This is a genomic window from Metapseudomonas boanensis, from assembly GCF_018704125.1.
GTDB lineage: Bacteria > Pseudomonadota > Gammaproteobacteria > Pseudomonadales > Pseudomonadaceae > Metapseudomonas > Metapseudomonas boanensis.
Window position 1 is genome coordinate 1 of record NZ_JAGTIS010000001.1, and the last position, 57671, is coordinate 57671.

At 63.3% G+C, this 57671-nt stretch carries 42 protein-coding genes and 1 pseudogene (1 of these 43 running past the window's edge); 25 read left to right on the plus strand and 18 right to left on the minus strand.

Features of this window, described 5'->3' with window-relative positions; all coding sequences use genetic code 11:
• The 6 genes and pseudogenes from J7302_RS00005 to J7302_RS00030 form a co-directional block, all read right to left on the minus strand.
• A pseudogene (locus tag J7302_RS00005) lies at positions 1-1556 on the minus strand (bifunctional aconitate hydratase 2/2-methylisocitrate dehydratase); the annotation flags it as partial.
• 701 nt (positions 1557-2257) lie between these two features.
• Entirely contained in the window at positions 2258-3940 is a 1683-nt protein-coding gene (locus tag J7302_RS00010) for a thiamine pyrophosphate-binding protein (RefSeq protein WP_215368368.1), read from the minus strand.
• Between the two features lie 152 nt (positions 3941-4092).
• Positions 4093-5490: a 2-oxoadipate dioxygenase/decarboxylase HglS gene (hglS, locus tag J7302_RS00015; protein WP_215370676.1), complete on the minus strand. Its 1398-nt coding sequence runs from the start codon at positions 5488-5490 to the stop codon at positions 4093-4095.
• A 413-nt stretch (positions 5491-5903) separates the two neighbouring features.
• Positions 5904-8963, minus strand: coding sequence for a D-2-hydroxyglutarate dehydrogenase YdiJ (ydiJ, locus tag J7302_RS00020; protein ID WP_215368374.1), 3060 nt, complete (start codon positions 8961-8963; stop codon positions 5904-5906).
• A gap of 4 nt (positions 8964-8967) precedes the next feature.
• A complete protein-coding gene (locus J7302_RS00025; protein ID WP_215368377.1) occupies positions 8968-10218 on the minus strand; it encodes a 2-aminoadipate transaminase in 1251 nt (416 codons plus the stop codon).
• Between the two features lie 211 nt (positions 10219-10429).
• Complete coding sequence (locus J7302_RS00030) at positions 10430-11359, minus strand: LysR substrate-binding domain-containing protein (protein ID WP_215368380.1); 930 nt, start codon at positions 11357-11359, stop codon at positions 10430-10432.
• A 145-nt stretch (positions 11360-11504) separates the two neighbouring features.
• Here J7302_RS00030 and amaB point away from each other — a divergent pair, with 145 nt between their 5' ends.
• From amaB to J7302_RS00065, 7 genes are all read left to right on the plus strand, one after another.
• On the plus strand, positions 11505-12995 hold the full coding sequence (gene amaB, locus J7302_RS00035; protein ID WP_215368382.1) for an L-piperidine-6-carboxylate dehydrogenase: 1491 nt from the start codon (positions 11505-11507) through the stop codon (positions 12993-12995).
• A gap of 345 nt (positions 12996-13340) precedes the next feature.
• Positions 13341-14627: an L-pipecolate oxidase gene (gene amaA / locus J7302_RS00040; RefSeq protein WP_215368384.1), complete on the plus strand. Its 1287-nt coding sequence runs from the start codon at positions 13341-13343 to the stop codon at positions 14625-14627.
• A 167-nt stretch (positions 14628-14794) separates the two neighbouring features.
• The gene (locus J7302_RS00045; protein ID WP_215368386.1) at positions 14795-15916 is read left to right on the plus strand and encodes a branched-chain amino acid ABC transporter substrate-binding protein; all 1122 of its coding nucleotides are present in this window, start codon (positions 14795-14797) and stop codon (positions 15914-15916) included.
• Positions 15917-15989: 73 nt separating this feature from the next.
• Positions 15990-16901, plus strand: coding sequence for an ABC transporter permease subunit (locus tag J7302_RS00050; protein WP_215368390.1), 912 nt, complete (start codon positions 15990-15992; stop codon positions 16899-16901).
• A 1-nt stretch (position 16902) separates the two neighbouring features.
• Positions 16903-18183 carry a high-affinity branched-chain amino acid ABC transporter permease LivM gene (gene livM / locus J7302_RS00055; protein ID WP_215368394.1) on the plus strand — a complete coding sequence of 427 codons (1281 nt, stop codon included), beginning with the start codon at positions 16903-16905 and terminating at the stop codon, positions 18181-18183.
• Complete coding sequence (locus J7302_RS00060) at positions 18180-19052, plus strand: ABC transporter ATP-binding protein (protein ID WP_215368397.1); 873 nt, start codon at positions 18180-18182, stop codon at positions 19050-19052. The genes livM and J7302_RS00060 overlap by 4 nt, the downstream gene beginning before the upstream one ends.
• Entirely contained in the window at positions 19049-19765 is a 717-nt protein-coding gene (locus J7302_RS00065; protein WP_215368400.1) for an ABC transporter ATP-binding protein, read from the plus strand. The genes J7302_RS00060 and J7302_RS00065 overlap by 4 nt, the downstream gene beginning before the upstream one ends.
• 77 nt (positions 19766-19842) lie before the next feature.
• Here the strand turns inward: J7302_RS00065 and J7302_RS00070 are convergent, their stop codons facing one another.
• The 8 genes from J7302_RS00070 to J7302_RS00105 form a co-directional block, all read right to left on the minus strand.
• A complete protein-coding gene (locus J7302_RS00070) occupies positions 19843-21027 on the minus strand; it encodes a type III PLP-dependent enzyme (protein ID WP_215368403.1) in 1185 nt (394 codons plus the stop codon).
• Positions 21024-22775: an IucA/IucC family protein gene (locus J7302_RS00075; RefSeq protein WP_215368406.1), complete on the minus strand. Its 1752-nt coding sequence runs from the start codon at positions 22773-22775 to the stop codon at positions 21024-21026. The genes J7302_RS00070 and J7302_RS00075 overlap by 4 nt, the downstream gene beginning before the upstream one ends.
• Entirely contained in the window at positions 22772-23923 is a 1152-nt protein-coding gene (locus J7302_RS00080; protein ID WP_215368409.1) for an MFS transporter, read from the minus strand. Before J7302_RS00080 ends, J7302_RS00075 begins: the two co-directional genes overlap by 4 nt.
• Positions 23908-25686 carry an IucA/IucC family protein gene (locus tag J7302_RS00085; protein ID WP_215368413.1) on the minus strand — a complete coding sequence of 593 codons (1779 nt, stop codon included), beginning with the start codon at positions 25684-25686 and terminating at the stop codon, positions 23908-23910. The genes J7302_RS00080 and J7302_RS00085 overlap by 16 nt, the downstream gene beginning before the upstream one ends.
• Positions 25683-26882 (minus strand): ATP-grasp domain-containing protein, encoded by a 1200-nt coding sequence (locus J7302_RS00090; RefSeq protein WP_215368417.1) that lies wholly within the window; start codon positions 26880-26882, stop codon positions 25683-25685. Before J7302_RS00090 ends, J7302_RS00085 begins: the two co-directional genes overlap by 4 nt.
• A 266-nt stretch (positions 26883-27148) precedes the next feature.
• On the minus strand, positions 27149-27919 hold the full coding sequence (locus J7302_RS00095; RefSeq protein WP_215368419.1) for an HpcH/HpaI aldolase family protein: 771 nt from the start codon (positions 27917-27919) through the stop codon (positions 27149-27151).
• 201 nt (positions 27920-28120) lie between these two features.
• Positions 28121-30118: a multicopper oxidase family protein gene (locus J7302_RS00100; RefSeq protein WP_215368422.1), complete on the minus strand. Its 1998-nt coding sequence runs from the start codon at positions 30116-30118 to the stop codon at positions 28121-28123.
• Between the two features lie 470 nt (positions 30119-30588).
• Positions 30589-31476 (minus strand): LysR substrate-binding domain-containing protein, encoded by an 888-nt coding sequence (locus tag J7302_RS00105; protein WP_215368425.1) that lies wholly within the window; start codon positions 31474-31476, stop codon positions 30589-30591.
• A gap of 175 nt (positions 31477-31651) precedes the next feature.
• Between J7302_RS00105 and J7302_RS00110 the strand changes: the two genes are divergently transcribed.
• From J7302_RS00110 to J7302_RS00135, 6 genes are all read left to right on the plus strand, one after another.
• Positions 31652-33115 carry an aldehyde dehydrogenase family protein gene (locus J7302_RS00110; RefSeq protein ID WP_215368433.1) on the plus strand — a complete coding sequence of 488 codons (1464 nt, stop codon included), beginning with the start codon at positions 31652-31654 and terminating at the stop codon, positions 33113-33115.
• A gap of 326 nt (positions 33116-33441) precedes the next feature.
• Positions 33442-34545, plus strand: a complete 1104-nt coding sequence (locus J7302_RS00115) for an ABC transporter substrate-binding protein (RefSeq protein ID WP_215368436.1) — start codon at positions 33442-33444, stop codon at positions 34543-34545.
• Between the two features lie 95 nt (positions 34546-34640).
• Positions 34641-35549 (plus strand): ABC transporter permease, encoded by a 909-nt coding sequence (locus J7302_RS00120; RefSeq protein WP_215368439.1) that lies wholly within the window; start codon positions 34641-34643, stop codon positions 35547-35549.
• The gene (locus J7302_RS00125; RefSeq protein ID WP_215368443.1) at positions 35546-36391 is read left to right on the plus strand and encodes an ABC transporter permease; all 846 of its coding nucleotides are present in this window, start codon (positions 35546-35548) and stop codon (positions 36389-36391) included. Before J7302_RS00120 ends, J7302_RS00125 begins: the two co-directional genes overlap by 4 nt.
• A gap of 13 nt (positions 36392-36404) precedes the next feature.
• A complete protein-coding gene (locus J7302_RS00130) occupies positions 36405-37460 on the plus strand; it encodes an ABC transporter ATP-binding protein (protein ID WP_215368446.1) in 1056 nt (351 codons plus the stop codon).
• A gap of 78 nt (positions 37461-37538) precedes the next feature.
• Entirely contained in the window at positions 37539-38321 is a 783-nt protein-coding gene (locus J7302_RS00135) for an SDR family oxidoreductase (RefSeq protein ID WP_215368449.1), read from the plus strand.
• A gap of 171 nt (positions 38322-38492) precedes the next feature.
• Here J7302_RS00135 and J7302_RS00140 read toward each other — a convergent pair whose 3' ends face one another.
• Positions 38493-39449 carry a LysR family transcriptional regulator gene (locus J7302_RS00140; protein ID WP_215368452.1) on the minus strand — a complete coding sequence of 319 codons (957 nt, stop codon included), beginning with the start codon at positions 39447-39449 and terminating at the stop codon, positions 38493-38495.
• A 196-nt stretch (positions 39450-39645) separates the two neighbouring features.
• On the opposite strand from J7302_RS00140, the gene J7302_RS00145 reads away from it, so the two are divergent.
• The 5 genes from J7302_RS00145 to J7302_RS00165 all read left to right on the plus strand — a co-directional run bounded on the left by J7302_RS00145 (position 39646) and on the right by J7302_RS00165 (position 44981).
• The gene (locus tag J7302_RS00145; protein WP_215368464.1) at positions 39646-41154 is read left to right on the plus strand and encodes an efflux transporter outer membrane subunit; all 1509 of its coding nucleotides are present in this window, start codon (positions 39646-39648) and stop codon (positions 41152-41154) included.
• 9 nt (positions 41155-41163) lie between these two features.
• Positions 41164-43428, plus strand: coding sequence for an FUSC family protein (locus tag J7302_RS00150; RefSeq protein ID WP_215368471.1), 2265 nt, complete (start codon positions 41164-41166; stop codon positions 43426-43428).
• The gene (locus J7302_RS00155; protein ID WP_215368473.1) at positions 43418-43618 is read left to right on the plus strand and encodes a DUF1656 domain-containing protein; all 201 of its coding nucleotides are present in this window, start codon (positions 43418-43420) and stop codon (positions 43616-43618) included. Before J7302_RS00150 ends, J7302_RS00155 begins: the two co-directional genes overlap by 11 nt.
• An 8-nt stretch (positions 43619-43626) precedes the next feature.
• Entirely contained in the window at positions 43627-44538 is a 912-nt protein-coding gene (locus J7302_RS00160) for a biotin/lipoyl-binding protein (protein ID WP_215368475.1), read from the plus strand.
• Positions 44539-44717: 179 nt separating this feature from the next.
• On the plus strand, positions 44718-44981 hold the full coding sequence (locus J7302_RS00165) for a DUF2790 domain-containing protein (RefSeq protein WP_215368482.1): 264 nt from the start codon (positions 44718-44720) through the stop codon (positions 44979-44981).
• Positions 44982-45082: 101 nt separating this feature from the next.
• Here the strand turns inward: J7302_RS00165 and J7302_RS00170 are convergent, their stop codons facing one another.
• Complete coding sequence (locus J7302_RS00170; protein ID WP_215368484.1) at positions 45083-45871, minus strand: helix-turn-helix transcriptional regulator; 789 nt, start codon at positions 45869-45871, stop codon at positions 45083-45085.
• A gap of 134 nt (positions 45872-46005) precedes the next feature.
• Between J7302_RS00170 and J7302_RS00175 the strand changes: the two genes are divergently transcribed.
• The 5 genes from J7302_RS00175 to J7302_RS00195 all read left to right on the plus strand — a co-directional run bounded on the left by J7302_RS00175 (position 46006) and on the right by J7302_RS00195 (position 52150).
• Positions 46006-46821, plus strand: a complete 816-nt coding sequence (locus J7302_RS00175) for a carbon-nitrogen hydrolase family protein (RefSeq protein WP_215368486.1) — start codon at positions 46006-46008, stop codon at positions 46819-46821.
• A 96-nt stretch (positions 46822-46917) separates the two neighbouring features.
• The gene (locus J7302_RS00180; protein WP_215368488.1) at positions 46918-48240 is read left to right on the plus strand and encodes an APC family permease; all 1323 of its coding nucleotides are present in this window, start codon (positions 46918-46920) and stop codon (positions 48238-48240) included.
• A gap of 296 nt (positions 48241-48536) precedes the next feature.
• The gene (locus tag J7302_RS00185) at positions 48537-49508 is read left to right on the plus strand and encodes an agmatinase family protein (protein WP_215368497.1); all 972 of its coding nucleotides are present in this window, start codon (positions 48537-48539) and stop codon (positions 49506-49508) included.
• An 83-nt stretch (positions 49509-49591) separates the two neighbouring features.
• Entirely contained in the window at positions 49592-51055 is a 1464-nt protein-coding gene (locus J7302_RS00190; protein WP_215368500.1) for an APC family permease, read from the plus strand.
• A 21-nt stretch (positions 51056-51076) separates the two neighbouring features.
• Positions 51077-52150: a helix-turn-helix transcriptional regulator gene (locus tag J7302_RS00195; protein WP_215368503.1), complete on the plus strand. Its 1074-nt coding sequence runs from the start codon at positions 51077-51079 to the stop codon at positions 52148-52150.
• On the opposite strand, the gene metR is transcribed toward J7302_RS00195, so the two are convergent.
• Positions 52147-53064: a transcriptional regulator MetR gene (gene metR / locus J7302_RS00200; RefSeq protein WP_215368506.1), complete on the minus strand. Its 918-nt coding sequence runs from the start codon at positions 53062-53064 to the stop codon at positions 52147-52149. The genes J7302_RS00195 and metR overlap by 4 nt on opposite strands.
• 110 nt (positions 53065-53174) lie before the next feature.
• On the opposite strand from metR, the gene metE reads away from it, so the two are divergent.
• Positions 53175-55499, plus strand: a complete 2325-nt coding sequence (metE, locus tag J7302_RS00205; protein WP_215368510.1) for a 5-methyltetrahydropteroyltriglutamate--homocysteine S-methyltransferase — start codon at positions 53175-53177, stop codon at positions 55497-55499.
• 127 nt (positions 55500-55626) lie between these two features.
• Here the strand turns inward: metE and J7302_RS00210 are convergent, their stop codons facing one another.
• Entirely contained in the window at positions 55627-56532 is a 906-nt protein-coding gene (locus tag J7302_RS00210; protein WP_215368512.1) for a LysR family transcriptional regulator, read from the minus strand.
• A gap of 375 nt (positions 56533-56907) precedes the next feature.
• On the opposite strand from J7302_RS00210, the gene J7302_RS00215 reads away from it, so the two are divergent.
• Positions 56908-57671: the 5' portion of an aldehyde dehydrogenase family protein gene (locus tag J7302_RS00215; RefSeq protein WP_215368513.1), read on the plus strand. Its footprint extends 745 nt past the window's final position; only the first 764 of its 1509 coding nucleotides appear in the window; the start codon lies at positions 56908-56910; its stop codon lies beyond the right edge, outside the window.

Sequence of the window (57671 nt, forward strand, 5' to 3'; positions counted from 1 at the left end):
GGCGACCAGGCCGGAGCCGGCCGGGAAGCTGATGCCGATCGGGAAGCGGGTGTGCGAGTCACCGCCGGTGCCGACGGTGTCCGGCAGCAGCATGCGGTTCAGCCAGCTGTGGATGATGCCGTCGCCCACCTTGAGCGAGACGCCACCGCGATTGCGCATGAAGTCAGGCAGGCTGTGGTGGGTGCGCACGTCCACCGGCTTCGGATAGGCGGCGGTGTGGCAGAAAGACTGCATCACCAGGTCGGCGGAGAAGCCGAGGCAGGCGAGGTCTTTCAGCTCGTCGCGAGTCATCGGCCCCGTGGTGTCCTGGGAGCCGACGGTGGTCATCTTCGGCTCGCAGTAGGTGCCTGGACGCACGCCCTGGCCTTCCGGCAGACCGCAGGCACGGCCGACCATCTTCTGCGCCAGGGTGAAGCCCTTGCCGCTGTCGGCCGGGGATTCCGGCATGTTGAACAGGTCGGAAGCACCCAGGCCGAGCTCGGCACGGGCCTTCTCGGTCAGGCCACGGCCGATGATCAGCGGGATACGGCCGCCGGCGCGAACTTCGTCCAGCAGCACGGGAGTCTTCAGTTCGAAGGTGGCCAGTTCCTCATCGCTGCCATGACGGCAGACTTTCCCGGCGTAGGGATAAACGTCGATCACATCGCCCATGTTGAGGTTGGCGACGTCGAATTCGATCGGCAGGGCGCCGGCGTCTTCCATGGTGTTGTAGAAGATCGGGGCGATCTTGTTGCCGAAGCAGAAGCCACCGGCGCGCTTGTTCGGCACGTTGGGGATGTCATCGCCGAAGAACCACAGCACCGAGTTGGTGGCGGACTTGCGGGAAGAGCCGGTGCCGACCACGTCACCGACGTAGGCGACCGGGAAGCCCTTGGCCTTGACCGCTTCGATCTGCTTCAGCGGGCCGATGGCGCCGGGCTGGGCCGGTTCGATGCCGTCGCGGGCCATCTTCAGCATGGCCAGGGCATGCAGCGGGATATCCGGGCGGGACCAGGCGTCCGGGGCCGGGGACAGGTCGTCGGTGTTGGTTTCGCCGGGGACCTTGAACACGGTCAGGGTGACTTCTCGGCGAGCGCCGGCTTGGACTTGAACCACTCGCCATCGGCCCAGGACTTGAGCACGGCTTGGGCGTCGGCGTTGCCTTGCTTGGCGCGTTCGGCGACGTCATGGAAGGCGTCGAACATCAGCAGGGTGTGCTTCAGTTGCTCGGCGGCGACAGAGGCCAGTGCGGCGTCGTCCAGCAGTTCCACCAGGGTGGCGATGTTGTAGCCGCCCTGCATGGTGCCCAGCAGTTCGGTGGCGCGGGCCTTGCTGATCAGCGGGGAATTGGCTTCGCCCTTGGCGATAGCGGAGAGGAAACCGGCTTTGACGTAGGCGGCTTCGTCGACGCCCGGCGGAACACGGTTGGTGATCAGGTCGAGGAGGAAGGCCTCTTCGCCGGCCGGCGGGTTCTTCAGCAGTTCGACCAGGCCTGCGGTTTGTTCGGCGTTCAACGCGAGGGGCGGGAGGCCTTCCTCCGCGCGTGCTTTCACATGTTGGATATAGGTTTCAAGCACGGTGGAGTCTCCTGTCGTTGGTGCACATGGGCGAGTGTTCCGGTTTGGGGCGGATCGGCTTCTGCGAACGAAAAATGTAGGAGCAGAGTCTGCAATCGAGGATGACGACTCAGCGTTGCGGACTGTTGGTCTGCACCTACGAAACTGTCCCCTTGCCGAGGGGTGATGATCTCTAGATGACGACTTTAGTGTCGACACATTGTCGGTTTGCTGGGGGAAAATAAGACTTATATTCGTTCTTGGCAATACAATTGTTGACACATTGGCTTGACCTACCCGTCTTCCACCCTTAGCCGAGGGGGGCGGTAACCGCCTGTCTGATTCATTCAGGAGCCCATGGCTTCGCTACACGCCAGCACAATGGCGGCGCTCTGGGGCGATTTCTGGCGCTATCCGCGAGGGGCGTGGGTTTCTGCCAAATTGCTAGTGGCATGTTTAGATAATTCGATTATCCATCGCGGTCTTTGTAGGCTGGTTGCACTTCTCACATCCGAACGCAGCTCGCCCCGCCCCTATCCCGGAGGGCGAGGGGAGACCAGCGCTTGCTCGCTCGGATTGAAGTCCACGAACTTAGAAAACAGACCACTGGATCGATGCGCTTTCGAGCCTGCTGGAAACAGTGTTGTTGTGGCTCGAACCCCTGGCCGCCGCCAAGCGGTGATCCAAGTGGCGACCAAGGGGGCCGTTGCCTCCGGGATGTTTCAACGCCGGCTTTGTGCTTCGAGTCGAATCTGGCTGAGGGACATCCGCGGAGTGATTGCCTCCGGATCGATCCGGACTTCGATCAAGGATGGCTTGTCTGCGCCCAGGCAGCGCTCGAATGCCGGCGCGAAATCTGCGGTGCACTCGACGGTTTCCCCGTGGAGTCCGTATGCCCGAGCCAAGGCCGCGAAATCAGGATTATGCAGGTCCGTGCCGCTGATCCGTCCGGGATAGGTGCGTTCCTGGTGCATGCGGATGGTGCCGTACATCCCGTTGTTGACGACGATGAAGATGACGTTGGCGCCGTAGCTCGCCGCGGTGGCGATCTCTTGCCCATTCATGAGGAAGCAGCCGTCGCCGGCGAACGAAACCACGGTACGTTCGGGGTAGGTGAGCTTTGCTGCCACGCCTGCCGGGACGCCATAACCCATCGATCCGTTGGTTGGGCCAAGTTGGGTTCGGAACTGCCGGTATTGGTAGAACCGTTGGACCCAGACGCAGTAGTTCCCAGCGCCGTTCGTGAGGATTGCATCGGCGGGCAGCTTCTCGCTCAGCCAGGAAATGATCTCGGCCATCTGGACTGGGCCAGGGGAAGGCTCGAAGTAGAGGTTCTCCCGGTAATTACGGTTGAGCGCCTCGGTCCAGTTCGCATGGCGGTTGCTGTCAATCTCCGGGAGTTCGGCGGCGAGCGCGGCAAACGAGACCATGCTGCTGTTGATCCCGAGAGTCGGCTGATAAACCCTCCCCAACTCTTCGATGCCAGGGTGAACATGCACCAGCGCCTGCTTGGGAGTGGGAATATCCAGCGTGGTGTAGCCGCCAGTGGACACCTCCCCCAGGCGTGAGCCAACGACGACCAGGAGATCGGAATCCTTGACGGCCTGAGTCAACTTCGGGCCGGCCGCGAATCCCAGGTCACCGACGTAGTTGGGATGTGTGTTATCGAACAGGTCCTGACAGCGGAACGACGCTGCCACGGGAAGGTTGTGGCGCTCGGCGAAATGGCGGATATCCTCAACCGCTCGAGCGTTCCAGCCACCGCCACCGACAATCATCAGCGGGCGCTCGGCTTGATGCAGCAGATGCTGAAGCGCTCGCATCTCCGACGGGGCTGCATGTGGCTCCATGACGCGTGCCGGACCAGCATCCGCTACCTCGACGATGTCGGTGAGCATGTCTTCGGGGAGCGCTACGACTACCGGCCCGGGGCGGCCATTCATTGCCCGGTGGAAAGCCTGGCTGACAAGCTCCGGAATCCGGCGCGTATCGTCGATCTGGACAACCCACTTGGCAAGAGCTCCGAACATCCTCCGGAAGTCGATTTCCTGAAACGCCTCGCGTTCCATCTGGTCCCGGGCAACCTGACCGATGAACAGGATCATCGGTGTGGAGTCCTGGAATGCCGTGTGCACGCCGACCGACGCGTTGGTCGCCCCGGGCCCTCGGGTCACGAAACAGATGCCCGGCTTTCCGGTCAGTTTGCCGTAGGCCTCGGCCATATACGCTGCGCCGCCCTCCTGCCGACACACGATGAGATCGATCTCATCCTTCGCATCGTAAAGCGCATCAAGGACGGCCAAATAGCTTTCACCAGGGACACAGAATGCGCGTTCGACACCGTTGATGCGCAACGCATCAACCAGTATCTGGCCTCCGTTTCGACTGTTTGCTGGCAGGTTCATGCGTGACTCCTAGGGCAAGGCAGCGGTGTAGTAGGGCGGTTGGAGGACGACTCTTTGTGGGTAATGGCCGTGTGGCGCTTCTGGTCGAGTTCCTTTGAGCTCAGGCGGCAATCCACCCGTTGTCGACTGCCGCCCGGCGCCAGCGTCCTCCGCTAGACGAGCGGCGGCAGTTGGAGGGTTGCGGCGCACTCGAGAATGGAACGCCGCTGGGTGGCTGCGTACAGTTCCAGTTCGTTGAGAACAGGAGCCTCCAGAGCGGCGTGGAAGCCGGCCTGGTTGGAGGTGATTTCATAACTGACCTGGGCGTTGTCGCCGAGGTTGGATTGGAAGATCCCTGCGGCACTTACCGGCAGGAAGTCCTCGTAAACGAGCGGTTCGAAATGGACATGGCCTGCGCTGATCAGGTCGTCCAGGGTGCGAGGCCGAACGACGTCGCTTCTCGCTGCAATCCCTTTCTCGGTGACGAAGTAGCGGAAGAAGGCGAGGCCTTGCTTTCTCATCTCCTCGTGGCTGTCGGGGAAGTCCTTGAAGTACTTCTCGAGCAGATCGTTGTAGCGCTTGGCGTTGTGTTCGCTTGGGAACTCTTTCAGTTCATCTCGAGTAGCGTTCAGCAGAAGGTCATACAGTGCCCGTCCTTTGGGGGTGAGGGCTGCGCCGCGCTGTTCGATCTCGCCGAAGCGCGCCGTGTGGCTGCCCTCGGCGCGGTCCTGGTCAACGAAGGCGACCTTTTCCTGGAGCGCCTTGAAGCTGGTCTGGCGCAGGAGAATCGGGCATCGGCGACGTGGCGGTCCCTCCACAACAGCTTTGGGAGTGATGCCGCATTTCGGCATGCCGGCCTGGATCTGATCGATGTCCAGCGTCCGTGGGGTCAGGTGATTGATATGAGGGCCTTTGAAGGCCACCACGTCCGCAATGAGACGGTGCTGATCATGCAGTTGGTTGTACTCGGCCGCGGTCACGGTTGCCTGAGTGTGCCAACGGAAGGTTTCCAGCGCTTCCTTCACGAACTCATTGGCGTCTGCCTCGCCGAGGCCGCCTTTGGCCTCGAACTTGGCAATCAACTCTTTCACGCGCGGGGTGAAGATGTTGCGCTTGGCGAGGATGTGGGAGGCAAGTTCACGGAGCTCGGGGTTCTCGATCAGCTCCAGGCGCAGCAGGGAGGTGAAGACACGGAACGGACTGACTTGCAGCGAACTCTCGTGCACGGCACGGAAGGCAGTCGAGTGAACAGGAACACCGGCCGGGCTGAGGTCGTAGTAGCCAACCGGCTGCATCCCCATGACGGCGAAAAGGCGACGAATCGTGGCGAGCTCCTCGGCTGTCCCCACCCGTATCGCCCCGTGGCGCTCCATTGCCAGTCGGCTGATTTCGCCGGTCCAGCGCAGATGCTCTGCAATTTCAGGGGAATCTTCCATCACCTTCTTGTTGGTCTCTGCCACAAGGTCCAGCAGCGTGCCGTAGAGGGGAACTTCCGATTTGTACATATCAGACATGGCGCGTGAAAACTGGGCGCGAATTTCGTCTGGGCTGACGAACCCCTGGTCGTTCATGGTGAAGAGATCTCCTGGACTCAATAATGGAACCACTAAACCGAGCAGCAACGGCGGCGGTATGGTCAGGATTCTGATCAGCTTCAAATCCGCTTACAAACGACATCTCCTCAGTACTTCATTCCTCTGGGTAATGAAGTGGCCGTAATGACTGCGGCCTGTTGTCAGGTCCGTTGTTTTCTTCAGTCAAAAGCAACCCTGCCGACCATGAATGATGGACGGGAGCAAGCCGATGACGGCGAGAAGATTGGTGCTTTGGGCGCAGGCACGTGGTGCGTATGGCGCACCCTCGACCGCGTGCAGTGCCCAGTAGGGTGCGCTGTGCGTAGTGGATGTTGCGTACTGATGCGATCCGCTGGAAACCAACCAGAAGGCCCCTGGCCAGCTACGGCCAGGAGCCCAGAGGCCTGGAGCTAGGCCGTGGTCAGGTGCTTCAGAAGGGCCTGCACGGGGTGAGTAAGATCGACTGCACTCAGCCGACTCGCCTGGCTGCGACATGAGTAACCATTCGCAAGCAGTCGGTCAGGGGGACCGTATGTCTCGATGGCCACTTTCCAGGAGAGGTCGAAGATCTTCTCGGAGGTCTCTCGATTTGCGGTCTCATGTCCGTATGTTCCGGACATGCCACAGCAACCCGTCGATATCATCTTGAGATTGAGCCCCAGCCGCTTGAATACCTCAGTCCAGAGCGTTACCGCGGCGGGGGCATTGGTCTTCTCGGTGCAATGGCTCAGCAAGTAGTAGTCATGCCCAGGCAGCAGCGCGCCACCACGGGGGGCGATGGGTGCTTTGTCCAGTGCCTCGATCAACCATTCCTGTGGCAGCAGGACTTCGGGGGCTTCATGGCCCAGGAGCTTCTTGTACTCCTGGCGATATACCAGGGTCATGGCGGGATCCAGGCCGACCAGCTTCACGCCATGGCTGCTGAGGCCATTGAGCATGGCGGCGTTCTTGCGTGCGGCTTTCTCGAATGCGCCCAGGAAACCCAGGACCTGCAACGGCTTGCCATTCGGCAGGAAGGGCGCAATCAGGACTTTGAAACCGAGCCGCGAGAGCGTTTCGATCAGGTCGATGAATACCTCAGTCTCGAAGTAGCGGGTAAATGCATCCTGGACCAGGATGACGCTGCGCTCGCGCTCCTGCTCCGGGATCGCGGCCAGCGTCTCGGGGCTTGCGGTTTCGATTCCCCAGCGTTCCAGTGTGGGTCGCAGGTCTGTCCGGCTGATCAACGGGCTATCCACCATTCCCGCATGGTTTTTCAGAAGCGCTTTGGTGACACCCGATTGCATGAGGGTGTTGTAGACCGACGGCGCTTTTGAAAGGTACGGAATGGTGAACTCCAGTGACCCGATCAGGTAGTCCTTGAGTGGGCGCAGATAGCGGCTGTAGTAGAGCTCCAGGAAGCGGGACCTGAACTCGGGGACGTTGATTTTCACCGGGCACTGCCCAGCACAGGATTTGCACGCCAGGCAGCCTGACATGGCGTCGAAGACTTCATGGGAGAAGTCCTGCTCCCCACGGCGTTTGTTCAGCGTGTGCCGGACCTTGCCGAGAAGTCCGGTGGAGAGGGAGGAGGTTCTTATCCGGCCAGCTGCCTGGAGGACGTCGACACCCTCCTGCCCCTGAAGGCGGAGCCATTCCCTCACCAGCGATGCCCTTCCCTTGGGGGACTGGGTTCGTTCGCGCGTTGCCTTCCAGGATGGGCACATTGCATCAAGGGGGTCGTAGTTGTAGCAGGCCCCATTGCCGTTACAGTGAACGGCCGAGCTGTAGCTCTGCCAAACTCGCTCATCGATCTGGCGGTCCAGCTCGCCTCGTGTCGTGACCTCGTCGATTTTCAGCAGCTCATTTGCCGAGCCGAGCGGGGTGGCAATCTTGCCGGGGTTCAACTGATTGAACGGGTCGAATGCCGCCTTGATGGCTTGCAGTGCCGGGTAAAGCGTGCCGAAAAATCTGGGCGCGTATTCCGAGCGCACACCTTTCCCGTGCTCGCCCCACAGCAGGCCGCCGTATTTGTGCGTCAGCTGGGCCACAGCATCGGTGAGGGGGCGCACCAGCGCTGCTTGCGCCGGGTCTTTCATGTCGAGAGCCGGGCGGACGTGCAGTACCCCGGCGTCGACGTGGCCAAACATGCCGTACTGCAAGTTGAAGCTGTCGAGCAAAGCGCGGAATTCGGCAATGAAGTCCGCCAGTGACTCGGGCGGAACCGCGGTGTCCTCCACGAAGGGTTGCGGTCTGACCTCGCCCTCGACGTTGCCAAGCAGGCCAACGGCGCGTTTGCGCATCATGTAGACGCGAGCGACAGACGAGGCTCCGCTCGCAAGGGTATGCCCGATTCGCCTGACACTGGTGTCCTGCTGCAGGTGCTCGATGAAGGAGCCAACCCTAGCTTCAAGGGCTGCAAGGTCATCGCCACTGAATTCGACCAGGTTGATGCCAAGCGTCGGGGTTACAGGGTCTGCCGGGAAGTATTCGGCGACCTCGTGCCAGACGATGTCCTGCATGGCGAGACCGAGCACTTTCGAGTCGACCGTTTCAATGGAGAGCGGCGCCAAGGCCATCAGCGCCTGGGCATCGCGCAGTGCTTCCATGAAGCTGGCGTAGGAGACGTTGACCAGGGCCGAGTGCTTCGGGATAGGGAGAACGTTCAGCTTCGCCTCGACGACGAAGCCAAGCGACCCCTCTGATCCGCACAGGATGTTGGTCAGATTGACGCGGCCGTCAGCATCGCGAATGTGTGCGAGGTCGTATCCGGTGAGGCAGCGATTGAGCTTGGGGAAGCTGGCTTCGATGAGCTCGGCGTGCTCTTCGTGAACAGCCAGAATGGCCTTGTGGACTTTGCCCAGCCGCCCAGGGTTAGCGACCATCCTGTCGAGCTCTTCGGCAGCCAAGGGGCCGGTACTGAGCCGATGACCGCCGAGCAGGACGGTATCCAGTGCCAGAACGTGGTCTCGGGTTTTCCCATAGGTGCAGCTGCCCTGGCCACTGGCATCGGTGTTGATCATTCCACCGATGGTCGCGCGGTTCGAGGTCGACAACTCCGGGGCGAAAAAGAGTCCGTGAGGCTTCAAGGCAGCGTTGAGCTGATCCTTCACCACGCCGGCTTGCACGCGCACCCAGCGTTGATCGACGTTGATCTCGAGGATCCTGTTCATGTTCCTGGAGAGATCGACGACCAGGCCATGGGTCAGCGACTGGCCGTTGGTTCCCGTGCCACCACCCCTGGGGGTGATGACGATTTCCCGATACTCCGGTTCTGCAGCCAGCGCTGCGATGAGCTGTACATCCTCGATGCTCAGGGGAAACAGCGCCGCTTGTGGCAGGCGCTGGTAGATCGAGTTGTCGGTCGCCAGCACCGTGCGGTTTCCATAATCCGGAGTGATCTCCCCCTGGAAGCCGCGATCCTTGAGCGACGCAAGGAAGGCGCGGTAGAGCCTGGTGGGTTCTACCGGTGTAGCAAGTCGGGCAATCATGGTTTCAGCGGATACCGGCCAGGCATTCTTCGATGATGTCCAAGCCTTCTTCGAAGAGCTCGGGCTCGATGGTGAGGGGCGCGAGGAGGCGAACGATGTGCCGGCTCTTGCCGCTTGGCATCAGCAGCAGGCCTTTCTTCCGGGCGGCTTCGAGAAGGGTAGCCAGTTGCTGGGTTCCGGGAGCGCCATTGGGTGTCCTCAGTTCGATACCACGCATGCAGCCTGTGCCGGTGAGGCTGCCCAGGCAGGGGGAGATTGCTCTGTTACGCCAGCTTTCATAGCGACGAAGAATCGCTTGCTCCTGAGCCTCGCCCCAGGAGGCCAGGTTTGCGTCTGTCATTGCCCGCAGGCTGGCCAGGGCAGCCGCGCACGCCAGCGGATTCCCCGAGTAGGTACCGCCCAACCCGCCTTTCGGCAGCGAGTTGACCAGCGTCTCGCGACCCACCACGGCGCCGAGTGGCAGTCCCCCAGCGATACTTTTGCCCAGCAGCAGTAGGTCCGGCTCGATCCCCAGGCGAGGGAATGCGAATCGCTGCCCGGTTCGCCCAAAACCAGACTGGATCTCGTCCACGATCAGGAAGATTCCATTGGCGTCACAGAATTTGCGCAGTCCTTGAGCAAAGCTCGGATCCATGGCCAGGAAGCCACCTTCGCCCTGCACCGGCTCGAAGATGAAGCATGCTACTTCGCTAACGTCGACCTCGACACTGAACAGGCGCTCGATCGCTTTGAAGGCTTCGTCGGCCGTCACCCCATTGTCCGGACTCGGATAGGGAACGTGGTAAACCGGCCCGGGAAGCACCCCGACCTGCTGCTTGTAGGGGGCAACCTTGCCGTTCAGGTTGAGGGTCGCCAGGGTCCTGCCGTGAAAGCCTCCATCAAAGGCGACCACGACACTGCGACCGGTGGCGGCGCGGACGATCTTGAGGGCGTTCTCGGCGGCCTCTGCGCCACTGTTGGTCAGCATTCCCGCCAGTGGGTAGCTGACCGGAATGAAATCTGCCAATGCCTTCATCAGGTGGCGGTAGCCGTCATGGGGAACGGCATTGAATGCCGAGTGGGTCAGCTTCTGCGCCTGTTCGGTAATGGCGGTGACCACGGCCGGGTGGCAATGGCCCAGGTTCAGGACGCCGATGCCACCGACGAAGTCGATGTACTGGTTGCCATCCGCGTCCCAGACGTGCGCGTTCTGCCCACGGGTCAGGGTGATGGGGTGCACGATCGAGAGCGAGGAACTGATATGCGACTGGTTCATGCGCAATCCGCCTCACCCGCCATGTTGCGTATCCGCGCTTGCCGGCACGCTGCAGCAGCCATGCACAACGCGGGGGCGAATGATGTTGCTGCCTGACTTTCAGTCAAGGCAAGGGCACGAAATGGCATCGCAGTGTTCCTCTTTGAAATGGGATTTCTCTCTATCAAAGCGAGGAATGTCGACGGCTCACAAGCGAAAAAAAATTACTCGGTCATTCCTGGAATTCAGGACCTTGGGCGGGACGCTGGTTTGTCCCTTTTGCTTTTTCCAGGATCCAGTCCACGAAACTCCTCACTTTTGGAATGTCGATCGACTGCTCCGCGTAGGCGATGAAGTGGGAGCCCTGGCTTGCCTTGTGGTGTTTCCACGGGATCACGAGCTTGGCTTCTGCAAGCTCGTCCTCGACCAGGAATCTTGGCACCAGGGCAACGCCGCAGCCGGCCTGGGCAGCCCTGATGCACATGTAGAACGTATCGAATCGTGGGCCGTGGTAACTGTGCTCGGTGTTGATTCCTTGCTCTTCGAACCACTCGTGCCATGCCTCCGGTCTCGAAGTGCACTGCAGCAGCACAAGATCCGCCAACTCGCCCGCGCTTGAAAATGGCCGCCTGGACAGAATCTCGGGGGCGCATACCGGCACCACATCTTCGCCGAACAGCTCGATGCAGGCAGCTCCGGGCCACGATCCCTGCCCGTAGAAAAAGGCTACGTCTGCCTTGGCCTGCACGAGGTCGAAGGGCTCGAGTTCGTTTCTGATATCGAGGTGGATATTGGGATAGCGCTTGGAAAAGCCCTTCAGGTTCGGGATCAGCCAGCGGGCCCCGAACGTGGGTTGGGTGGCCACCCTGAGCACTTCCGTCTCGCCGCCATAGGACAGGATGTAGCGACTGGAGATATCCACCTGCGTCAGGATCTTGTTGACCTCGGCCAGGTAAAGCTCGCCGGCCGGCGTCAGTTGCAGGCGTCGACGTACGCGATGGAAGAGCAGGTGCTGAAGCATCTCCTCAAGCTGCGCAACCTGCTTGCTCACTGCACTTTGCGTCAGATGCAGCTCCTCCGCGGCACGCGTGAAGCTCATGTGCCTGGCAGCGGATTCGAAGCATTGGAGGGCGGCCATTGTGGGGAGCAAGCGTTTGGACATTGTGATCTCGGGCGGAAAGTTCTGGATGGATCATTCTCTGGGGGAATGATGTGGTGCGTAAAGGTCGTTTGTTGGCCTTGGGGATTCGGATTGATACTGACCCCCGTCAATGAATTCAACCACTCACCCGATTCAGGAGATAAACATGGTTGGCGAGCTGCTCAAAAGCCTTGGTGTAAGTGCCAGTGCATACCAAGGGGGCAACCATGCGGTTCATACCCCTATCGATGGAAGCCAGATCGCATCGGTCACTCTGGAGAGTCCGGCTGCCGTGCTCGACAAGGTCGACATCGCCCACAAGGCGTACCTGGCGTGGCGTGATGTTCCCGCCCCTCGTCGTGGTGAGCTGGTTCGCCTCTACGGCGAAGTCCTGCGCAAGCACAAGGCTCAGCTGGGTGAGTTGATCTCCATCGAGGCGGGCAAGATCACTCAGGAAGGTCTGGGTGAAGTGCAGGAAATGATCGACATCTGCGACTTCGCAGTCGGCCTCTCCCGCCAACTCTACGGCCTGACCATCGCCTCCGAGCGTCCTGGCCACCACATGCGCGAGACCTGGCATCCGCTGGGCGTCGTCGGGGTGATCAGTGCGTTCAACTTCCCCGCAGCGGTATGGGCCTGGAACACCTCGCTGGCTCTGGTTTGCGGCAACGCCGTAATCTGGAAGCCGTCCGAAAAGACGCCTCTGACTGCGCTGGCATGCCAGGCTCTGTTCGAGGTTGCCCTGAAGCAGTTCGGCGAGGCCCCTAACGGCCTGAGCCAGCTGCTCATCGGTAATCGCGAAGCGGGTGAGGTTCTGGTCGACGATCCCCGCGTTCCGCTGATCAGTGCCACCGGCAGCACCCGCATGGGGCGCGAAGTCGGGCCTCGAGTAGCGGCGCGTTTCGGTCGCAGCATCCTCGAGTTGGGCGGCAACAACGCCATGATTCTGACCCCCAGCGCCGATCTGGATCTGGCTGTTCGCGGCATTCTGTTCAGCGCCGTTGGCACTGCCGGCCAGCGCTGCACCACCCTGCGTCGCCTGATCGTGCATCGTTCCGTGAAAGATGAGGTTGTGGCTCGGGTAAAAGCGGCCTATTCCAAGGTCCGCATCGGCGACCCGCGCAAGGACAACCTGGTTGGTCCGCTGATGGACAAGCAAGCGTTCCTGGCCATGCAAGGCGCGCTGGCAAAAGCTCGTGACGAGGGTGGTGTCGTGTTCGGTGGCGAGCGTCAACTTCAGGATCAGTACCCGAATGCTTACTACGTCGCGCCCGCAATCGTCGAGATGCCGGGCCAGACCGAGGTCGTGCGTCACGAGACCTTCGCGCCGATTCTCTACGTCATCGCTTACGACGACTTCGAGCAGGCGTTGCAGTTGAACAACGAGGTTCCTCAAGGCCTGTCGTCCTGCATCTTCACCACCGATGTTCGTGAAGCGGAGCGTTTCCAGAGCGCTTCCGGCAGCGATTGTGGCATTGCCAACGTCAACATCGGTACCAGCGGTGCCGAGATCGGCGGCGCCTTCGGTGGCGAGAAAGAGACCGGCGGTGGCCGCGAATCCGGCTCTGACTCCTGGAAGGCCTACATGCGCCGTCAGACCAACACGATCAACTATTCCCGCGAACTGCCGCTGGCGCAGGGCATCGTTTTCGACTAACCACGCGCTTCTCCATGTCGAGCATCAGTGCTCGACATGGAGCTTTTTGTTGGTGTCGAACCTCGAGGCGTCGGGATTCGAAAATTGACTTGCCTGTGCCGCCCCGTAGTTGTTCGCAAGACATTGTCGTGCCCGAAAATCAAGCGCGATGAGCGTAGAGAAAAAGAATAAAGAGACACCCCATGCGCCGTGACGAAATATCAGCAAGCTGCCAAAACGAGTACGAAAGTATTTTGAACTTGGATGCCAGGCAAGTGACAAGGGCGAGCCCTTACTTCCTGACAACCAGGAACACACCGCTAATTACAGTTCCGGCAAGCGCTGGTGTTTCAAGGGGCAGGTTTCATGACTAGTTTTCATCAAGAGTGTCTCTGGGAGAAAGTGACACACAAGCAGATCAAGTCCGGCGCCCTGGCCAGTCACGTCAAGTTCGATGTCTGTGTCATCGGTGGCGGTATTACCGGCCTTTCCGCTGCGCTCCACCTCCTGGAGCAAGGGAAAACGGTCTGTGTGCTCGAAGCGCATCAGGTCGGCCATGGTGGCTCTGGGCGTAACGTCGGCCTGGTCAATGCGGGCACCTGGATCAAGCCTGATGACGTCGAGGCGACTTTGGGCGAGAGGCGCGGCAAGCGTCTGAATGAAGTGCTCGGGCAGGCGCCGGCAGAGGTGTTCGCAGTCATCCAGCGCCACGGCATCGATTGCCAGGCGCGCAATGACGGCACCCTGCACATGGCTCATAACGAAGCCGGGCTCGCTGACCTGCGCTCCCGTGAGGAGCAGTGGCGCAGACGTGGGGCTGATGTCGAACTGCTCACCGGCGCCGCCTGTGAAGAGTATTGCGGGACCGACAAGATCACCGGCGCGCTGCTCGATCGCCGCGCCGGGACCATCAACCCGATGGGCTACACCGTTGGGCTGGCGCTGGCGGTCACTCGTTTGGGTGGGGCCATCTATCAGCACTCCCCGGTGACCGAGCTCAATCGCCAAGCCGATAGCTGGGTGGTGCGTACCGAGCGCGGAGCCGTTGCTGCCGAGAAGGTGGTCATTTCGACTGGTGCCTACACCGAGGGCGAGTGGACGGAGGTCAGGCGTAACCACTTCCGTGGCTACTACTACCAGGTCGCCTCCGTACCCTTGGCCGGTGCGGCGGCCGACAAGATCCTCACGCATGGCCAGGGCTCGTGGGATACCCGAACCGTCCTGAGCAGCATTCGCCGCGATGCAGAGGGACGGCTCCTGCTCGGTAGTCTCGGCAAAGCCAGCAATAAACCGGACTGGTTCGTGCGCAGCTGGGCGGACCGTATTCAAGGTCACTATTTCCCTGAGTTGGGAAAAGTCGAATGGGAAGTTCATTGGACAGGCTGCATCGATTTCACCCCTGATCATCTGATGCGTATTTTCGAACCTGCGCCAGGAGTTGTCGCCGTTACCGGATATAACGGTCGAGGCAATACGACCGGAACCGTAATTGGAAGAGCCTTTGCAGAGTTCTTGCTGAAGGATGATCCTGACGCTCTGCCAATTCCCTTTACACAAATGAAGACATTGCATACCGCGGGAATCAGAAGCTGCTTCTACGAGGCGGGTTTCTCTCTTTACCACGCGGGTCAGTGCTTGAGAGTCATTCTTTAGCTTGAACCCATTATAAAAATCTGGCGGGCGCTGTAATGACTCCCGCAAGAGGGCTCGTTTACCCCAAATAAGTCCTTGCAAGTTGTAACTGCAATTGCTGTCGCTGCCTTGGATGCGCATCTCTGATGCGCTTATCAATAGATGTTGAAAAATAAAAGAGGTCACTAATGAACAAGCAAAACCTCAAGCAACACGCTCGCCTCGCAGCACTGTTCACCGCAATGGGTCTTTCTTTTGCCGTGCATGCCGACATCAAGATCGGCGTCGCCGGACCCCATACCGGAGCCAATGCGGCCTATGGCGACCAGCTGTGGAGAGGGGCGGTTCAAGCTGCAGAAGACATCAATGCCAAAGGTGGCATCAATGGCGAAAAGATCGTCCTGATCAAAGGCGATGATGCGTGTGAGCCGAAGCAGGCCATCGCAGTGGCGAACCGCCTGGTCGATTCCGAACAGGTTGCCGCCGTCATTGGCCATTTCTGTTCGTCATCGACTATTCCGGCAACCGAAGTCTATGAAGAAGCGGGCATCCTTTCGATGACCCCGGGCTCCACCGCTCCGAAGCTGACCGAGCGCGGCCTCTCGGGCGTGTTCCGCATGTGCGGTCGTGACGACCAGCAAGGCGTTGTCGCTGGCAACTACCTCATCGATGACCTGAAAGCGAAGAAGATCGCGATCATCCATGACAAGGATACCTACGGCCAGGGCGTGGCCGATGCCACGCGCGCCCAGCTTCACGCGCGCGGCGTGCAGGAGGTGATCTACGAAGGCCTGACCCGCGGTGAGAAGGATTTCAACTCGCTGGTGACCAAGATCAGTGCGGCAGGCGCCGATGTCGTCTATTTCGGTGGCTTGCATTCGGAGGCAGGCCCACTCGTGCGTCAAATGCGCGAGCAAGGACTCACCGCGAAGTTCGTGTCTGACGACGGCATCGTCACCGATGAACTGGTCACCACTGCCGGCGGCAAGCAGTACACCGAGGGTGTGCTGATGACCTTCGTGACCGATCCCCGCAATCAGCCAGAAGGTAAGGACGTGGTCGAGCGTTTCCGGGCGCATGGCTACGAGCCCGAGGGCTTCACCCTGTTCTCCTATGCCTCTCTGCAAGCGATTGCGGCAGCGTTCCAGGCCACCGGCGGAACCGACAGCGCCAAGGCCGGCGAGTGGCTGAAGAACAACTCGGTCAGCACCGTCATGGGTGCCAAGGAGTGGGACGAGAAGGGCGATCTGAAGGTATCTCCCTACGTGATGTATCGCTGGGATGCCGAAGGCAAATACCAGCAGCTCTGACCTGCTTCTGCCGTGACCCATGCCGAGCCCGTCGGCATGGGTATCTGTAATCCCTCGATACGGGAGAGCCGCTGTGGATGCTCTACTTCAACAAATGATCAATGGCCTGACCCTGGGTTCGGTCTATGGCCTGATTGCCATTGGCTACACCATGGTTTACGGCATCATTGGCATGATCAACTTCGCCCATGGCGAGGTGTACATGATCTCCGCCTACCTGGCTGCCATCACCATGGCTCTGTTGGCCTTCTTCGGTCTTGAATCCTTCCCGCTGATAATCCTCGGCACCTTGCTGTTCACCATCGCGGTGACTGGCGTGTATGGCTTCGTGATCGAGCGCATCGCCTACAAACCGCTGCGCAACTCCACGCGTCTGGCACCGCTGATCTCCGCGATCGGCATGTCGCTGATCCTGCAGAACTACGTGCAGATCAGCCAGGGCGCCAGGCAACAAGGAATCCCGACGCTGCTGGATGGCGCCATCAAGCTGCAGATCGGCGATGGGTTCGTACAGCTCACCTACACCAAGGTGTTCATCCTGGTTGCGTCGCTCCTGGGAATGGCGTTGCTCACCTACGTGATCCAGCGCACCAAGCTCGGCCGCATGTGCCGCGCTACCCAGCAGGATCGCAAGATGGCCTCGATCCTCGGTATCAATACCGACCGGGTGATTTCCTACGTGTTCGTCATCGGTGCCGCCATGGCGGCACTGGCCGGCGTGCTGATCACCATGAACTACGGCACCTTCGACTTCTATGCCGGTTTCATCATCGGGGTCAAGGCGTTCACCGCAGCGGTGCTCGGCGGCATCGGCTCACTGCCCGGAGCGATGCTCGGAGGGCTGATCCTCGGTGTTGCCGAAGCGCAGTTCTCGGGTGTGATCAACACCGACTACAAGGACGTGTTCAGCTTCTCCTTGCTGGTGCTGATCCTGATCTTCCGTCCCCAAGGCCTGCTCGGCCGTCCGCACGTTGCAAAGGTGTGATATGTCGAATCAATCGGGTTCCCTCGACATAAAAAAGAGTCTTCTGGATGCGGTCATTGCAGGTCTGCTTGCGTTGATCGTTTTCGGTCCTGTCGTTGGCGTCGTGCTGGATGGCTACGGCTTCAACCTGCATCTTGACCGAGTCGGCTGGATGATCGGCGTTGTCGCGATCGGACGGTTCGTCATCAGTCTTTTCTTGCAGACGGCCCAGGGCAAAGCCTTCCATTCTCGCTTCGAACTGAGCGGCAGCGGTGTCCACGTATTGCCGCCAGGCCATAAGTCCAACATGCGCTGGATCATGGCGCTGATCGTGGTGTTGGCCGTGCTGTTCCCCTTCGTCGCCAGTAAATACCTGCTCACGGTGGTGATTCTCGGGCTGATCTATGTCCTTCTGGGGCTTGGCCTGAACATCGTCGTCGGGCTCGCCGGTCTGCTGGACCTGGGTTATGTGGCTTTCTATGCCATCGGCGCCTATGGCCTGGCGCTAGGTTACGATCACCTCGGACTCGGCTTTTGGTCCGCGCTGCCGCTGGCGGCGATCGCCGCGGCACTGGCAGGGGCGATTCTCGGATTCCCGGTCCTGCGCATGCATGGTGACTACCTGGCCATCGTCACCCTGGGCTTTGGCGAGATCATCCGGCTGGTGCTCAACAACTGGCTGGAGTTCACCGGCGGCCCCAACGGCATGTCCGTGCCATCGCCGACCTTCATGGGCCTGGAGTTCGGACGGCGAGCGAAGGAGGGCGGTGTTCCCATCCATGAGTTCTTCGGCTTCGCCTACAACCCCAACCTCAAGTACGTGTTCATCTACGCGGTGCTGTTCCTGGTGGTGCTGCTGGTGCTGCGGATCAAGCATCGACTGACGCGCATGCCGATTGGTCGTGCCTGGGAAGCGCTTCGGGAGGATGAAATCGCCTGCCGCGCGATGGGCCTGAACCACGTCCTGGTGAAGCTCTCAGCCTTCATGATCGGCGCCTCCACTGCCGGGCTGGCCGGGGTGTTCTTCGCCAGTTACCAAGGCTTCGTGAACCCCACCTCGTTCACCTTCTTCGAGTCGGCACTGATTCTGGCGATCGTGGTGCTGGGCGGCATGGGCTCAACGATCGGTGTGGTCATAGCCGCGTTCGTCCTGACGGTGGCGCCAGAGCTGCTGCGTAACTTCGCGGACTATCGAGTGCTGCTGTTTGGCGTGCTCATGGTGTTGATGATGATCTGGAAGCCGAGGGGTTTGATCCGTGTCAGTCGCGTGGGTGTGGCGGCACCGAAGGGGTTCGAGCAATGAGTGACGATATTCTGCGTGTCGAGCATTTGATGATGAACTTTGGGGGCATCAAGGCGCTCAAGGACGTCAACCTGAAGGTCAAGCGCTCGTCGATCACCGCGTTGATCGGCCCCAACGGTGCAGGCAAGACCACGGTGTTCAACTGCCTGACCGGTTTCTATACCGCTTCCGGTGGCCGCATCGAGCTGAAAACCAGGAGCAAGCGGACCAACATCATCCAGGTCCTTGGCGAGCCGTTCCAGGTGGGGGATTTCGTCAACCCGGTAAAATTCGGCTCGCGCCTCTGGTTCAAGATGTTCGGTGGTACCCATCTGGTGAACCGCGCCGGCCTGGCGCGCACCTTCCAGAACATCCGCCTGTTCAAGGAGATGACAGTCCTCGAGAATCTCCTGGTTGCCCAACACATGCAGGCGAATCGGAACCTGTTGGCGGGAGTCTTCAACACGCCAGGGTATCGGCGGGTCGAAGCCGGGCTGCTCGAGCGGGCGTTCTACTGGCTGGAAGTCGTTGACCTGTCCAGCTGCGCCAATCGCCTCGCAGGTGAACTGTCCTACGGCCAGCAGCGCCGTCTGGAAATCGCCCGCGCCATGTGCACGGGGCCTGAACTGATCTGCCTCGACGAGCCGGCTGCCGGCCTCAATCCGGCAGAAACGGTCGCACTGACCTCCATCATCCGAACGCTCCGAGACAAACACGGTGTGACGGTCCTGCTGATCGAACATGACATGGGCATGGTGATGAGCATTTCCGACCACGTGATCGTGCTTGAACATGGCGATGTCATTGCCGAGGGCAAGCCGGAACACATCCAGAACAACGAGCGGGTCATTGCCGCCTATCTTGGTGCGGAAGAGGAGGAGGTGGCATGAGTTCGCCCATTCTGGAACTCCGGGACGTGGACGTCTTCTACGGCCCTATCCAGGCCCTGAAAAAGGTCTCGCTGAAGATTCACGCTGGCGAAACGGTTTCCTTGATCGGCGCGAACGGTGCAGGCAAGTCGACGCTGCTGATGTCGATCTTCGGCCAGCCGCGAGTCACTTCCGGCCAGATCATCTACGAGGGCGAAGACATCAGTCGACGTTCTCCCCACTACATCGCCTCCAACGGCATCGCCCAATCGCCTGAAGGGCGCCGTGTCTTCCCGGACATGAGCGTCGAAGAAAACCTCCTGATGGGTACCATCCCCGTGGGAATGGAGCACGCGGACAAGGACATGGAGCGCATGTTCCAGTTGTTCCCGCGGCTGAAGGAGCGGCGTAACCAGCGTGCCATGACCATGTCCGGTGGCGAGCAGCAGATGCTCGCCATTGCGCGGGCGCTGATGAGCCGACCGAAGATCCTGCTGCTCGATGAGCCGAGCCTGGGCCTGGCCCCCATCGTGGTCAAGCAGATCTTCCAGACCCTGCGCGATCTCGCGTCCGAGGGCATGACCCTCTTTCTGGTGGAGCAGAACGCCAACCACGCGCTGAAGCTCAGCGACCGTTCTTACGTGATGGTGACGGGGGAGATTCGCATGACGGGCACCGGGCAGGAGCTGCTTGAGGACCCCCAAGTGCGAGCCGCGTACCTCGGCGGGCATTGACTCCCTGTAACAGGCACCCAACTCTCGGGTGCGCCACTGCCCTCTTCCCCGAGTGGAAGAGGGCAGTGGCGCCGCCATCAGCGGTCGAGGAAGACCATTTGCGGCGGCTCGTGCATCAGGAAGTCGCGGTGGGAGATGTTCCAGGCGTAGGCGCCGGCGAGGGTGAATACCAGCAGGTCGCCGATGGCCAGTTCCGCGACGGGTTGCTGGCGGGCCAGGACGTCTTTCGGGGTGCATAGCTGACCGACGAAGGTCACGGGCTGGCCGTGCAAGTCCGGCTCCTGGTTGCCACGCAGCACCACGAAGGGGTGGTCGTGGCCCTGCGCCGCGGGGGTGCGGAAGTGGTGGGTGCCGCCACGGGCCACGGCGAAGTACTGGCCGTGGTTGCATTTGATGTCGAGCACTTGCATCACGTAATAACCGCAGGCAGCGCTGATGAAGCGACCGATCTCGAAGCGGATGCGGGTGCCGGCCATGCCCTCTTCGGCAATCAGGTCTTTCAGTCCCTGGCAGAAGCCTGGCCAGTCGAACGACTGCGAGTGGTCCTGATAGTTGATACCCATGCCGCCGCCGACATTCAGCAGCGGTAGTTGCAGGCCCTGCTCCTGGCTGATGCGGCGGAAGGTGCGGCAGTAAGCGCGGATCAGTTGCAGGTGGGCGGCCACGTCGAGCTGGTGGGAGAGCAGGTGGAAGTGCAGGCCCTTGAGTTCCAGCGCGGGTTCGTGGCGCAGGAGTGCGAGGGCTTCATCCAGTGCCTCTTCGTCGAGACCGAACGGCGTGGGTCTGCCGCCCATGACCAGGCGGCTGTCCGGTGCTTCGGCCAGCTTGAGGTTGAGCCGCAGCAGCACCGGTGCACGGCGGCCCTGGGTTGCGGCGAGGTGAGCGAGGCGGCGCAGCTCGTGCACGCTTTCCACGTGGAAGGCATCGACGTGGCAGTCCAGCGCGGCCTCCAGTTCGCTGTCGAGTTTGCCGGGGCCGCCGAAAATCAGCGGGTGCTTCGGACAGTGTTCATAGAGCCAGGCCAGTTCGCCACCGGACGCGGCCTCGAAGCCATCCACCAATGGGGCCAGGGTGCGCAGGATGGGCGCCTCCGGGTTGGCTTTGGCGGCGTAGAAGAGTTCGCAGTTGGCTGGGAGTGCGGCGCGCATGGCGCGTACGTGCCGATCCAGCGCCGGCAGGTCGTAGAGGTAGGCGCACAGCGGGTCGCGTCGCTGGGTGCGCAGGTCTTCGATGGCGCGGGTGATACGCGCAGGCAGGCTCATGGGCGTGCTCCGATGATGGGGTTGGGTAGGGCGGTGTAGCCGGCTTCGCGGTCGGCACGTTGCAGGAGGCGGGTCATGAAGTTCTCTTTGCTGGGCAGGGTGGCGCCAGCGCAGAACTCGCGCAGCTCAACGGGGTCGCCGAGCATCTCGCGCTGCAGTTCCAGCAATTGGCCGACCTGGGCCCACAGACGCTTTTCCAGCGCGGCGCTGCCATCGGCAAGGTGGAAGATCGCCTCGCCCAGGTTGTTCACCAGGGTGCAGTAGGCCACCCGTTTCCAGGCTTTGTCGGGGCTGTAGTAGAGGGAGGCACGGGTGCGCTTGTCGAGTTGGCCGAGGCGTGCCGGTGGCCAGTGCTCAGCAACGAGTTTGGTGCCTTCCAGGTCGCGGATCCACACGCGGCAGGGCAGGCCGCTGTCGTCAAAGCCGAGCACGGTGTTCTGCAGGTGTGGCTCGAGCACCACGCCCTGGCGGAACAGACAGTGCAGTACGCCGCCAAGCAGCAGGCCGGCATAGCAGTCGAGCCAGCGCAGGGCCGCGTCGGCGTGCGCCAGGCCGAGCCGTTCGGCGCACTGGCGCACGCGTTGCTGGCACACGCTGTGGCCGTGCAGGTCCCAGGTGAACAGGGCCATGGCCACTTGCGGGCTGTGTGCGGCACGGCTGGCCGGGTCGAGGTTCTGGCGATAGAGGATGCCGAAGCACTCGGTAACTTCGCGGGCCTCGTCCAGCGTGCCGAGAGCGCTGAGGTCGAGGGTACTGGCGGCGGGCTCGGGCATCAACTTGAAGCCCGGCTGGGCGCTGGCCAGTTCGGTCATGACGGGAGCCAGCAGGCGGGTGAGGGCCACGGCGCTGTCCAGTTCGTACCAGGCGTTCTTGCGCACGCAATTGGTCAGTCGCACATGCACCGAAAACTTGAGGAAGTAGGCCAGGTCCGGGTGGTAGAGCGTGCGCACCGAAGACGTGGGGTAGAGTGTCAGACCTTGTGGGCCGAGGTATTCCATCAGTCCTTGCGCCTGCGCACGCTTCACCAGCGGATCGGCGAGGATGCGTTTCACCTCCCAGGGGTGGCAGGGGTAGAGGTCATCGCGACCGCAGAGCTGCTGCAGGGTGGCGCGAGGGTCCTCGCCTTGGTGGCGCACCAGCGCCGGGTTGACGCGGAACCAGTGCAGGGCGAAGCAGGCACCGACCTCCGGTGAGCAGGCCAGCAGGTCATCGATGGAAACGCCTTCGCGGCTCTTGGGGGTCGGGTGCAGGGCATGGCCCCAGACCTGATGTTGCTCCGAGCGCAGCAGGCTGTCGTCCGGCTGCTGGTTGGCGGGCACGGCGTGGCGGAGGAAGGTGCGGGTGATCTGCAGGCTGTTGTCGATCTGTTGTACCAGTTCGCCATGGCGCTCGGCACTGGTCAGCGGGGCGAGCATCAGGCGCGCCAGTTCCAGGGCACCTAGAGAGCGCCAGCCGTGGCCGTTGCCCTTGAAGTAAGGCGCGCTGATGAAGCGGCAACGGCCGAGCACGCTGGTGCGGTCGGCCAGCAGGGCCAGGCGTCCGCCCGGAAGTCGGATGGACACCCGCTGGCCGGCGAGCTGGCGCAGGCTCATGGGCAGGTCGTGGTCCTTGGCGTCGAGGCTTGCCTCGCCACGGGGCAAGGCGTATTCGCGCAGGTAGCAATTGATCAGGCATTCGATGGCGTGGCGCTGGGCGTCGCCGTCGAGGGCGCGTTCGTGCAGGGAAGCCAGGTTGATCTCGAGGGTCATGCGGTTATCTCCCGTGGAGCGATGAGCAGGGGGCGCGCCAGTACTAGCGCCGCGAAGGCGACCAGGCCGGCGACCAGAAAGGGGGAAGCAATGCCGCAGCTCTGGCTGACCAACCCGGCCGTGACGCCAGCCGCAGCGCCGGCCCACTTGCCGCTGGAGTCGTACCAACCGAACAAGCGCCCAGCGCTGCCGTTGCGGCTGCGCTGGCTGAGGCAGCGGTGCAGGCCGACGAAGCCGAGCAGCATGCCGGCGCCGCTGAGCAGACGCAGGGTGAACAGCAAGTCGGGCTGGTCGCTCCAGAACTGCAGGGCGTTGGTCAGGGCCAGCAGGCCAAGGCCAGGCAGCAGCAGGTTGGCGGCCTGGCGCTGGGCCCAGGGCAGGGCCACCAGGTAGACCAGGTGCGGCAGGCTGTAGAGCAGGCCGATGAGGGCGTCGTTACCCACGCCCAGGGCTTCGCCGTAGGGCACGAAGTAGGGGAAGGTCACCACCATGGCGAAGCTGAAGAGGAACTGCACGGCGAGCAGCCGTGGCAGGTCGTTCGGCAGCTGGTCGGGCCATTCGTCGCCGTCGCCGTCGCTGGTGCGGGCCTGGCGCCGTGGTGCGTCGGCTGGTAGCGGCAGGATCAGCACGAAGGCCAGCAGGGGCAGCCAGGCCAGCACGCGATAGAGCTCCAGCCCCATGCCGCTGGCGGTGAGCAAGCCGAGCAGGATCGGTCCGCTGATCATCGCCAGGCGTGCCGAATACTGCGTCCAGTTCAATGCGCGGGAGAGGTTGCCGTCCTTGAGCTGGGTGGCCAGGTAGGCATTGGAAGCCGCCATGGCGCCACCGAAGGTGCCCTGGATCATCAGTGCCAGTACGAACACCGTCAGGTTGGGGCTGAATCCGGCCAGCAGGAAGCCGGCACAGAGCCCGGCGTGGGCGCGCAGCAATGACAGGCGACAGCCGTGGCGGTCTGCCAGGTGGCCCCATAATGGCGCCGCCAGGGCAGTGCACAGGGTCGGCAGGATGAACAGCACGCCGATGCTCCAGCCCGGCGCATCCGGCGCTAGGTCGGCGAGGATGCGAGGCAGGTATAGCGGAATGCCGAGGGTGGTGAAGGCCGAGAGGTAATGGCCGAGCAGGACGCTGGCGATCAGTCGTTGCGGCATGGCTGTGCCTCCAGCAGGCAGTTCGCCGCGCTGTAGCCATAGAACTTGTTGATGTCCTGGGCACCGGACTGCGCCTTGCTGAACAGGCTGCCGGCACTCAGCAGGTACTTCACCGGCAGCGTCGGACTGTCGAGCAGGAAGCTTCGGGCTTCGGAGCAGTCCAGGCCTTCGCGCTCCAGCTGTTCGAGGCAGCCAGATAGGCGCTGGCGCAGGGTGGCGTAGAGCATCTCGCGCGGTGCGAGGCTGGCATCGGCGATGGCTTCCAGCGGGGCGACGATGTTCAGTTGCAGGGTAATGGTGCAGAACATCTCCGCCAGCGGCTGGGAGCCGGCCACGCGGATACGCTCATCGCGCAGCTCGTCAGGGCGGGCGGCGAGGTCGGGGCAGGCGTGGACAAAGCGTTCAGGCCAGAGGCGCGCGGCGTCGTTGTCTTTCATCAACAGGCGTAGCGGTTGGCCGGCCTGGTGGATCAGCACGGCGTTTTGCTGGTTGGCTTCCAGGGCGATGCCGTAGCGCAGCCACAGGCGCAGGTGCACATGCAGGAGCAGGTCGAGGTAGTCGGTCAGCCAGGCGTGCAGATCGCCTTCGTGGAACCGCTCGACAACCGCTTCGAGGAACAGCCGGCCATCCGGCATCGGGCTGGCCAGGGCGGCCACCGGCACAAGGGTGGTGGCCGTCAGTTCAGTCGGGTAGCGGCGCACGATGTAGGCCAGGTGCCGCAGTTCGGCAGCATGCCCGCCATGCTGTTCGTCGACGTGCAGGTAGCGCTGGCCCAGCTCCGGGTCACGCTCAGCCAGGGCTTGCAGTGTTGTCTGGAACCAATGGCCGTCGTACAGGGTGCTGGGCTTGATCAGCCGCAGGTTACGCGCGCCGAGGGTGCTGACCAGCAGCGGCAGTTTGATGTGGCAATGCGGTTGCTCCACGCACATCACCGTGCGCACGGAGAGCGTCGGCTCCACCAGCAGGGCGCTGCGTGGGGCCTTGATGGCGCCAGCCGGCAGGCCGTGGCGCTCCAGCATCGGCCAGGTCAGCGGGTGCACGGGCAGCAAGGCGTGGCTGGTCGCCAGGGTTTCGTCCAGGCCCAGTTCGCTTAAAGCTGGCCAATGGGCGGGCGGTGGACTACTGATGGCGAGCTCACCTTTCGGCACGGCCAGCCAGTTGAGGGTGAAACGCGGAGCGAATTCCGGGGCGTAGGCTTGCAGCGCGGCGGAGTCGAAGCCGCTCTTGGCGCGGGCGGTGGGGTAGAAAGGATGGTCGAGGTAGCTTGCCAGGCGGTCGATGCCGAGTAGCCGCTGGCCCCAGGCCGGCTCATCGAGGACGCCGGCAAGGCGGCGCGCCTGGGCCTGGTAGGCCTCGCGGCAGAGGCCGCGGTGCTGCGCGGCGCAGTCGGCCTCATCGCGATAGGCGGCGAAGAGCGCCAGGCTCTCGGCGTCCAGGCCGTGGCTCAGGTGTTCGAGCCAGCGTGGGTAACCCTGTTCGAAGCGTGTTTCGCCCTGCTGGCAGCAGAGCCAGGTATCGCCCCTCGCGCTCCAGGCTTGCAGCGGACCACCGTGGCGCAAGGGCAGCCACAGCTCGCCGCTGCCAAGGTGGGTGATGCACAGCCAATCCTGCGCGGGCGCATTTGGCCAGTGCGCGGCCAGCTCAGCCGGCAGGCGGCACACCTGGCCCTGGCTGAGCAGGCCTCGAATGTCTTCGCGCAGGCAGCAGTCTATGATTCGTTGGCCGATTGCCGCCTGGTCGGCGCTCATGGCAGCGCGGTTCATGCCAGCACCCAGCGCAGATCGACGAGGGTGGCGGCGAAATGTGCGTCCAGGCTGGTGGCGTCGGGGGCGATCAGGCGCAGGACGCCGATATAGTCCTTGTTGGAGTGGCTGAGTTGGATGTCGTCACCGACCTGGCGTAGGGCGCGGTAGTCGCTCCAGTGACCGTCGTGTTCGTGCTGGAAACTGTCGGTCGCCTGTGCGAGACGCCCGGGCTGGCCGGCGACCAGGTAATGCACCAGGGCCTCGGCCTTGCCGCTTTCGGCAACGGCCAGCGGCTCGCCCAGATGCAGGGCGAGGATGCGGTCGAACCAGCCTTGCGGGAGCAGGCGGTCGAGGAGAAATTCACGACCGTCGCCGATGCTGCGGTAGTTGATTTCCACCAGCACCGGGCCTTCTTTGGTGAGGATGAACTCGCTGTGACAGACGCCGAAGTTGATGCCGAAGGCGGCCACCTGGGCGAGCGCGGCAGTACGGTGGGCGCGGCTCAGCGCGCCGTTCCAGCGCGCGGCCAGCTCAACGAAGTGAGGCGGCGGCGAGAGGGTCACGTCGAAGCCACCGATGGCTTGCAGGCGTTGGCCGTCGCCGAGGGTTTCGAGGGTGAACAGCGGGCCTTCCATATAGGCCTCCAGCAGCAGGGCGCGGTCGGGGTTGTGCTGCCAGAACTGTGCGCAATAGGTGGCCAGTTCGCCGGCGTTGTGGCACAGGCGCACGTCGAGGCTGGCTACGCCTTCACGGGGCTTGGCCACCAGCGGGAAGGGCACATTGGCAGGCACTGCGCTGCCTGCGGTGAGGACGTGGAACCAGGGGCCAGGTAGGCCGAGGCATTGCAGGCGTTCGCGCATGGCGGCCTTGTTCTTGGCGGCGTAGCACAGATGCCAGTTCTTGCCGGGGCAACCGAAGGTTTCCGCCACCAGGGCGGTGGCGGTCTGCAGGTGGTCGCTGTTGGAGAACACGGCGGCCGGGCGCAGGCCATGGGCGTTGATCAGCTCGACCACAGCGAGCGGGTTGAACACATCGCACTCGAGAATTTCCAGCCCCTCGGCGGGGTGGCCGGCTGCGGCAAGTTCGCGCCTGTGCTGCTGGGCGTGGTCGCTGATCAGCACCACGGGCAGTCCGCGCTTGCGCGCAGCGGGCAAAAAGCCCTCGGTGATGGCGGGGTGGGCGATGTGGGTGAGGATCACGAGTGGGCGTTGCATGTAGAGCCTCCTGGGCAGCAGTCGTCCCTCCGCGAGGAGCGGACGCCTGGATATCAATGCGCGTGAGCGCGGGTCAGAAACGGTGGTGGATGCCTTGGGTGAGGACTTGGGGCTCGCTGGCCTTACCCGGCATTTCGTCCTGGTTGGGCATGGGGTGTGAGGGGGAGGTCCTCTTCCACGGTAGCGAGGAAGAGGCTTGGAGTGTTGAGGCTGGGGTGCAAGGCAAGCAGGTTGTTTTTTGTTTTCATCCGGAATACCTCAGGGCATCAATGGGCGATTTGCAGGCTGGCCAGACGAGCTTTGAGGGCACTGTTCAGCAGGCCGCGGTCTTCGCCGGCCAGATAGCTGCGGATGCCCCTGGCTTGCCAGTGCTGGTGTTGCTCGGCGGTACGCGGATTGGCGCAGAACGGAATTCCAGCGGCCGTGCAGTGCGAGGCCATTTCCTGGAGCGCTTCCCAGACCCGGGGGTGCGTCGCGTCGGGGCCCAGTTGCAGGTCCAGGGCGAGGTCGAGGGCGCCCTCGAGGACCATGCCGATGCCGGGCAAACGGAGAATTTCGGGCAGGGCCCGAAGCCCGGCGGCGCTTTCGATCATTGGCACGATGGGACGGGCCCGGTTTGCCAGTTCGATGTATTGCGGCAGGGGCAGGCGGCCGAAACCGGTCACGCGGCCCCCGGTGATGCCGCGCCGGCCCAGTGGCGGGAAGAACGCCGCTTCCACGGCGCGGGCGACCTCTTCGGCGCTTTCCACGCGCGGCAGCACGATGGCTTCGGCGCCGGCATCCAGTGCCCGGCCGATCAGCTTGGCGTCGACTTCCGGCACGCGCAGCCAGGGCGAGATGCCGGCCGACTCGCAGGCGCGCAGGCAATGCATCAGCTCATCGCCGGAGCGCAGCAGGTGTTCCATGTCGAGGATGACGAAGTGGTAGCCCGCGAGGGCGATCATTTCGCAGAGCAGGGGGGAGGGAACCGAGTTGAGCAGGCCGTAGGCACTTTCACCTTGATCAAGCCTGGCGATTACAGGTGATGTCCGAATCATTCGCCGCTATCCGTAAGAAAAATCGTTCTCGAATGATAATGATTGTTAATTGAATGTAAACGCTTTTTTCTGGGACGCTGGTCTCGGAATGGGCGTCCTTGAGCGGGCGTCAGACCTGGAGGTTGAGGTTCTCCTGCGATACAGGTGAGATCCGGCTCGCCGCAAGGATGCGTCGAGCCGGCCTGCGCGCGCGCCGGGCGCCTAGGTCACCTGCAGTATCCGCATCATCTCGTGGTCTTCGTGGGAGAGGATGTGGCAGTGCCAGACGTATTGTCCTCGCTTGTTGAAACGCGCCTTGATCCGCACCACCTGGCCTGTGGGGTTGCCCGACTCAGGTTCGGGGTTGCCGGGAAGGGCCGTGACCATGTCCTTCGGTGCCGCCTGGAAGTATTCCGGGCCGACCGGCGCGGCGGAGAAGTGCTTGATGAAGGAGATTTCCGGTGCCTCGCCCATCATGCCGTCGTGCTGCGGAATCATCTGCGAGCCGGTGACCTGATACTCGAACACTTGCCGATCCAGGATCTCGAAGTTGACGAGGTGCAAATGGACCGGGTGGGCGTCGGCGGTGAAGTTGTAGATCTCCCAGACCTCGGTGCCGTCCAGGCTCGGTAACTCGGTTGTTGGTTGGAACCATGCGTAGGCGGTGGCGACGTTCGTGGTGTTGAGGTTGCCGGACTTGACCGTTCCCAGCAGCGGCTGCAGTCGTCCGAACCCGTCATTGCCCTCGAAGAGCGCCACCCTGCGCACGGTGGCGCTACCGGATACGCCTGCGTAGTCGGGCAGGAGCTGGGGTTGGAAGTTGTCCGCCACGCCGGACTTGGGCTTGACCACGTCGAAGGCCATGACCCGGTCGGTCTGGCGGTCATCGAACAGATCTTCCGGGGCCAGGTCGGCACCGAAGGCTCCGCCGAAGGGCGAATCGCCGCCCAGGTTCTTCATAATCACCCGGCTGCCGAAGGGTACCTGCGAGAAATCGAGTACGACGTCGTAACGGCCGCCAGGCTCGAAGACCAGCGTGTCGGTCTCGCGTGGTGTGCCAAGGCCCTGGTCGCTGCCGATCACCCAGAAGGGCAATGGCGCGCCGGCACTGGAATGATTGGGGTCGGTGACGTTGGCGGCGACGGCTACGAACTGGAGCACCATGAACCGCGAGTCGCAGCCATTCACCAGGCGCAAGCGATAGTGGCGCGGCTCTACGTTGGCCTTGGGCCAGATCTTGCCGTTGACCACGATGTGGTCGCCGAAGAACTCGGCGAGCGCGGTGGGGCCGCCGTTGGGGAAGTGCTCGGGTGGCAGGATGACGCCTTCGCCAGTGATGAAGTCGTCGTAGAACGGGTCGCCCGGGAAGGCGGGATAGAACAGCGCGCCTTTCTCGGTGAACATGCGGTCCTGGACGAGGTAGGCCAGTTCATAGGGATAGGCGGGAAGGCCCAGGGGGTTGCTGGACAAACCGGTATCGAACTGGTCGCGAATGATGTACTGGCCGGCAAGGCCCGCGTAGACATTGAGACGGGTAATGCCCAAGGCATGGTCGTGGTACCAGAGCTGGCAGGCCGGCACGGTGTTGTTGTAGCGGAAGTGGTCGGTGAAGCCACCGGGGACGAAGTCCCACTGCGGACCGGTTACCTTGCCACCTGGGCTGTAGAAGAACTCGGGGTTGCCGTCGAACTGGAAATCACTATTGGCGCCGTGGAGGTGGGTACTGATCGGTACGCCGTTGTTCTTGATGCTGAATGCCCGGTAATCGACACCATTGGCCGAGTTATCCCCGTGCAGCGAGTAGCACCAGTGCACGTTGGTATCGAGGGGCAGCAGGTGACTCTTGCTGCGCAGTTCGTTGCTCCAGCGAACCAGCGCCTCTTCCGCTCCCCCCGCCGAACTGTTGACGACCTGGATCGTCTGGCCGGGCCAGCTCACGGTTCTTGAGCCGTAGCCCCAGACCTGCGTCCACAACTTCTTGCGATTCGATGGTTGTATCAGGCCAGTCTGTTGCTCGGTTTCAGTGATCCGGACGTTGAAGTTCGGGTTCATGGCCGGCTGGCCACCGACACTGAAATCCTTGAACAGAAATGCTGGATCCAGCGCGTTTGGTGCCAACTCGACAAATTTGGGTTGCAGCGCGGGGTCGCTCAGCAAACCGACGTTCGAGAAGAATGCGGCTGCCTGCGCACGGCGCAGAAACGGGTGGCTGGGAAGCATTAGCGCACCTGCGGCAAGCGCGCTGTATTGAAGAACCCGACGCCTTGAGATCATGTTCAGTCCTCCCCAATTGAGGGATCGGAGGCAAATAGGGGCCCTTTCGAATGGCAGGGCGACTGCACTATTGCGCTGCGCTGGCGACTCAAAATTTGATGTAGATCAATCCACAGGGGCCATGGAAAGGGGCCACCCGATAAGCCCGCGCAATTGAGGGATAGGTGGTTGTGATACCCCGGGTAGTACGCTCAACCTGCTACGACTTTGAGATCAAAAGGGGCTCACGACCAAGGCAGACGGCTTCGCCGCTCAACGCCCGGGCATTGCCAGGCCGGGGGGGCGTCCGTCGGTATCGCTGTTGCCGATGTGGTCCATGCGCTAGATCGTCGCGACGAGACTGTCGGTCTTGCGGTCTGCTGGGAGAGGACTGAATTGCGCGCTGACAGGGCGGCATGGCTGGGTGTAATCGATGATTACATTTGCCCTGGCCGGGCCTGTGCCGTGAGCCAACTCACCAGTTCTTGCAGTTCCGGGCTGGGGGCGAGGCGGTCAGGGTAGACCAGGAAGTAGGCACCACCGGTAGGTACCTTGAGGTCGAAAGGCGCCACCAGGCGTCCGCTGCTGAGCTCCTCGCCAATCAGTGCCCAATCACCCAGGGCAACGCCGGAGCCTTGGGCGGCGACGGAGAGGGCGAGGTCCAGCGTGTCGAAGTGGTGTCCGCTTCCGAGATTGTCGAGGGTGATACCAGCGGCCTGCAGCCAGGTTTGCCAGTCCTTCTCATCGCGCGTGGGGTGTAGCAGCGTGTGTCGCGCAAGGTCGGCTGGCGTGTTCAGTGGTAGTGGGCCGGCAATGAGTTGGGGGGCGCAAACCGGGATCAGTGCTTCATCGAACAGGTGATGGGCCTCGACAGCGCTACCGGGGTCGTTGCCATAGACCACGGCGGCGTCGAACTCTTCGCGACGGAAATCCACGCCGTACTGCACGGTTGTGGTGAGCTCGACCGGTACGTCCGGACGTTCCGCCTGCCACTGCATCAGGCGAGGCAGGAGCCAGCGCATGACGCAGGTGGGTGCCTTGAGCTGCAGGGCCTTGCGCTTGGCGCCAACCTGTTCCACGGCCTCGTCGATCAGGCTGAAGACCTGCTGGATCCGCGGGTACAGCTCGCGCCCCTGTGCCGTAAGGCTAAGCCCGCGTGCCTGGCGCTGGAACAGTGGATAACCCAGGTGGCTCTCCAATCCGGCGATCTGTCGGCTGACGGCGCCCTGGGTGATGTGCAGCAGCTCTGCAGCACGCGTGAAATTGCAGCACTGCGCAGTGATCAGGAAAGTGTGCAGGGCAGGCAAGGGCGGGAGACGTTTCATGGGCGCTCAGGTATGAGTTGAGGACATGGCTAGTATGACGAATTTTGCCTTGTCATGGCCGCCGGCGGGCGGGTCCAATTGTGCAATCCCGATCCCCCGGTTTCCGTCCCGCGATGCTTTGGGCGCGCAGGTGGCGATGGTGCGGACCTATCAGCTGAACGCATGGAATAACGCAATGCAAAACACGCTTCCGACCTTCAACGATCCGCTCGCGGGTGTTTACATCAACGGCCAATGGCTGGCTGGTGGCGAATGCCTGTCGGTCGTCAACCCCGCCACCGAGATGCCGCTGGCGAGCGTCGGCAGCGGCGATGCAGGCACGGTCGATCAGGCGGTTCGGGCAGGTGGCGAGGCGTTTCCTGCCTGGGCGGCGCGCTCGGGAGCGGAACGTGCAGCCTGCCTGCGGCGGATCGCCGAGGGCGTGCGTGCGCGCCGCGAGCGGCTGATTCAGTTGCAGTCGTCCAACAACGGCAAGCCGCTGGCCGAAGCGGGGCTGGATGTGGATGACGTGATCGCCACCTTCGAGTACTACGCAGGCCTGGCCGAAGGCCTGGATGCTGCGCAGGACCGCCCGGTGGAGCTGCCCAGCGAGGACTTCGCTGCACGCCTGCGTCGCGAGCCCTGTGGCGTGGTAGGGCTGATCGTGCCGTGGAACTTCCCGATGGTCACCACCGCCTGGAAGCTGGCGCCGGCCCTGGCGGCGGGTTGCAGCGTGGTGCTCAAGCCCTCCGAGGTGACGCCGCTGCCGGAGTTGGAACTGGCCAGCATCATCCATGACAGCGGCCTGCCGACAGGGGTGTTCAATCTGGTGTGCGGCACTGGTCTCGCGGTCGGCGCGCCGCTGGCCTCCCATCCGCGCGTGGCCAAGGTCTCCTTCACCGGCAGTAACGCCGTGGGCGTGCAGGTGATGCAGCGCGCGGCGGAAACGGTGAAGGGCGTGAGCCTGGAGCTGGGCGGCAAGTCGTCGTTGCTGGTGCTGGCCGATGCGGACCTGGAACTGGCAGTGGAGCTGGCCTGCGGTGGTGCCTTCTTCAACGCCGGGCAGATGTGCTCGGCTACCAGCCGCGTGCTGGTGGCGGAAGCCTTGGTGGCGGACTTCCTGGCGCGGGTCAAGGCGCGCGCCGAAGCCATCTGCGTGGGCGATCCTTTTGCTGAAGGTGTGGAGATGGGGGCACTGGTGAACCAGGCGCAGTACCTGCGGGTGCGCCGCCATATCGAGCGCGGCATCGAAGCGGGGGCGCGCCTGGTGTGCGGCGGCGAGCGGCCGCAGGACCTGGAGCAGGGTTACTTCCTGCAGCCAACGGTGTTCGCCGACGTGCCCAGGGATTGCAATCTGTGGAACGAGGAAATCTTCGGGCCGGTGCTCTGCGTGCGCAGCTTCGCCAGTGAGGCGGAGGCCATCGAACTGGCCAACGACAGCGAGTTCGGCCTGGTGGCCAGCGTGGTCAGCACGGATGCAGCAACTGCCGAGCGTGTGGCCAATGCCCTGCAGGCCGGCATGGTGTGGATCAACTCGCCGCAGGTGATCTTCCCACAGACCTCTTGGGGGGGGTACAAGCAGAGCAGCATCGGGCGTGAACTTGGGCCCTGGGGGCTGAGCGCCTTCCAGGAAATCAAGCACGTGGTGCGGGCGGTTTGACGGCGCAGCCCCTTTCCGGCCAGGAGAGGGGCTGGTACGGGGGTTGCTTTGCTGTAGAGGCGATTTCAATCGCTAAGCAGGCCTGCCCGGCGGAGCAATGGGGGCGCTGCGCGCCCCTTGGCGAATGAATTCGCCCCCACAGATAACAGCATGAAACCTCCCAAAGCCGCCTCCAGGCGGCTTTGTCATGTCTGGGTGTAAGCCATGCATTTTGAACATGGCTTCGATGACGAATTTTCGATTGTTGCGGCCACTCGCGGGTCGCAGCATGAGCCCGCCGGGCAGCTACCCGCCGCAAAGACATACAAGAACAAGAGGAGTCCTCGATGGGCGATCATGATCTGAGCAGAAGAAACTTCATCAAGACCGTGGGCGTTGCCTCGGTGGCCGCAGCTACCCTGTCCATGCCCTTCATCCGGGCCAGCGCCAGTGATACACGCTTCCAGGGCAAGACGTTGCGCCTGCTCACCTGGTCCGACGACACCGGCCTGGCGGCGCTGCGCAATATCGCCGCGACCTTCGAGGCCAAGACTGGGGCGAAGGTGATTGCCGACCGCACCGGCAGCACCTCCGAGATGGTCGCCAAGCTCAAGGCGGGCGGCGATCGCCCGCAGTACGACATCATCACCCTGGCCGGCGTGGGCGCCGAGGGCCTGGCCAGCGCCGGGCTCCTGGAGAAGCCTGACCTCAACCGCATTCCCAACCTCAAGGACGTCCCGGCGCAGTACCAGACTGGTGCCAATGGCCACGGCATCGGTTACCTGCTGTGGTGCAACAGCCTCGTCTACAACACCCGGACCGTGAAAGAAGTGCCGGACAGCTATGCCGCGCTCTGGGACCCGACCTACGAAGGTCGCCTGTTCCTGCCGCCGCCGAACTGGACCGAGGCCATGGACCTGATCATCATCGCCGCCAAGCTGGCTGGCGGTGACGTGCACAACATCGAGCCGGGCTTCAAGAAGCTGGAGGAGCTGAAGGACCGGGTGATGACCCTTGGGGAAAACCCCAACCAGATCGCCGAACTGTTCCGCACCAACTCGCTGGACATGGGCGGCCTCTATGCCCCGGCCTTCTTCCCCAAGCAAATTCGCGACCCCGCCTACAGCCTGGGCGCCACCTTCGGCATGAAGGAAGGCTTCTACACCGACCTGATGCTCTCGGTGATGCCCAAGCACCGTCCGGGCGACGATGACCTGGCTTACGCCTTCCTCGACCATTCGCTCGACCCGTTGGTGCAGGGCAAGATGGCTGAAGACATCTTCAACGGCCCGGTGAACGCCAAGGCGATCATCTCTGCCGAGGCGCGCAAGAGCCCGTTCATCCTCACGCCGGAGCAGATCGCGGAGAAGGCGATCATGCACGACAACGCCTTCCTCGCCACGGTCCACGACCAGTGGATTCGCCGCTACACGGAAATCTTCTCTTCCTGATGCTGCCACGGCGCACGCCGTGATTCGCCCCGCGCGGACGGCCACTGGCCGCCTGGCGGGGTGCGTGGAATTCCAGTTCTGACGAGACAAGCGATATGGAACACACAGATCTGACCCATCCGGTCGGCGCGGCCCCTGTGCGCGTGCCCAAAGGGGTTTCCCCGACGACACGGGCCTGGCTCTTCCTCACGCCGTCGATGCTGTTCCTCGCGGTACTGGTGGCGGCAAGCCTGCTGGTGCTGCGCATGAGCATAGGCGTCAAGGGCGCCGAATGGAGCGGCTTCAGCCTGGCCAGCTATGCCCAACTGCTCGAACCCTACTACCTGAAATCCCTGCTGCTGACGCTGCGTCTGGCCTTCTTCAGCGCGCTGATCGCGGTGGCCTTGGCCATTCCGGTGGGCTACTGCATGTCGCGCCTGCAGTCGCCTTTCCTGCGCCGGGTATTCCTCGCTGCGGTGCTGTTGCCGCTGCTGGTCAACCTGTTGCTGCAGAGCTACGGCTGGCTGGTGATCCTCGGCCCGGCGGGCATGCTCAACCAGGCGCTGATGGGCCTGGGCCTGATCGATCGACCGGTGATGCTGCTGTATAACCAGACCGGCGTTCTGATGGGCCTGGTGCAGACGGCTTTCCCCCTGGCGGTGCTGCCAATTGCCAGCGCCATGCGCGGTGTGGCGCGCAGCTATGAAGAGGCCGCCGCCACCCTGGGCGCCAGCCGTTTGCAGGTGTTCCGCCAAGTGGTGCTGCCGATGAGCCTGCCGGGCATATTCACCGGCGCCACCCTGGTATTCGCCTACAACGCCAGCAGCTTCGTGGTGCCGCTGCTGCTCGGCGGGCGCCGAGTGCCGATGCTGGCGGTGATGGTGCATGACCAGATCGCCCCGCTGATGAACTGGCCGGCCGCTTCCGCCGCGGGCGTGGTGCTGATCGTCACCACCCTGGCGATCATGGCCTTCTCCGAATACGTCACCGGCCGTCGCCGGCGCATGCTGGAGGCTTCGCAATGAACATTCCATTCCGCTCCCGGGCAGCCCTGCCGGGCGAAACCGGCCGTTTCGTGATGTTCGTCTCCGGCGCTGTCCTGCTGCTGGCGGTGCTGCCGATCTTGACGATGATCGTGATGTCCTTCAGCGGCGCGTCGAACCTGGATTTCCCGCCGTCGAGCTTCAGCCTGCAATGGTACGAGGCGGCCTGGCGCACTTTCGTTTCGCCTGATGCGAGCGATGTGCTGAGCCTCGGCCAGGCGCTCGGCACCAGCCTGCTGGTGGCCTGCCTGAGCATGGTGTTGGCAACCCTGATCGCAGTGCCGGCGGCGTACGCGCTGACCCGCTGCGAGTTCCGTGGCAAGGCGGTGGCGCTGCAATTGATGTCGCTGCCACTGGTGTTCCCCATGGTGGTGCTGGGCCTGGCCCTGCTGCTGGTGTTCGACAGCCTGCCGTTCCACATGGATACCTCGCGCCTGGTGATCGCCCACGTGATCCTGGCGCTGCCCTTCGTGGTGAAGAACTGCACCGCGGCCATGGTTTCCATCGGCACTGAAGTGGAGGAGGCCGCGCTGATGCTCGGTGCGCCGCCGCTACGGGCGATCATCGACGTCGTGGTGCCGCTGATGCGCTCGGGGATCCTGGCGGGGATGCTGCTGGCCTTCATCGTCTCGTTCAACGAGTTCACGGTGACCTACTTCCTCTACAACATCGACGTGATGACCGTGCCGATCTGGATGTACAGCCGCACCGTGTCGTCCCTCGACCCCACCGTATTTTCCTTTGCCGTGCTGATTGTGCTGATCGACTTCGCCCTGATCTGGGCGCTGGAGAAACTGGTCGGCGACGGCGGCGTGTCCTTCTGATTTGAGGTGAAGCATGTCTGGACTGATTCTGAAAAACGTCGAAAAACGCTACGGTTCCATCTGCGCCGTGAAGGACGTCAACCTGCACCTGCCGGAGGGCAAGCTGGTGTGTTTCCTCGGCCCGTCGGGCTGCGGCAAGACCACACTGCTGCGCATGATCGCCGGGCTGGAGAGCCTCAGCGCCGGGGAGATCTGCCTGGACGGCCGCGACGTCAGCCATACCCCGGCGCACCAGCGTAACTTCGGCATGGTGTTCCAATCGCTGGCGCTGTTCCCGCACATGACGGTCGGGGAGAACATCGCCTATCCGCTGCGCCTGCGTAATGTACCCAAGGCAGAGCAGCAGGCACGCGTGGCCGAGTTGCTGCAGCTGATCCAGTTGCAGGAAATGGTCGACCGGCCGGTGTCCCGTCTCTCTGGTGGCCAGCGCCAGCGCGTGGCAATTGCCCGCGCCATTGCCGCGCACCCCAAGTTGCTGCTGCTCGATGAGCCGCTCTCGGCGCTGGATGCCAAGCTGCGCGAGTCGATGCAGATCGAGATTCGCCAGCTGCAGCAACGCTTGAACATCACCACCATCATGGTCACCCACGACCAGCGTGAGGCCATGACCATGGCCGACCTGGTCGTCGTGCTCGGCGAGCACCGCGTGCAGCAGGTGGGGACGCCGATCGAGATCTACCGCAACCCCGCCAATGAATTCGTCGCTGACTTCATCGGCACCGGCAATATCTTCCCGGCCACCGCGCTGGGCAACGGCCGGGTCAGCCTGCCGGGCGGCGCAGCCTTCCAGGCGCCGACCGGCAGCGGCATCCAGCCTGGCGCTCTGATCAAGTTGCTGGTGCGTCCTGAGGACTTGCAGTTGTCCACAGCCCAGGCCGGCGGCGCGAACAGCGTGCCGGGCACGGTGACCTTCGTGCGCGACATAGGCGCGACCATCGAAACTACGGTCGACTGCTCTGGCGTCTCGCTGACCGCCCTGACCACACCTTGCCAGGGCATCGGTCTGGCCATCGGTAATCCGGTATCGGTGACCATTCCGGAGCACGCGTGCCGGGTGATTTCGGCGTGACGGGATGAGCCTTGGTGATTGGCCGTCAGCGATGGCGGGCGCACACTGGCGGGCGAGTCCACATAGGGAGAATGGAAAATGAACCTTCTATTGGAAAACCGTAGCGCGCTGGTCTGTGGCGGCAGCTCGGGCCTGGGCTTCGGCGTCGCCGAGGCGTTGGCGAAGGAGGGCGTGCGCGTCTGCCTGGTAGCGCGCAACCTGGCCAAGCTGGAGATGGCCGTGGAGCGCATTCGCAAGGCCGGCGGCGATGCCCAGGCGGTGGCGGTGGATCTGAACGACCTCACCGCGTTGGACATGGCCATCGAACAGGTGGTGGCGGCCATTGGTGCGCCAGATATCCTGGTGGCCAACAACGGAGGCCCGCCACCGGCCGATGCGGTGGACTTCGATCCGCGTCAGTGGCACCAGCAGCTCGACGCCATGCTGCTGGGCACCATGACGCTGACCAAGGCCTTCCTGCCGGGCATGCGCCAACGCCGCTTTGGCCGCATCCTGATGATTTCTTCCACCAGTGTGGTGGAGCCCATCCCGGGCCTGGTGCTGTCGAGCTCATTGCGGGCGGCCCTGGCGAACTGGGCCAAGACGCTCTCGACGGAGGTTGCTGCCGATGGGGTGACGGTGAACACCCTGATGCCCGGCTCGTTCTGGACCGAACGCACTGAGTCGCTGCTGTTCCGTGCGGCAGAGCGCAGTGGCACGCCGGTGGCAACCTTGATGGCGGAGGAACAGACGGCGATCCCGGCCGGGCGCTACGGCTCCCCTGAGGAGTTCGGAGCGGTGGCGGCCTTCCTCGCCAGCCCGCTGGCCAGCTATGTCACCGGGGCGCTGATTCCGGTGGATGGCGGGGTGCTGAAGGGTTGAGCTTCCAGCTCCCCTCTCCCACTGGGAGAGGGCGGGTTGAGGGATGCTTCAGGCTGCTCGAGCCGCCATGGGCAGACCTTCGGCCAGCTTAGCGAATGAATTCGCCCCCATAGGTGGTTTCAGCTTCGGCACGGACAGCCCCTCTCTCGTTTATGGGAGCGGGTTGGCGTCCTAGGGACGAGCACCGCCCAGGCGCATGCTGCAATCGACCACGGCCTGCTCATCGGCCTGCAAGCGCTCAGGCAGGAAGTCGCGGAGGAACTCCACCCAGGTCCTGATCTTGGCATCGAGAAACTGTCGCGACGGGTAGAGCGCATAGATGCCGAGTGGAAACAGGCGGTGGTTGGGCAGCACGCGTACCAGGCTGCCGTCCTGTAGCCCGCTGCTAGCCGAGTAGACCGGCACCACGCCGATACCGATGCCGGCCCTGATGGCCTCGGTCATGGCGTCGGCGGTGTTCACCTGGAAGGGTGTCTGATTGACGCTGACCTGCTCTTGGCCATCGGGGCCGTCGAACAGCCACTTGTCCAGCGCCATCACGTTGTTCACCAGGCGCAGGCAGCGGTGCCTGGAGAGGTCCGCCGGCTGGCGGGGAGCGCCGTGTTTTTCGATGTAATCAGGGGATGCGCAGAGCACGCTGTAGGTGGTGCCGAGCTGCTTCGAAATGAACCCGGAGTCGGGCAGCTCCTGGGCGATTACCACGGAAATGTCGTAGCCCTCGTCGAGCAGATCGGTGATGCGGTTGGCCAGGGTCAGGTCGAAGCTGACGTCCGGGTACTTCTCGCTGTACTGCGCAATGGCCTTGATCAGGTAATGCTGGCCGATGCCGGTCATGGCATGAACCTTGAGGTTGCCCACGGGCCGAGCATGGGCCTCGCTGGCCTCGGCCTCGGCTTCTTCGATATAGCCGAGGATCTGCTCGCAGCGCAGCAGATAGCGCTGGCCGGCCTCGGTGAGCGCGATGCGGCGCGTGGTGCGGTGCAGCAGGCGGGTGCGCAGGTGGGTCTCCAGGGTGGCGACTGCTCGGGAAACATAGGAAGTGGTGAGATCCATGCGCTGGGCAGCGGCGGTGAAACTGCCGGTTTCTGCCACGCAGACGAAGGCGCGCATGTTGAAGAGGATGTCCATGGAGGGTTCCGGCCCGGGAGGGGTGCGAATTTTGTCACGAAGTATGTCAGGGATTATGGCTATTTCAGTACACAATCCTTCATCTGTTCGTCTGCTTATCCTCGGCTCGGGCTGACCCTAGAATCGCCAGCCTTCCCGGCTCCGTGGCCCTTTGCGGCAGGCGCCGGGCTCCCCCCAGCATTCAGGATCTGCCGCAGTGCTCCGCAATCCCCGGCCCGTCTTCGCCCGTGCCAGCCTGTTCGTCGTTGTTTCGCTCCTCACCGCTTGTATCGATAGCCAGGGCATCGCGCCACAGGCCAACCGCCTGGATGCGCAGCACCTCGATCCCGGGTCGGCTATCCGCAGCGCCGAGCGCGAGGCTGCCTGGCCCGACGCCCAATGGTGGCGCGTCTACGCCGATCCACAGTTGGATGGCTGGATGGATGAGGCCCTGGCGGGTAGCCCCAGCTTGGCCATGGCGGCCGCTCGGGTACGTCAGGCTCGCGCCCTGGCGGGTGCGGTGGAGGCCGCGGAGGCTCCTCAGGTGGACCTGGAGGCCAACCTTCAGCACAAGCGCTGGCCCCACGATTTCTTCTATGGCCCCGGCGAACTGGCCCGCACGACGACCTGGAACAACACCAGCCTGCTGGGCTTCAGTTACGACCTGGATCTTTGGGGACGTGAGCGCAGCCGCAGCCACCAGGCGCTGGACCAGATTCGCGTGGCGGTGGCCGAGGCGCGAGTGGCCGCGCTGGAGTTGCAGGGCAACATCATGCGCAGCTACATCCATCTGGCGCTGCTCTTCGCCGAACAGGACATCGCCCAAGCCAGTCTTGCGCAGCAGGAACAAATCCTCCATCTGGCCAAGCAGCGCCTGAGTGATGGCATCGGCACGCGCCTGGAGATCAGTCGCGCCGAGGCGGCGCTGCCGGAGACCCATCGGCAGATCGATTCACTGAACGAATCCATCGCCCTGGTCCGCCACCAACTGGCGATGCTGGCTGGCAAGGGGCCGGGGGAGGGTGAGCGCCTGCTGCGACCGCGCCTGGCCCTGCACCGCTTGCCTGGCCTGCCGGCGCAATTGCCGTTGGAGCTGCTCGGGCGTCGCCCGGACCTGGTGGCCAGCCGCTGGCAAGTGGCAGCCGAGGCCCGTGGCATCGAAGTAGCCAAGGCTGGCTTCTACCCCAACATCAACCTGCTCGGCGGACTGGGCACCAATGCCACCCAGGGCTCCATGCTCGATTTCCTGCGCTACGACAAGATGACCTACGGCTTCGGCCCGGCACTCAGCCTGCCGGTATTCGACGGTGGATTGCGCCGTGGTGAGCTGGGGGCTGCCGCTGCCGGCTATGACCTGGCGGTGGAGCATTACAACCAGACTCTGCTGCGTGCACTGCAGGAAGTGGCCGACGCTCTGGTGCGTCAGGCGTCGTTGCACCAGCAGCAACAGTTCGCCGCCGAAGCGGTAGCGGCTGCGCAAAGGACCTGTGACCTGGCGCTACTGGCCCAGCAGCGTGGGCTCACCAGTTTCGACACCGTGCTGGAGGCGCAGCCGCTGCTGTTCCAGCGCCAGCTCAAACAGCAGCAGGTGCGCGCCGCGCAGCTCAGCGCCCAGGCCGATCTGCTGCTGGCCCTCGGCGGGGGCGTCTTGCCCGAACCCGGCGGCCCGTCGGACGCGAGCCTGGCTCCGCGTGAACCCGCGTTGCGTTTCTTGCCCAAACCCTGAGGACTTCCCATGGCGTCAACCTTCAAGCGCGCGTTGGCCGAGTGGGCGCGCAACGATGGCCTGACCTGGGCCTTCATCTTCAAGACCTTGCTCACGGCCTTCCTCGCCCTGTGGCTGGCCTATCGCCTGGAGCTGCCGCAGCCGGGCACCGTGCTGGTGACGGTGTTCATCGTCATGCAACCGCAGAGCGGCCAGGTCCTGGCCAAAAGCTTCTACCGCATCATCGGCACTCTACTGGGGCTGGCGGTGATGGTGGCGTTGATTGCGCTATTCAATCAGGAGCGGGTGCTGTTCATGCTCAGCCTGGCGATCTGGATCGGCCTGTGCACGGCAGGCGCCGCCCGTTACCGCGACTTCCGCGGTTACGCCTGCGTGCTGGCCGGCTATACGGCGGTGATGATCGGCCTGCCGGCCACCCTGCACCCGGAAGGCGCCTTCATGCAGGCGTTGTGGCGGGTACTGGAGATTACCCTGGGGATTCTCTGCACCGGGCTGGTCAATGGCCTGATCCTGCCGCAGTCCACCCGCGCTGACCTGCGCAACACCTTGCACGGACGCTTCCGCGATTTCGCCGCCTTTGCCTGCGAGGGGCTGGCCGGGGGCCTCGATACGGAGCGCTTCGACGCTGCCAATGCGCACTTCGCTGCTGCTGCCGTAAGTCTGGAGAACATGCGCAATGCCACCGCCTTCGAAGATCCGCACATGCGCATGCGCAGCGGCCGGCTGGCACGGCTGAACAACGAGTTCATGGTGCTTTCCACGCGCTTCCACGGGCTGCACCAATTGCTCCGTCGTGTGGCCCATGAGACGCCCCGCGCGCCGAGCCCGACTGTACGAGCGAGCTCTGCTGGCGAAAGCGCCGGGTCGCAGGGGTTCGCCAGCAGAGCTGGCTCCTACGAAGAGCCACAGAGCGGAGTCGCAGTGCTCGACGCCCTCGCTCCCTGCCTCGCCGAAGTGGCCCGCCTGCTGGCGCCCCTGCGTGACCGGCTGAGCAGTGAGGCTGATGCGTCCGCCCTGGCCCAGCGACTGGAGGCTTGCAAGGTGGAACTGATGCAGCTGATCCGCACCGGTCGCGCGCAACTGGCGATGCAACAGCCGAGCGAGGCCCGGGCGCTGGACTTCGACACTGCCGCCGAGCTGCTCTACCGCTTCGTCGATGACCTGCACAACTACGCCCAGACCCACGCCTCACTGTTGGAACACCACCATTCCCGCGAACAGTGGAAGGAGAGTTTCCGGCCGCGTGCCAATGCCGTCGCCGCTGCAGTTGCGGGGCTGCGCAGCAGCCTGCTGATCCTCGCCCTGAGTGCGTTTTGGATGGCCACCGCCTGGCCCAGCGGTGGCACCTTCGCCATGACTGTCGGGATGGTCTCGGCGCTGGCGTCGTCGTCGTCCAATCCCCGACGGCTCTCCGCCCAGCTCAGCCTTGGCGCGCTGGCCGGCGCCTGCCTGGGCTTTGTGACGACCTTCTGGGTACTGCCCTGGCTGGATGGCTTCGCGCTGCTCTGCTGTGCCCTCGCTCCCGTGGTGGCGCTGGGCGCCTTCCTGCTCTCGCGTCCACAGTACGCCGGCGCTGGCCTGGGCCTGCTGGTGTGGTTCTGCATGATTTCGCTGCCGGCCAACCTGACCCTCTACGACCCGCATCGGGTGATCAACGAGTACCTCGCCTCACTGCTGTCCATGGGGCTGGCCACCGTGGCCGCCGGCGTGTTGCTGCCGCCGAACCGGCGCTGGCTTTGGCGGCGCCTGGAGCGCGATCTGCGCATGTGCGTGGTGCAGGCCGTGAGCGGGCGGATGAAGGGTTTGGTGTCGGGCTTCGAGAGCGGTACCCGCGACCTGCTGAACCAGGCCTATCTGTATTCGGCGGGGCGGCCGGATGTGCAACGCCAGCTGCTGCGCTGGATGTTCCTGGTGCAAGAGGTGGGCCATGCGGTGATCGAGCTGCGCCTTGAGCAGGCACGTTTGCCGGCGCTGTCCTGCTATGCAGAGCACATGCACTGGCGCAACGCGATCCGAGCCATGGGCCGGGCGCTGGTGCGGCTGTTCATTCAGCCATCAGAAGCCAACCGCCAGCGCGCGTTGGCCGCCGTGGAGCAGGCCATCGACAGCGTGCGGAGCACCGCCGAGCCCTGTGCCCCGCAGTTCGAGACCTCGCCCCTGCGGCGCCTGCAGAGCTACCTGCATTTCATCCGAACCTCACTGCTCGACCCGCAGACCCCGCTGCGCGATGCAGCGGTACCCGCCCATTCGCAAGGATTCGCCCATGCCACGTGAGATCGCCCTGCACGGCGTCTACATGCCGAGCCTGACCCTGCTGTTCCTCATGGCCCTGGTGCTGGGCTGGGGGCTGGACCGATTGTTCGCCTGGCGCGGCCTGTACCGCCATGCCTGGCATCCGGCGTTGCTGCGCGTCGGTCTGTTCACCTGCCTTTACGGCGCCCTGGCGCTGACCATCTACCGTTGAGATTTGCCATGTCCCTGAAACGACTTCTCAGTGTCGGCGTGACCCTGCTGATCCTCGCCCTGGCCGTTTTGCTGGTGCGCACCTTGTGGCTGCACTACATGGATTCACCCTGGACCCGCGACGGCCGCGTGCGGGCGGATGTAATCAATATCGCTCCGGACGTGGCCGGTCTGGTGGTGGAAGTGGCGGTGCGCGACAACCAGCGGGTAGCGGCGGGCGACCTGCTGCTGCGCATTGACCCGTCCCATTATCAGGTAGCGGTGCAAGAGGCCGAGGTGCTGGTGGCGGCGCGCAAGGCGGCGCTGGACATGCGCAAGGTCAACGCTGATCGCCGTGCCGATATGGACGACCTGGTGGTCTCCCGCGAAAGCCGCGAGGACGCCGGCCACCTGGCCGCCGCCTCGCTGGCCGAGTACCGCCAGGCCCTGGCCGCGCTGGATGCCGCACGGCTTGATCTCGCTCGCACCGAAGTGCGCGCGTCAGTGGCGGGCCACATCACTAACCTCAATGTCTACAAGGGCGACTTCGCCCAGCGCGGCGAAGCCAGCATGGCGCTGGTGGATGGCCAGTCCTTCTACGTCAACGGCTATTTCGAGGAAACCCGCCTGCCGCACATCAAGGTCGGCGATGCGGCCGAGTTGCGACTGATGAGCGGCGAACGTCTAAGAGGCCATGTCGACAGCATTGCCCGGGCTATCTACGACCGCGACAACCCGGAAAGCCGTGAGCTGATCGCCGACGTGAATCCGACCTTCAACTGGGTACGCCTGGCCCAGCGGGTGCCGGTGCGCATCCACTTGGACGAAGTGCCTGATGACGTGTTGTTGGCGGCGGGCATGACCTGCACCGTGGTGATCGGTGAAGCAGGCAACGAGCCGGAAACTTCCGGCTTTCTCAATGGATTGTTGTTCGCCCAGTAAAGAGTCCTTGTTTTGTTTGCGCCTGTTTTCCGATAGAAGCGGAACTTAAAATAGTCCTGCCTCCCACGATGAGGCGACGCTGCCGTAACTTCACCTTGCTTGGGTGTTGCGTTGTACCTTCGGCCAGCTTGTGGAGAGCTGGCCGAAGTTTTAACTGCCTACCATCGGGAATCATTTCAATGAAAGCCTTCGCACTGCTGGCGCTCGCCGGCATGTCTTCGCTCGCCTTCGCCTCAGAGTCGCTGGAAACCGCCGTGGCACAAGGCACCGAGACCGAGAAGTACCATTACGGGATGAAACTGGATGTCGCCAAGGTCATTTCCCGCAGCGACACTTCCACGGCCTGTGGTGTAGTTCCAGCCTATATGACGTATGAAGACCACCAAGGCAGAGTTCATCGCTTGGAATATATGGTCTTTGGTGAGGGTTGCAGTAACGGCTGATATGGTAGTTCGTGAATGAATGCCTGGCTGATTGAAGTCGGGCGTCGTTGTTTATGGGGATGCAATAAGTCGCTGGTGACCTATTGTGGGCGCGCTTCTAATCAAGCTTCCTGCGCCTTGAGGAACAAACTGAACAACTCTGACTGTGATTTGATCCCCAGCTTGCTGTAGATGTGCTTGCGGTGGACCTTCACCGTCTCCGCCGAGATGGCCAGCTTGCGGGCGATCTCCTTGCTGGAGCAGCCGCTGAGCATCAGTTTGCCGACTTCCAGCTCGCGGGTGGTCAGGGTGCTTTCCACTTGCAGGCCGACCGCTTCGAGTTTTTCCTGCCAGGCCGGTGCAGCGGGCGGCGGGCTGGCCATCAGCTCCTGTTCGAAGGCCAGGCGCTGACGCATCAGGCCGGCGACCCAGGGCTGGATGAGCCCGAGCAGAGCGAGCTGGTCCGGAGTGAAAGGCTGCTTCGAACCCAGGGACAGGCACAGCGTGCGCTCACACTCCAGCGGCACATTCAGTTGCACCTCGTCCGCCACCACGTTCAGGCGGAAGTAGCGCTGGTAATAATCGGTCTGCTCGAAGCATTCCGGGGCCACGTCAGCCAGGCGGAACAGGCCGCCGACATGGCGCTCCCGGCTGGCGATGTAGAACGGGTCGAGCTGGAAAAGGCCGCGCAGGTAGTCCTGGAACAGCGGGTCGGGGCCGCCGCCGGCGCCCGGGCATTCGGCGAATACCTGCGGCCGGCCGCTGCTGAAAAGCAGGACCACCCAGCTGTCGAATGGCACGTATTGTTCCAGCAGGCGCACCAGGGCTATCCAGAAACCGGGGCGGTCCAGGCTTTCGATCAGCCGGCCGACGGCTTGGTGCCAGGCGATATCCTGCAAAGTGAGACTCATGCATCTACCCCCGGTGGGTTACCACGCTCGCGTAATTACCCGCTGGCCGATGGCGCGACATACTCGAACCATCCCAGGGCAGGTGTCGTGCATTGTGACGCCAACTTGCCCGCTGACAAGAACAAGGAGCATCCATGAAGGTCGAACTCGTCCAACTTGCCGGTCGTGACGGCGATACCGCCTACAACCTCGAGCGCACCCTCCAGGCCATTGCCACCTGCGCGCCGGACACCGACCTGGTGGTGTTCCCGGAAACCCAACTGATGGGGTTTCCAACCGCCGGGAACGTCGATGCCGTCGCTGAGCCGCTGGATGGTCCCAGCGTCCAGGCGGTGCAGCGCGCCGCTCGCGAACGCGATGTGGCTGTGGTAGTCGGTGTGGCCGAAAACGATGCGGGCACGTTCTACAACACCACCGTGCTGATCACCCCTGAGGGCATTGCCCTGCGCTACCGCAAGACCCACCTCTGGGCCTCGGATCGCGGGGTGTTCACGCCGGGTGACCGCTATGCCACCGCCCTGTGGAAAGGCATCCGCGTTGGCATCCTGATCTGCTTCGACATCGAGTTCCCTGAGACCGCCCGCGCGCTCGGCCAGCTGGGTGCCGAGCTGATCATCGTCACCAACGGCAACATGGACCCGTACGGCCCCACCCACCGCACCGCGATCATGGCTCGCGCCCAGGAAAACCAGGCGTTCGCCGTCATGGTGAACCGGGTAGGCGAGGGTGATGACAACCTGATCTTCGCCGGTGGAAGCGCGGTGGTCGATCCCTTCGGGAGCCTGCTTTGCGAGGCCGGGCGCGGAGAGTGCCGGCAGATCGTCGAACTCGACCTCGACCAACTCAAGGCTGCCCGCGCGGACTACCGGTACCTCGATGAGCGCCGCTTGAGTCTGCCGGGCGAGCGCATCGAGCACACCGATGGCCGCCGCGAGCTGCTGATCCCTTGACCCCGACGCTTGGCCGCCCCTCTCGCAGGGTGACCGCCTGATGCTTCATGCCGACTTCGGCTCTGCCACAACAACCAATAATTCGGAGTAGCAGTAATGGCTCACCTGCAGCGCACTTTGTCGCTGGGGTCGGTGGTGCTTTTCGGCATTGCCTACATGACCCCGATCATCGTCCTCGGCACCTTCGGCATCCTTGCCGACACCACCGGCGGCCTGGTTCCGGCCGCCTATGTCGCGGCCTCCCTGGCCATGCTTTTCACCGCCCTGAGCTATGCCCGAATGGCCGCTGCCTTCCCGGTCGCCGGTTCGGCGTACAGCTATGTGCGCAAGGCTATCAACCCGAAGCTGGGCTTTCTTGCCGGTTGGGCGGTGCTGCTGGACTACCTGTTCCTGCCCATGGCCATCTGGCTGATCGGCGCCGCCTACCTGCATTCGGCGTTTCCGGCAGTGCCCCAGGCCGTCTGGGTGCTGGCCTTCATCGGCGTGACCACGGTCATCAATGTGGTTGGGCTGCGTCTGGCGAAGAACATCAATGGCGTGCTGATGGTCGTCCAGTTCCTGGTGCTGATCGCCTTCGTGGGGCTGTGTGTGCATTACGTGCTGGGTGACGCGAGCAAACCGCTGTGGTCGCTGGAGCCCTTCCTCAAGGATGGGATGCAGCTGCCGCTGATCATGAGCGGCGCAGCCATCGCCTGTTATTCCTTCCTCGGCTTCGATGCGGTGAGCACCCTCACCGAGGAAACCCGCGAGCCGCGCAAGACCATCCCGCGAGCCATCCTCCTGATCACGCTGATCGGTGGGCTGATCTTCATCGCCACGTCCTATTTCGTGCAGCTGGCGCATCCGTCGGTCGAGTTCCAGAGCACGGATTCGGCAGCCTATGAGATCGCTCGCAACATCGGTGGCGATGTGTTCGTGTCGATCTTCCTGATCGGCCTGATCGTCGGTCAGTTCACCTCGGGCCTGTCGGCCCAGGCCAGCGCCTCGCGCCTGTTGTTCGCGATGGGCCGTGACGGCGTCCTGCCGCAGTCGGTGTTCGGGCGGCTGAGTGAGCGCTTCGGTACCCCCGTGGGCAGCATCGTGCTGTGCGGCGGGGTGGCCCTGTTGGCGCTGCGAATGGACGTGACCACCTCGACGTCTTTCATCAACTTCGGCGCCTTCCTGGCCTTCACCCTGGTGAACCTGTCGGTGATCTTCCACTACTGGCTGGGTGGCGAGCGACGCGGCCTGCGCGAACGGGTGCAGTTCCTGCTGTTCCCGCTGCTGGGCATGGTCGCGACGTTGTGGCTGATGGTCAGCCTGGATCACTTGGCGATCATCCTCGGCCTGACCTGGCTGGCGCTGGGAGTGATCTACCTCGGCTGGCTCACTGGCGGCTTCCGCCGCCAGCCGCCGGAGCTGAGCTTCGAGGAGGCTTGATCTGTTGATAACCGGGCAGGCCGTCGGCCTGCCCGGTGAATGAATTCACCCTCACAAAAGCCGGCTGTTTGCTCGCCGCGCTGCGCTCACTCCTTCCACGTCTTTTCCTGTCCTGTCCAGACGCGTTTACTGCTACCTGGCACGGGGCGATCGCACCCGTTACACGGGCTGCTTCAGCCTTCTCCGATAGTGCCTTTCGGCACTATTGTCGCTCCAGGAGGGGAATCCCAAGATGGCTTCACGCGCCCCATGGTGGGTTGTGTCAAACCTCAACGGATTTCAACAAGGATAAGAACATGAGTGAGCCTGTAGTCGATCAAACGATGTGGGACGGTAGCCTGCATGTAAACCTTCCCGGCACCTTCCTCAATCGCGCCCGGGTCCAGCCCGATGCCCAAGCGCTTCGCCAGGCTGGCGCGAGTGCGGCTTTCGTGGGTTTTCCCTGGGATGGCACCTGCATCAGCCGCACCGGCACCAACTTCGGTCCGCGTGGCTTGCGTGAAGCCAGCGAGCAATTCCTGACCTACAACTTCCAGTCCGGTATGGATTTGGCCGACGAGTTCAACATCGTCGATTGCGGCGATGTCCCGATCGTGCCAGGCAACTCCGAACGCACCCAGTCTCGTGCCCAGGAGATGATCGCCGCTCTGCTGGAAGCCGATGTCATGCCAATTATTGGGGGCGGCGATCACTCCATCACCATCGGGCCGGTGCGGGCCTTCACGCAGAAATATCGCCGCTGCGGGATGATCCACTTCGACACCCACCTGGACACTGCCGAGGACGTCGGTGGTGAGACGCTCAACCATTGCTGCCCGATCGCCCGTGCGGTGGATGCCGGCATCGACCCGAAGAACATCGTCACCATCGGCCCGAGTGGCTGGATGAACCCCCGCTCGGAACTGGCCTATGTGCGTGACAAGGGCATCAACCTGTTCACCCTCGAGGACGTCTGGCGCCTCGGGGCGGAAGAGGTTGGCCGGCAGGCGGCCGAGTTGGCTTCAGCGGGAGTCGATGCGGTCTACCTGACCATCGATATCGACGTGATGGATGGCGCCTATGCCCCTGGCACCGGTGTCCCGACCCCCTGCGGCATGACGCCGCGAGAAATCCTCGGGATCATCGCGCAGTTCTCCCGGGCGCCGTTGCGCATGATCGATATCGCCGAGGTTTCTCCGCCCTGGGACCCTTCCGGGATCACCTCGCGCCTGGGCATGCGGATCCTGCTGGATGCCATGGCGGCAGCGGCGCTATCCCGTCGCCAGTGAATCCTCCGGCTCTGGCCCATCGGAGCCTTCATAACAACAAGACAGACCGGCATGGTGTTCACCATGCCGGCGGGAGCACAACCGTGGCTAGACATGCAGATGTGCAGGAAGGGGCCAACGGCCCAGACGAGGGAAAACTCCTGCGTGAACTGACCCTCTCTTCAACCTTCTCGCTGGCGTTCGCGTTCATCTCGCCGATCGTCGCGCTCTATTCTATTTTCGGCCTTGGCCTGGCTGATGTCGGCCCCGCATTCTGGTGGGGGCTGATAATCGCGATGGCGGGGCAATTTCTGGTTGCCCTGGTATTTGCGATGCTGGTGTCGCGCTTTCCCCTGGAGGGCAGCCTTTACCAATGGTCCAAGCACCTGATCGGGCCTCGCGATGGCTGGTTCGCTGGCTGGACTTACATCTGCACACTGACCATCACGATGGCGGCTGTGGCGCTAGGCGGGGCGAGCTTCCTGGCACAGCTGCTGGGGCTGGACCCGGAGTCCAGGCTGGTCAGCGTCTTTCTGGCGCTTGGCCTGATTGCGTTCGTCACTTGGGGCAATACCAGCGGTCGCAGGATGTTCGCAGCGATCGTCTGGCTTTGCATCGCGGCCGAGGTGATCGGTTCGGTAGGTGTCGGCGTGCTGTTGCTGGTCGAGTTCCAGGTCAATCCACTGAGTTACATCCTGCCGGGCGCGGACCTGTTCGACAGCGTGGGCACTGGCCTGGATGGCTTCTTCAGTTCCAAGGCCGCCTTGGCGATTGCCTATTGCGGTTGGGCCTTCCTCGGTTTTGAGAGTGCTGGGGCGGTGGCAGAGGAGGTCAAGCACCCCGAGCGCGCAGTACCGCGTGCGATGCTGCTGTGCATGGCTGCGGTCGGCAGTGTGGTGGCGTTCTCGTGTCTGAGCCTGATCCTGGCGATTCCGTCCTTGCCGATGGCGGACGGTACCGATCCTGTCGCGGGCATCCTGGTGCACCACCTCGGCCCGCTGGCCTATCGGGGAATGCTGGTGCTTTTCGTCATAGGTTTCCTGGCCTGCATGCTGGGCATCCAGGCCTCGGTCTCGCGAGTCATCTGGGCGTTCGGCCGTGATCGGCAATTGCCGCGTGCCGACTGGCTATGCCGTCTGTCCGGGAGCGACCAGTTGCCGGTCAATGCCATCCTGCTCACAGGGGCCTTGTCCACGACCCTGTTCCTGCTTTCGTTCACCAACCTTTATCCGATCCTGCTGAACTTCACCATTTCGGGCTTCTATATCGCTTTTGCGTTTCCCCTGGTCGCCGCGAGCCTGCATGTGCTGAATGGGCAATGGCGCAACGGTCCGTTCAGCCTGGGCCGGCTCAGCGCACCGCTGATCTGCGTGGCGACCGCCTGGGTGCTGTTCGAGACGCTGAATATTGCCTGGCCACGCTACCCGAACATTCCCTGGTATGAGAACTGGGCAGTGCTGCTAATGGTGAGTTTCCTCGGCGTCGTGGGCGGCTTGTTGCAGCTGCGCATGCGGCGTAACGTTGCGCCATTGACCGGGGCCGGGCTGCAGGCAGGACGCCCGTCCTAGGGCTTATTGGCGAGCAGGCGCATGACGACACCAGCGTGTATCAAGGGGGACGAGGTCGGAGCGGTTGCCCAGATCATCTCGGCGATCGGCAGCGAGTCCTTCTATGAACGCCTGGTCGGGCTACTGAGCGGATTGATCGATTGCGAGCGACGGCTGGTGGTCAAGTACAGCCGTTTCGCCGCCCCCGAGTTGCTGGTCAACGCGTCGCTGGACGCGGCGGCGATAGAAAACTACCTGAGCAGCCTGTATCGCCTGGACCCGCTGCTCAGGCTCGTCGAGAGCGGCAATGTGCCGGCGGTGACCTCATTCGATGAGATCCGCACCGTGGATCCGGCCAACGCCTTCTTCGATGAGATCTTCAAGTCCGGCGAGATTCTCGACGAACTGGCGATCCTGCTGCCCAGTCCCGGACATGCCTACATTGCCCTGTGCTTCGACCGCCAGGCGCGTTGCTTCACCACCACCGAGATGGCTTGGATGCGCCGGCTTTACCCGATCCTCGTCGACGCCCACGCCGCACATATCCGGTTCGCGATCCAGGGGCGCTTGGGTTCGCTCTTCGGTGATGGTCAGGTCGGGGTGGCGGTCGTTGCCCAAGACGGTGGGTTGGTCTATCGCAACACGAACTGGTCGAGGCTCTGTGGCGAATTGGCCGAGCAGCAACTCATCGACACCGCCCTGGCCATGCCGGAGCGCGCGCCGGTGCGGTTGGAGGAGCGCATCCTGCACTGGGAGATGTCGAGCATCGATCATGCGCAGATTCGCGCCTGCCGCATCATCTTTGCCGAGACTGGCAGTGCGGGCTACCTGAAGCGGGACGCCCAGGCACCCCTGCAGGGCTTTTACCAGCGCTACGAACTGAGCCCCCGCGAGTGCCAGATCGTAGAGAAGGTGATGCGCGGCTACTGCAACAGCAGCATCGCCAAGAAGCTGGGGCTGAGCCCGGGAACTGTGAAGAACTACAAGCAGCGGCTTTATTACAAGCTCGACATCACCAGTGAGCGGGAGATCTTCTCGCTGTTCATGCAGTACCTGTTCGAAGAGAGTGACCCGGTGGCTGCTCCCGCAGGCGCGGCGTCGGGCGATTTCTCCTAGCGCGCCGCACTCACCCCTTCCAGCGTGGCGAACGAGGTGTCCTTGGCGGTGAGCAGGAAGTCGCGCATGAAGGGCGCGTCCAGCATGTCAGAGCGGATGGCGGCGTAGAGCGTGGCGTAAAGACCTTTCTCGCCAAGGCGCTTGGCGGTCACGTAGCCGCGAGAGCTGTATTCGTGCAGCGCCCAGTTGGGCAGGCAGCAGACGCCACGACCGCTGGCCACCAGTTGCATCATCATCACCGTGAGTTCCGAGGTGCGCACCTGGGCGGGCTCGACGTCGGCGGGTTCGAGGAAGCGGGTGAAAATATCCAGTCGGTCGCGCTCCACTGGGTAGGTGATGAGGATTTCCGTGGCCAGGTCCTCCGGTACCACGTAGGCCTTGCCGGCCAGGCTATGCTGGTTGGCCACTGCCAGCAGCGCTTCGTAGGTGAACAGCGGTACGTAGGTGATGCCAGCCAGGTCAATCGGGTCGGAAGTCACCACCAGGTCGAGGTCGCCACGGGCCAGGGCCGGCAGTGGGGCGAAGGAGAAGCCTGAGGCCAGGTCCAGTTCCACTTCCGGCCAGGCATCGCGGAACTGGTCGATGGTCGGCATCAGCCACTGGAAGCAGCTGTGGCACTCGATGGCCATATGCAGCCGCCCGGCGGTGCCGCCAGCCAGGCGGGCAATATCGCGCTCGGCGCCGCGAAGCTGCGGCAGCACGCTGTCGGCCAGTTGCAGCAGGCGCAAGCCGGCGCTGGTGAAGCGCACGGGCTTGGTCTTGCGCACGAACAGTTGCATGCCGAGGCGTTCCTCCAGTTCCTTGAACTGGTGGGAGAGGGCGGACTGGGTGAGGTGCAGTCGCTCGGCGGCTTCCACCAGGCTGTCAGCCTCGCGCAGGGCGTGGAGGGTCTTGAGGTGGCGCAGTTCGAGCATTGGAGGTTCTCTATGAATAAAACTTGAGATCAACACGAATATGTTGAGTTTGTCTCAAGTGTCTGCCGCTGTCGACAATGGGCGCCATCACTTGCATGGAGTTTCAAGACATGGCCCTGTCCCATTCCCTCGGTTTCCCGCGCATCGGCCGTGACCGTGAACTGAAAAAAGCCCTGGAGGCCTTCTGGAAAGGCGAACTGGACGAGGCCGGCCTGCGCGCCGTGGGTCGCCAGCTGCGCGCCGAGCATTGGCAGTTGCAGAAGGATGCCGGTATCGATTTGCTGCCCGTGGGCGATTTCGCCTGGTACGACCAGGTGCTGACCCACTCGCTGACCTTCGGCGTGATCCCGGAGCGCTTCCGCCCGGACGCCGGCCAACCGAGCCTGCAGACCCTGTTCGCTATGGCCCGAGGTGGTGTTGGAAGGAAGAGCAGCAATAGCTGCTGTGGCGGTGCCCATCCGCAGCCCCTTCTCGCAGAGGAGCTGACCAAGTGGTTCGATACCAATTACCACTATCTGGTGCCGGAGTTTACGGCTGATCAGTCGTTCTCCCTGAGCTGGCAGCAATTGTTCGAAGAGGTCGAAGAGGCCCATGCGCTGGGCCACAAGGTCAAGCCGGTGCTGATCGGCCCGCTGACTTATCTCTGGCTGGGCAAAGCCAAGGGCCAGGTGTTCGACAAGCTGGACCTGCTGGAGCGCCTGCTGCCGGTGTATGGTGAAATCCTCCAGCGCCTGGCCGCCCTGGGCGTGGAGTGGGTGCAGATCGACGAGCCGATCCTGGTGCTGGACCTGCCGCAGGATTGGAAGAACGCCTTCGAGCGGGCCTACAATCTGCTGCAGCGCGAGCCGGTGAAGAAGCTGATCGCCACTTACTTCGGTGGCCTGGCGGACAACCTTGGCCTGGCCGCGAGCCTGCCGCTTGATGGCTTGCACATCGACCTGGTGCGCGCGCCCGAACAATATCCGACCATCCTGGATCGCCTGCCAGCCTACAAAGTGCTGTCCCTGGGCGTGGTCAATGGCCGCAACGTCTGGCGCTGCGACCTGGACAAGGCCCTGGCGGTGCTGCAACACGCTCACGACCGCCTGGGCGAGCGCCTCTGGGTGGCGCCGTCCTGCTCGCTGCTGCACAGCCCGGTGGACCTCGCTCGTGAAGACCAGCTGGACGCCGATCTGAAAGGTTGGCTGGCCTTTGCCGTGCAGAAGTGCGCGGAGGTGGCCGTGCTGGCCCGTGCCCTGGAACAGCCGGAGTCGCCCGAGGTGCTGGCGGCCCTGGCCGCGAGCCGTGCGGTGCAACAAGATCGCGCTGCCTCGCCGCGTATCCACAAGCCCGACGTGCAGGCCCGCGTCGCGGCCATCGGCCCGCAGGACAGCCAGCGGCCTTCGCCGTTCGCCGAGCGCATCGTCAAGCAGCGCGAGCGCCTGCAATTGCCGGCGTTCCCCACAACGACCATCGGCTCCTTCCCGCAGACCGCGGCGATCCGCCTGGCGCGTCAGGCGTTCAAACAGGGCAAGTTGTCGGAGGCTGAATACATCGAGGCCATGCACAGCGAAATTCGCCATGCGGTGGAGATCCAGGAGCAACTGGACCTGGACGTACTGGTGCATGGTGAAGCCGAGCGCAACGACATGGTCGAGTATTTCGCCGAACAACTGGACGGCTATGCCTTCACCCGCTTCGGCTGGGTGCAGAGCTACGGTTCCCGTTGCGTGAAACCAGCGGTCATCTATGGCGATCTGAGCCGTCCGAAGGCCATGACCGTCGAGTGGGTCCGCTATGCGCAAGGCCTTACCAGCAAGGTGATGAAGGGCATGCTGACGGGCCCGGTGACCATGCTGATGTGGTCCTTCCCGCGTGAAGACGTATCGCGCGAGGTGCAGGCGAAGCAACTGGCGCTGGCCATTCGTGACGAAGTAGTGGATCTGGAAGCCGCCGGCATCCCCATCGTGCAGATCGATGAAGCCGCCTTCCGTGAGGGCCTGCCGTTACGTCAGGAGCAGTGGAAGCATTACCTGGACTGGGCCACCGAGGCCTTCCGTCTCTGCGCCTCCGGCGTGCGGGACGAAACGCAGATCCACACCCACATGTGCTACAGCGAGTTCAACGATGTGGTCGAGTCCATCGCCGCCATGGATGCAGACGTGATCACCATCGAAACCTCGCGCTCGGACATGGAGTTGCTGGAGGCCTTCGAGGCCTTTGCCTACCCGAATGAGATCGGCCCGGGCGTCTACGACATCCATTCGCCACGCGTGCCGGATAGCGCCGAAATGGCCGGCCTGCTGCGCAAGGCGGCCGAGCGCATTCCCGCCGAACGGCTTTGGGTCAACCCTGATTGCGGCCTGAAGACCCGCGCCTGGCCGGAGACCGAGGCGGCGCTGGTGAACATGGTGGCGGCGGCGCGACAGTTGCGGGCGGAGTTCAACTGCCGGTGAGGGGGAGGGGCCGCGTTGCGGCCCTTTGCGAATGAACTGGATGCATCTCTTGTAGGAGCGAGCTTGCTCGCGAAAAGGTCGGGTTCGCGAGCAAGAACTCGGCGTCCCCCATGCTCCTGCAAGGCTCTCAGCCCCGCCGCGCGCTGCTCGCCAGGTCATCGAGAAACGCCTGGAGGATCGGTGGTGGCGCAAGGCCGCGTCGGGTGATGGCGTCGAAGGACGCCAAGGGGCGCAGGCGGTCGGGCAGGAGTGGGCGCATGTCGCCGGTTTCGACCCAGCGGGCGGCGAAGTGGCAGGGCAGGAAGCCGAGGTAGGCACCGGAAATGATCAGGATCGCCAGGGCTTCGATATTGTCCACGGTGGCTGCAGCCTTGCTGGCACCCACCAGCTCCAGGTCGCTTTGCTGCATGAAGCCACGGGCGACGATGCGTGAGGTGGCGATCTCTTCCAGCAGACGCTCAGGCCTGGCCTTGCTCGAATAGAGCGGATGGTGCCGGCCACAGTAGAGCCCAAGCGCCTCCTGGTACTGCGCTGAGTAGTTCAGGCCCGGCACGCGAAAGGGGAAGTGTCCGATGGCCAGGTGCAGACGGCCGTCGAGCACTCGTTCCTCCAGCTCGGACGGCGTGCCGACATAGACGCTCAGATGTACATCGTGCCCGCGCGAAACAAAACGCTGGGTGGTGGCAGGCAACGGCGAGTCCGGGTCGGTGATGGTGGTGTCGATGATGCCCAGGTTCAGGGTGCCGCTGATGTTCTGCTTGAGCACATCGGCGTCCATGCAGAAGGCCTCCACCGCCGACAGCAGGCGCTGTGCCGCCTCGTGGATCGCCACGCCCTGCTCGGTGAGGCGAAAGCCACTGCGCCCGCGCTGGCAGAGTTTGACCCCGAGGCGCGCCTCCAGTTGGCTCATCTGCTCGCTGATGGTGGACTGACCGACGTTGAGCGCGGCCTGGGCCGCGGAAAAGCCACCGCACTTGACGATAGTCTCGAAGACCCGGAGCAGTTTCAGGTCGACGTCATAGAGTTGGATCACCGCAACCTCCCGCCTTTTTTATTAATCGGAAATTGCCGATTTTTGTATCTGATATTTTGCATTTTACCCATGTGAAACTGGGGGCATAGTCGTGTCAACGGTGGCCCGATGCAAGGGCTGCCTCGCCGAATCCATAACAACAAATCGGAGGCGCATCATGGTGCCTTGGCATGGCGACACCACCTCTCCCCAATGCGGCCGCGTCGAACCCCGACCTGCCTGCAGCCCGCTGATTTGTGCGGCATTCCTGCCGACTCCCGATCTCCATTCACGCTTGATCCAACGCCAGTGATGGTCGATCCGACCCTATCTGGCGCGGGAGCGTCTGGCCTGACTTTTCCACCACTCGACGAGTGCACGACCAAGAGAATGACGATGGACACCACAATCAAAAGCTACCTGCAGCAGTACGGCGTATCCGAAGCCACTCAGCGTTTTCTTTCCAAACCCCAGAAGATGTTCATTGGCGGGGCCTGGCTGGAGGCTTCCGACGGCGGCACCGCCGAGGTGATCGAGCCTTCCACCGAGGGTGTGCTCGGGCGCATCCCGATGGGCACGGCGGATGATCTGGACCGCGCCGTGCAGGCTGCCCGCGCGCAGTTCGACGGTGGTGCCTGGCGTCTGCTCAAGCCGCTGGAGCGCGAGCGCCTGCTGCATCGCCTGGCCGACCTGATCGAGGCCAATGCCGACGAGCTGGCGGAAATCGAATCGATCGACATGGGCAAGTCCGTGGCCCAGGCACGCGCTGTGGATATCCAGGGCACTATCGACACCTTCCGCTACTTCGCTGGCTGGGCCAGCAAGATCCACGGTCGTACCGTCGAGCCGTCCCTGCCCGGCAACTATCTGGCCTATACGCGCAAGGAGCCGGTGGGCGTGGTCGGTGTCATCGTGCCGTGGAACTTCCCGCTGCAAACCATGGCCTGGAAACTCGGCGCGGCCCTGGCAGTTGGTTGCACCGTGGTGGTGAAGCCGGCGGAGCTGACCTCGCTGTCGGCCCTGCGCTTCGCGGAGCTGGTGCAGGAATCCGGCATTCCGGATGGCGTGGTGAACATCGTCACCGGGCGCGGTAGCGTGGTTGGCGCGGCCATGTCCAGCCATCCGGGGATCGACAAGCTGAGCTTCACCGGCTCGACCCC

Excerpts from the sequence above, each read along its gene's own strand:
- J7302_RS00125 (WP_215368443.1), top strand. The coding sequence starts at position 35,546 with ATGAACATTCCATTCCGCTCCCGGGCAGCCCTGCCGGGCGAAACCGGC.
- metR (WP_215368506.1), bottom strand. The coding sequence starts at position 53,064 with ATGCTCGAACTGCGCCACCTCAAGACCCTCCACGCCCTGCGCGAGGCT.
- J7302_RS00150 (WP_215368471.1), top strand. The coding sequence starts at position 41,164 with ATGGCGTCAACCTTCAAGCGCGCGTTGGCCGAGTGGGCGCGCAACGAT.
- J7302_RS00100 (WP_215368422.1), bottom strand. The coding sequence starts at position 30,118 with ATGCTTCCCAGCCACCCGTTTCTGCGCCGTGCGCAGGCAGCCGCATTC.
- J7302_RS00155 (WP_215368473.1), top strand. The coding sequence starts at position 43,418 with ATGCCACGTGAGATCGCCCTGCACGGCGTCTACATGCCGAGCCTGACC.
- J7302_RS00085 (WP_215368413.1), bottom strand. The coding sequence starts at position 25,686 with ATGAACCGCGCTGCCATGAGCGCCGACCAGGCGGCAATCGGCCAACGA.
- J7302_RS00010 (WP_215368368.1), bottom strand. The coding sequence starts at position 3,940 with ATGAACCTGCCAGCAAACAGTCGAAACGGAGGCCAGATACTGGTTGAT.
- hglS (WP_215370676.1), bottom strand. The coding sequence starts at position 5,490 with ATGAACGACCAGGGGTTCGTCAGCCCAGACGAAATTCGCGCCCAGTTT.
- J7302_RS00180 (WP_215368488.1), top strand. The coding sequence starts at position 46,918 with ATGGCTCACCTGCAGCGCACTTTGTCGCTGGGGTCGGTGGTGCTTTTC.
- J7302_RS00175 (WP_215368486.1), top strand. The coding sequence starts at position 46,006 with ATGAAGGTCGAACTCGTCCAACTTGCCGGTCGTGACGGCGATACCGCC.
- J7302_RS00185 (WP_215368497.1), top strand. The coding sequence starts at position 48,537 with ATGAGTGAGCCTGTAGTCGATCAAACGATGTGGGACGGTAGCCTGCAT.
- amaB (WP_215368382.1), top strand. The coding sequence starts at position 11,505 with ATGGTTGGCGAGCTGCTCAAAAGCCTTGGTGTAAGTGCCAGTGCATAC.
- J7302_RS00135 (WP_215368449.1), top strand. The coding sequence starts at position 37,539 with ATGAACCTTCTATTGGAAAACCGTAGCGCGCTGGTCTGTGGCGGCAGC.
- livM (WP_215368394.1), top strand. The coding sequence starts at position 16,903 with ATGTCGAATCAATCGGGTTCCCTCGACATAAAAAAGAGTCTTCTGGAT.
- J7302_RS00130 (WP_215368446.1), top strand. The coding sequence starts at position 36,405 with ATGTCTGGACTGATTCTGAAAAACGTCGAAAAACGCTACGGTTCCATC.
- J7302_RS00095 (WP_215368419.1), bottom strand. The coding sequence starts at position 27,919 with ATGATTCGGACATCACCTGTAATCGCCAGGCTTGATCAAGGTGAAAGT.
- J7302_RS00170 (WP_215368484.1), bottom strand. The coding sequence starts at position 45,871 with ATGAGTCTCACTTTGCAGGATATCGCCTGGCACCAAGCCGTCGGCCGG.
- J7302_RS00075 (WP_215368406.1), bottom strand. The coding sequence starts at position 22,775 with ATGACCCTCGAGATCAACCTGGCTTCCCTGCACGAACGCGCCCTCGAC.
- J7302_RS00065 (WP_215368400.1), top strand. The coding sequence starts at position 19,049 with ATGAGTTCGCCCATTCTGGAACTCCGGGACGTGGACGTCTTCTACGGC.
- J7302_RS00030 (WP_215368380.1), bottom strand. The coding sequence starts at position 11,359 with ATGTCCAAACGCTTGCTCCCCACAATGGCCGCCCTCCAATGCTTCGAA.
- amaA (WP_215368384.1), top strand. The coding sequence starts at position 13,341 with ATGACTAGTTTTCATCAAGAGTGTCTCTGGGAGAAAGTGACACACAAG.
- J7302_RS00060 (WP_215368397.1), top strand. The coding sequence starts at position 18,180 with ATGAGTGACGATATTCTGCGTGTCGAGCATTTGATGATGAACTTTGGG.
- J7302_RS00195 (WP_215368503.1), top strand. The coding sequence starts at position 51,077 with ATGACGACACCAGCGTGTATCAAGGGGGACGAGGTCGGAGCGGTTGCC.
- J7302_RS00045 (WP_215368386.1), top strand. The coding sequence starts at position 14,795 with ATGAACAAGCAAAACCTCAAGCAACACGCTCGCCTCGCAGCACTGTTC.
- J7302_RS00025 (WP_215368377.1), bottom strand. The coding sequence starts at position 10,218 with ATGAACCAGTCGCATATCAGTTCCTCGCTCTCGATCGTGCACCCCATC.
- metE (WP_215368510.1), top strand. The coding sequence starts at position 53,175 with ATGGCCCTGTCCCATTCCCTCGGTTTCCCGCGCATCGGCCGTGACCGT.
- ydiJ (WP_215368374.1), bottom strand. The coding sequence starts at position 8,963 with ATGATTGCCCGACTTGCTACACCGGTAGAACCCACCAGGCTCTACCGC.
- J7302_RS00070 (WP_215368403.1), bottom strand. The coding sequence starts at position 21,027 with ATGAGCCTGCCTGCGCGTATCACCCGCGCCATCGAAGACCTGCGCACC.
- J7302_RS00120 (WP_215368439.1), top strand. The coding sequence starts at position 34,641 with ATGGAACACACAGATCTGACCCATCCGGTCGGCGCGGCCCCTGTGCGC.
- J7302_RS00165 (WP_215368482.1), top strand. The coding sequence starts at position 44,718 with ATGAAAGCCTTCGCACTGCTGGCGCTCGCCGGCATGTCTTCGCTCGCC.
- J7302_RS00140 (WP_215368452.1), bottom strand. The coding sequence starts at position 39,449 with ATGGACATCCTCTTCAACATGCGCGCCTTCGTCTGCGTGGCAGAAACC.
- J7302_RS00080 (WP_215368409.1), bottom strand. The coding sequence starts at position 23,923 with ATGCCGCAACGACTGATCGCCAGCGTCCTGCTCGGCCATTACCTCTCG.
- J7302_RS00115 (WP_215368436.1), top strand. The coding sequence starts at position 33,442 with ATGGGCGATCATGATCTGAGCAGAAGAAACTTCATCAAGACCGTGGGC.
- J7302_RS00110 (WP_215368433.1), top strand. The coding sequence starts at position 31,652 with ATGCAAAACACGCTTCCGACCTTCAACGATCCGCTCGCGGGTGTTTAC.
- J7302_RS00105 (WP_215368425.1), bottom strand. The coding sequence starts at position 31,476 with ATGAAACGTCTCCCGCCCTTGCCTGCCCTGCACACTTTCCTGATCACT.
- J7302_RS00090 (WP_215368417.1), bottom strand. The coding sequence starts at position 26,882 with ATGCAACGCCCACTCGTGATCCTCACCCACATCGCCCACCCCGCCATC.
- J7302_RS00160 (WP_215368475.1), top strand. The coding sequence starts at position 43,627 with ATGTCCCTGAAACGACTTCTCAGTGTCGGCGTGACCCTGCTGATCCTC.